54 protein-coding genes and 6 tRNA genes (2 of these 60 running past the window's edge) are annotated in these 57,671 nt (G+C 38.7%); 35 read left to right on the top strand and 25 right to left on the bottom strand.

Going from position 1 to position 57,671, the window contains the following annotated elements; genetic code table 11:
* From rutF to rutD, 6 genes are all read right to left on the bottom strand, one after another.
* A protein-coding gene (gene rutF, locus ACPF64_RS00860) for an NADH-dependent FMN reductase RutF (protein ID WP_426455206.1) crosses the window boundary here: on the bottom strand, window positions 1-162 show its start. 399 nt of this gene lie to the left of the window's left edge; the window shows 162 of its 561 coding nt (coding positions 1-162); its start codon is at window positions 160-162; its stop codon lies beyond the left edge, outside the window.
* Between the two features lie 96 nt (window positions 163-258).
* Window positions 259-642 (bottom strand): pyrimidine utilization protein C, encoded by a 384-nt coding sequence (gene rutC / locus ACPF64_RS00855; protein ID WP_419297750.1) that lies wholly within the window; start codon window positions 640-642, stop codon window positions 259-261.
* 45 nt (window positions 643-687) lie between these two features.
* Window positions 688-1,440 (bottom strand): pyrimidine utilization protein B, encoded by a 753-nt coding sequence (gene rutB / locus ACPF64_RS00850; protein WP_426455203.1) that lies wholly within the window; start codon window positions 1,438-1,440, stop codon window positions 688-690.
* Window positions 1,437-2,555 (bottom strand): pyrimidine utilization protein A, encoded by a 1,119-nt coding sequence (gene rutA / locus ACPF64_RS00845; protein WP_426455201.1) that lies wholly within the window; start codon window positions 2,553-2,555, stop codon window positions 1,437-1,439. Before rutA ends, rutB begins: the two co-directional genes overlap by 4 nt.
* Window positions 2,556-2,932: 377 nt before the next feature.
* Window positions 2,933-3,520: a malonic semialdehyde reductase gene (locus ACPF64_RS00840; protein ID WP_426455199.1), complete on the bottom strand. Its 588-nt coding sequence runs from the start codon at window positions 3,518-3,520 to the stop codon at window positions 2,933-2,935.
* Entirely contained in the window at window positions 3,517-4,323 is an 807-nt protein-coding gene (gene rutD / locus ACPF64_RS00835; protein ID WP_426455197.1) for a pyrimidine utilization protein D, read from the bottom strand. Before rutD ends, ACPF64_RS00840 begins: the two co-directional genes overlap by 4 nt.
* A 174-nt stretch (window positions 4,324-4,497) precedes the next feature.
* Here rutD and ACPF64_RS00830 point away from each other — a divergent pair, with 174 nt between their 5' ends.
* The 3 genes from ACPF64_RS00830 to ACPF64_RS00820 all read left to right on the top strand — a co-directional run bounded on the left by ACPF64_RS00830 (window position 4,498) and on the right by ACPF64_RS00820 (window position 5,843).
* Window positions 4,498-4,854: a DUF488 domain-containing protein gene (locus ACPF64_RS00830; RefSeq protein WP_080027724.1), complete on the top strand. Its 357-nt coding sequence runs from the start codon at window positions 4,498-4,500 to the stop codon at window positions 4,852-4,854.
* A gap of 91 nt (window positions 4,855-4,945) precedes the next feature.
* Complete coding sequence (locus ACPF64_RS00825) at window positions 4,946-5,290, top strand: zinc ribbon domain-containing protein YjdM (RefSeq protein ID WP_005036305.1); 345 nt, start codon at window positions 4,946-4,948, stop codon at window positions 5,288-5,290.
* A 211-nt stretch (window positions 5,291-5,501) separates the two neighbouring features.
* Complete coding sequence (locus tag ACPF64_RS00820; protein WP_004638995.1) at window positions 5,502-5,843, top strand: YegP family protein; 342 nt, start codon at window positions 5,502-5,504, stop codon at window positions 5,841-5,843.
* A 55-nt stretch (window positions 5,844-5,898) separates the two neighbouring features.
* Here the strand turns inward: ACPF64_RS00820 and ACPF64_RS00815 are convergent, their stop codons facing one another.
* From ACPF64_RS00815 to ACPF64_RS00800, 4 genes are all read right to left on the bottom strand, one after another.
* Entirely contained in the window at window positions 5,899-7,614 is a 1,716-nt protein-coding gene (locus tag ACPF64_RS00815; protein WP_426455194.1) for a proline--tRNA ligase, read from the bottom strand.
* Window positions 7,615-7,672: 58 nt separating this feature from the next.
* The gene (locus ACPF64_RS00810) at window positions 7,673-10,771 is read right to left on the bottom strand and encodes an efflux RND transporter permease subunit (RefSeq protein ID WP_426455192.1); all 3,099 of its coding nucleotides are present in this window, start codon (window positions 10,769-10,771) and stop codon (window positions 7,673-7,675) included.
* A gap of 15 nt (window positions 10,772-10,786) precedes the next feature.
* Window positions 10,787-11,896 carry an efflux RND transporter periplasmic adaptor subunit gene (locus ACPF64_RS00805; RefSeq protein WP_426456174.1) on the bottom strand — a complete coding sequence of 370 codons (1,110 nt, stop codon included), beginning with the start codon at window positions 11,894-11,896 and terminating at the stop codon, window positions 10,787-10,789.
* Between the two features lie 68 nt (window positions 11,897-11,964).
* Window positions 11,965-12,603, bottom strand: coding sequence for a hypothetical protein (locus ACPF64_RS00800; protein WP_045435428.1), 639 nt, complete (start codon window positions 12,601-12,603; stop codon window positions 11,965-11,967).
* A gap of 285 nt (window positions 12,604-12,888) precedes the next feature.
* Between ACPF64_RS00800 and pilG the strand changes: the two genes are divergently transcribed.
* The 7 genes from pilG (at window position 12,889) to ACPF64_RS00765 (ending at window position 22,711) form a co-directional block, all read left to right on the top strand.
* On the top strand, window positions 12,889-13,272 hold the full coding sequence (gene pilG, locus ACPF64_RS00795) for a twitching motility response regulator PilG (RefSeq protein ID WP_000389061.1): 384 nt from the start codon (window positions 12,889-12,891) through the stop codon (window positions 13,270-13,272).
* Between the two features lie 23 nt (window positions 13,273-13,295).
* A complete protein-coding gene (locus tag ACPF64_RS00790) occupies window positions 13,296-13,658 on the top strand; it encodes a response regulator (RefSeq protein WP_005036319.1) in 363 nt (120 codons plus the stop codon).
* A gap of 59 nt (window positions 13,659-13,717) precedes the next feature.
* Window positions 13,718-14,254, top strand: coding sequence for a chemotaxis protein CheW (locus ACPF64_RS00785; protein WP_005309806.1), 537 nt, complete (start codon window positions 13,718-13,720; stop codon window positions 14,252-14,254).
* A gap of 42 nt (window positions 14,255-14,296) precedes the next feature.
* Window positions 14,297-16,378: a methyl-accepting chemotaxis protein gene (locus tag ACPF64_RS00780; RefSeq protein WP_426455189.1), complete on the top strand. Its 2,082-nt coding sequence runs from the start codon at window positions 14,297-14,299 to the stop codon at window positions 16,376-16,378.
* Between the two features lie 148 nt (window positions 16,379-16,526).
* Complete coding sequence (locus tag ACPF64_RS00775) at window positions 16,527-21,032, top strand: Hpt domain-containing protein (RefSeq protein WP_426455187.1); 4,506 nt, start codon at window positions 16,527-16,529, stop codon at window positions 21,030-21,032.
* Window positions 21,032-21,499, top strand: coding sequence for a hypothetical protein (locus ACPF64_RS00770; RefSeq protein ID WP_426455185.1), 468 nt, complete (start codon window positions 21,032-21,034; stop codon window positions 21,497-21,499). Before ACPF64_RS00775 ends, ACPF64_RS00770 begins: the two co-directional genes overlap by 1 nt.
* 330 nt (window positions 21,500-21,829) lie before the next feature.
* Window positions 21,830-22,711 carry an alpha/beta fold hydrolase gene (locus ACPF64_RS00765; protein ID WP_426455183.1) on the top strand — a complete coding sequence of 294 codons (882 nt, stop codon included), beginning with the start codon at window positions 21,830-21,832 and terminating at the stop codon, window positions 22,709-22,711.
* Between the two features lie 132 nt (window positions 22,712-22,843).
* Here the strand turns inward: ACPF64_RS00765 and dapE are convergent, their stop codons facing one another.
* From dapE to ACPF64_RS00750, 3 genes are all read right to left on the bottom strand, one after another.
* The gene (gene dapE / locus ACPF64_RS00760) at window positions 22,844-23,977 is read right to left on the bottom strand and encodes a succinyl-diaminopimelate desuccinylase (protein WP_426455181.1); all 1,134 of its coding nucleotides are present in this window, start codon (window positions 23,975-23,977) and stop codon (window positions 22,844-22,846) included.
* A 125-nt stretch (window positions 23,978-24,102) separates the two neighbouring features.
* Window positions 24,103-24,246 (bottom strand): entericidin A/B family lipoprotein, encoded by a 144-nt coding sequence (locus tag ACPF64_RS00755; protein ID WP_003655297.1) that lies wholly within the window; start codon window positions 24,244-24,246, stop codon window positions 24,103-24,105.
* 122 nt (window positions 24,247-24,368) lie between these two features.
* Window positions 24,369-25,250, bottom strand: a complete 882-nt coding sequence (locus ACPF64_RS00750) for a DUF1853 family protein (RefSeq protein ID WP_426455179.1) — start codon at window positions 25,248-25,250, stop codon at window positions 24,369-24,371.
* 104 nt (window positions 25,251-25,354) lie between these two features.
* On the opposite strand from ACPF64_RS00750, the gene ACPF64_RS00745 reads away from it, so the two are divergent.
* The 8 genes from ACPF64_RS00745 to ACPF64_RS00710 all read left to right on the top strand — a co-directional run bounded on the left by ACPF64_RS00745 (window position 25,355) and on the right by ACPF64_RS00710 (window position 27,304).
* Entirely contained in the window at window positions 25,355-25,714 is a 360-nt protein-coding gene (locus ACPF64_RS00745) for a YbaN family protein (RefSeq protein WP_133747777.1), read from the top strand.
* A 158-nt stretch (window positions 25,715-25,872) separates the two neighbouring features.
* Window positions 25,873-26,376 carry a cell wall-recycling L,D-carboxypeptidase ElsL gene (elsL, locus tag ACPF64_RS00740; protein WP_133747778.1) on the top strand — a complete coding sequence of 168 codons (504 nt, stop codon included), beginning with the start codon at window positions 25,873-25,875 and terminating at the stop codon, window positions 26,374-26,376.
* Between the two features lie 207 nt (window positions 26,377-26,583).
* A tRNA-Val gene (locus ACPF64_RS00735) sits at window positions 26,584-26,659 on the top strand.
* Between the two features lie 24 nt (window positions 26,660-26,683).
* Window positions 26,684-26,760, top strand: a tRNA-Asp gene (locus ACPF64_RS00730).
* Between the two features lie 48 nt (window positions 26,761-26,808).
* Window positions 26,809-26,885: transfer RNA gene (locus ACPF64_RS00725), tRNA-Asp, on the top strand.
* Window positions 26,886-26,973: 88 nt separating this feature from the next.
* Window positions 26,974-27,049 (top strand) — tRNA-Val (locus ACPF64_RS00720).
* 36 nt (window positions 27,050-27,085) lie between these two features.
* A tRNA-Asp gene (locus ACPF64_RS00715) sits at window positions 27,086-27,162 on the top strand.
* Between the two features lie 66 nt (window positions 27,163-27,228).
* A tRNA-Val gene (locus ACPF64_RS00710) sits at window positions 27,229-27,304 on the top strand.
* A 469-nt stretch (window positions 27,305-27,773) separates the two neighbouring features.
* On the opposite strand, the gene ACPF64_RS00705 is transcribed toward ACPF64_RS00710, so the two are convergent.
* The 4 genes from ACPF64_RS00705 to yccS all read right to left on the bottom strand — a co-directional run bounded on the left by ACPF64_RS00705 (window position 27,774) and on the right by yccS (window position 34,263).
* Window positions 27,774-28,559, bottom strand: coding sequence for a YdcF family protein (locus tag ACPF64_RS00705; protein WP_080027716.1), 786 nt, complete (start codon window positions 28,557-28,559; stop codon window positions 27,774-27,776).
* 114 nt (window positions 28,560-28,673) lie between these two features.
* Window positions 28,674-31,256 (bottom strand): PepSY domain-containing protein, encoded by a 2,583-nt coding sequence (locus tag ACPF64_RS00700; RefSeq protein ID WP_426455175.1) that lies wholly within the window; start codon window positions 31,254-31,256, stop codon window positions 28,674-28,676.
* Between the two features lie 156 nt (window positions 31,257-31,412).
* Window positions 31,413-31,988: an SdpI family protein gene (locus ACPF64_RS00695; protein WP_005036343.1), complete on the bottom strand. Its 576-nt coding sequence runs from the start codon at window positions 31,986-31,988 to the stop codon at window positions 31,413-31,415.
* Window positions 31,989-32,088: 100 nt separating this feature from the next.
* Window positions 32,089-34,263, bottom strand: coding sequence for a YccS family putative transporter (gene yccS / locus ACPF64_RS00690; RefSeq protein WP_426455173.1), 2,175 nt, complete (start codon window positions 34,261-34,263; stop codon window positions 32,089-32,091).
* A 126-nt stretch (window positions 34,264-34,389) separates the two neighbouring features.
* Between yccS and ACPF64_RS00685 the strand changes: the two genes are divergently transcribed.
* Window positions 34,390-35,604, top strand: coding sequence for a multidrug effflux MFS transporter (locus ACPF64_RS00685; protein WP_426455171.1), 1,215 nt, complete (start codon window positions 34,390-34,392; stop codon window positions 35,602-35,604).
* A 25-nt stretch (window positions 35,605-35,629) separates the two neighbouring features.
* On the opposite strand, the gene ACPF64_RS00680 is transcribed toward ACPF64_RS00685, so the two are convergent.
* On the bottom strand, window positions 35,630-36,337 hold the full coding sequence (locus ACPF64_RS00680) for a nitroreductase (protein WP_209831947.1): 708 nt from the start codon (window positions 36,335-36,337) through the stop codon (window positions 35,630-35,632).
* Between the two features lie 509 nt (window positions 36,338-36,846).
* Here ACPF64_RS00680 and ACPF64_RS00675 point away from each other — a divergent pair.
* From ACPF64_RS00675 to sbmA, 6 genes are all read left to right on the top strand, one after another.
* Entirely contained in the window at window positions 36,847-37,050 is a 204-nt protein-coding gene (locus ACPF64_RS00675) for a hypothetical protein (protein WP_005036353.1), read from the top strand.
* A gap of 184 nt (window positions 37,051-37,234) precedes the next feature.
* A complete protein-coding gene (locus tag ACPF64_RS00670; protein ID WP_132071758.1) occupies window positions 37,235-37,375 on the top strand; it encodes a hypothetical protein in 141 nt (46 codons plus the stop codon).
* 99 nt (window positions 37,376-37,474) lie between these two features.
* Window positions 37,475-38,950 (top strand): alanine/glycine:cation symporter family protein, encoded by a 1,476-nt coding sequence (locus tag ACPF64_RS00665; protein ID WP_080027713.1) that lies wholly within the window; start codon window positions 37,475-37,477, stop codon window positions 38,948-38,950.
* Between the two features lie 170 nt (window positions 38,951-39,120).
* Window positions 39,121-40,095 (top strand): patatin-like phospholipase family protein, encoded by a 975-nt coding sequence (locus tag ACPF64_RS00660; RefSeq protein ID WP_003655311.1) that lies wholly within the window; start codon window positions 39,121-39,123, stop codon window positions 40,093-40,095.
* Between the two features lie 203 nt (window positions 40,096-40,298).
* Window positions 40,299-41,534: a threonine ammonia-lyase gene (locus tag ACPF64_RS00655; RefSeq protein WP_045435365.1), complete on the top strand. Its 1,236-nt coding sequence runs from the start codon at window positions 40,299-40,301 to the stop codon at window positions 41,532-41,534.
* Window positions 41,535-41,770: 236 nt separating this feature from the next.
* On the top strand, window positions 41,771-42,967 hold the full coding sequence (gene sbmA, locus ACPF64_RS00650) for a peptide antibiotic transporter SbmA (protein WP_426455167.1): 1,197 nt from the start codon (window positions 41,771-41,773) through the stop codon (window positions 42,965-42,967).
* 40 nt (window positions 42,968-43,007) lie between these two features.
* Here the strand turns inward: sbmA and ACPF64_RS00645 are convergent, their stop codons facing one another.
* Window positions 43,008-43,757 (bottom strand): DUF4850 domain-containing protein, encoded by a 750-nt coding sequence (locus ACPF64_RS00645; protein ID WP_426455165.1) that lies wholly within the window; start codon window positions 43,755-43,757, stop codon window positions 43,008-43,010.
* A gap of 124 nt (window positions 43,758-43,881) precedes the next feature.
* Here ACPF64_RS00645 and ACPF64_RS00640 point away from each other — a divergent pair, with 124 nt between their 5' ends.
* The 4 genes from ACPF64_RS00640 to ACPF64_RS00625 all read left to right on the top strand — a co-directional run bounded on the left by ACPF64_RS00640 (window position 43,882) and on the right by ACPF64_RS00625 (window position 47,103).
* Window positions 43,882-44,946, top strand: a complete 1,065-nt coding sequence (locus ACPF64_RS00640) for a DUF1176 domain-containing protein (RefSeq protein WP_426455163.1) — start codon at window positions 43,882-43,884, stop codon at window positions 44,944-44,946.
* 39 nt (window positions 44,947-44,985) lie between these two features.
* Window positions 44,986-45,756 (top strand): hypothetical protein, encoded by a 771-nt coding sequence (locus ACPF64_RS00635; RefSeq protein ID WP_426455161.1) that lies wholly within the window; start codon window positions 44,986-44,988, stop codon window positions 45,754-45,756.
* 110 nt (window positions 45,757-45,866) lie between these two features.
* Window positions 45,867-46,391 (top strand): hypothetical protein, encoded by a 525-nt coding sequence (locus ACPF64_RS00630; protein ID WP_056483336.1) that lies wholly within the window; start codon window positions 45,867-45,869, stop codon window positions 46,389-46,391.
* A 124-nt stretch (window positions 46,392-46,515) separates the two neighbouring features.
* Window positions 46,516-47,103, top strand: coding sequence for a hypothetical protein (locus tag ACPF64_RS00625; protein ID WP_171252348.1), 588 nt, complete (start codon window positions 46,516-46,518; stop codon window positions 47,101-47,103).
* An 84-nt stretch (window positions 47,104-47,187) separates the two neighbouring features.
* Here the strand turns inward: ACPF64_RS00625 and ACPF64_RS00620 are convergent, their stop codons facing one another.
* The 5 genes from ACPF64_RS00620 to gatC form a co-directional block, all read right to left on the bottom strand.
* Entirely contained in the window at window positions 47,188-47,766 is a 579-nt protein-coding gene (locus tag ACPF64_RS00620; RefSeq protein ID WP_426455158.1) for a DJ-1/PfpI family protein, read from the bottom strand.
* A 173-nt stretch (window positions 47,767-47,939) separates the two neighbouring features.
* Window positions 47,940-48,404: a hypothetical protein gene (locus tag ACPF64_RS00615; protein ID WP_416660417.1), complete on the bottom strand. Its 465-nt coding sequence runs from the start codon at window positions 48,402-48,404 to the stop codon at window positions 47,940-47,942.
* Between the two features lie 108 nt (window positions 48,405-48,512).
* Window positions 48,513-49,982, bottom strand: coding sequence for an Asp-tRNA(Asn)/Glu-tRNA(Gln) amidotransferase subunit GatB (gene gatB / locus ACPF64_RS00610; RefSeq protein ID WP_426455156.1), 1,470 nt, complete (start codon window positions 49,980-49,982; stop codon window positions 48,513-48,515).
* Entirely contained in the window at window positions 49,982-51,460 is a 1,479-nt protein-coding gene (gatA, locus tag ACPF64_RS00605) for an Asp-tRNA(Asn)/Glu-tRNA(Gln) amidotransferase subunit GatA (RefSeq protein ID WP_426455154.1), read from the bottom strand. The genes gatB and gatA overlap by 1 nt, the downstream gene beginning before the upstream one ends.
* Window positions 51,461-51,513: 53 nt before the next feature.
* Window positions 51,514-51,828 carry an Asp-tRNA(Asn)/Glu-tRNA(Gln) amidotransferase subunit GatC gene (gene gatC / locus ACPF64_RS00600; protein WP_000107699.1) on the bottom strand — a complete coding sequence of 105 codons (315 nt, stop codon included), beginning with the start codon at window positions 51,826-51,828 and terminating at the stop codon, window positions 51,514-51,516.
* Window positions 51,829-51,961: 133 nt separating this feature from the next.
* On the opposite strand from gatC, the gene ACPF64_RS00595 reads away from it, so the two are divergent.
* The 6 genes from ACPF64_RS00595 to ACPF64_RS00570 all read left to right on the top strand — a co-directional run bounded on the left by ACPF64_RS00595 (window position 51,962) and on the right by ACPF64_RS00570 (window position 56,783).
* Window positions 51,962-53,002 (top strand): rod shape-determining protein, encoded by a 1,041-nt coding sequence (locus tag ACPF64_RS00595; protein ID WP_004789315.1) that lies wholly within the window; start codon window positions 51,962-51,964, stop codon window positions 53,000-53,002.
* A gap of 16 nt (window positions 53,003-53,018) precedes the next feature.
* The gene (gene mreC, locus ACPF64_RS00590) at window positions 53,019-53,876 is read left to right on the top strand and encodes a rod shape-determining protein MreC (RefSeq protein WP_004639055.1); all 858 of its coding nucleotides are present in this window, start codon (window positions 53,019-53,021) and stop codon (window positions 53,874-53,876) included.
* Window positions 53,863-54,354 (top strand): rod shape-determining protein MreD, encoded by a 492-nt coding sequence (mreD, locus tag ACPF64_RS00585; protein ID WP_003655328.1) that lies wholly within the window; start codon window positions 53,863-53,865, stop codon window positions 54,352-54,354. Before mreC ends, mreD begins: the two co-directional genes overlap by 14 nt.
* The gene (locus ACPF64_RS00580) at window positions 54,342-54,902 is read left to right on the top strand and encodes a Maf-like protein (RefSeq protein WP_005049963.1); all 561 of its coding nucleotides are present in this window, start codon (window positions 54,342-54,344) and stop codon (window positions 54,900-54,902) included. The genes mreD and ACPF64_RS00580 overlap by 13 nt, the downstream gene beginning before the upstream one ends.
* A 113-nt stretch (window positions 54,903-55,015) precedes the next feature.
* Window positions 55,016-56,470, top strand: coding sequence for a ribonuclease G (gene rng, locus ACPF64_RS00575; RefSeq protein ID WP_005036381.1), 1,455 nt, complete (start codon window positions 55,016-55,018; stop codon window positions 56,468-56,470).
* 139 nt (window positions 56,471-56,609) lie between these two features.
* Window positions 56,610-56,783, top strand: a complete 174-nt coding sequence (locus tag ACPF64_RS00570) for a PA1571 family protein (RefSeq protein WP_002116397.1) — start codon at window positions 56,610-56,612, stop codon at window positions 56,781-56,783.
* A gap of 28 nt (window positions 56,784-56,811) precedes the next feature.
* Here the strand turns inward: ACPF64_RS00570 and ACPF64_RS00565 are convergent, their stop codons facing one another.
* Window positions 56,812-57,671 carry the 3' portion of a WS/DGAT/MGAT family O-acyltransferase gene (locus ACPF64_RS00565; RefSeq protein ID WP_426455149.1) on the bottom strand. 526 nt of this gene lie beyond the right edge of the window, so 860 of the gene's 1,386 nt are visible here — the last part of the coding sequence; its start codon lies off the right edge, out of view; it ends in the stop codon at window positions 56,812-56,814.

Raw genomic sequence — 57,671 nt, 5'->3', positions numbered from 1 at the left:
TTGTCCCGCAGGCCCATCCGTCGTGATGACATTCACTGCTGCTCCAAGATTTGCCATGCCTTGTCTAAAAGTGTGCTGATCTACTTCTAGGTGTGTGGAACATGGATGAGTCTGTTGAACAACAGATGGAGTTAAAACCCGTTTCTCTTCTCTTTTTTGCATGATTGCTCTCCAACCTCAATGCATGATCATCACAATGAATTGAGGCTAAAACATCACATCAGTTATGATGCTGAGGGTTTTTATCTGTGACATCGCTTATCCCACATGGGCAATCGATGCAATCTCAATTAAAGCATCGGGTTTCACCAAGCCGCACTGGATACAAAAGCGAGCAGGTTTGTCACCCGGAAAGTATTCGGCATATACCGTATTCACTGCGGTATAGTCCGCCCAATCTTTAATGAAAATGGAATTGAAAGTTACGTCATCCATGATGCCACCCGCAGTTTCAATCACTTTTTTGATCGTTTCTAAAATATGGCGAGTTTGTCCAGCAGCATCACCAATACAGACCACATTATTATTTTCATCAAAAGCCAATGTGCCTGAGACATACACAATATTGTCCGCTTTGGTTGCAGGAACATAGGGTGCAAGTGGTGCCGATGTTCCTTCTGGGATAACAACTTGTTTAGACATAAGACGCTCCAAATCAAAGAAATTAGATAAAATTAAATGTATGAATTAGGCAGATTGCTGTAGCAATGCTGATGCCGAACTAAAGGTTTCAATAAAACTATTGGTGTCAGATACCCAGCCAAAAAAAGTTTTAATGTTATATAGGGCCGCGTCGTGAGCCTCTTGAGGTCCGGCTTGATAGCAAGCATCTTTAAGTGCAACACCGAAATATTCCAAAAAGAAACCATCACGTAAGGTGGATTCAACGCAGACATTAGTTGCAATGCCAACGAAGACTAAATTACGAATACCTCGAGCACGTAAAATGCTGTCGAGTGCAGTGTTAAAGAAACCGCTGTAGCGTGGCTTTTCAATAATGATGTCTTGTGGAAGAGGTTGTAACTCATCAATTAAAGCAAAGTCCCAACTGCCTTTAGATAAAAGTTGACCTTGTAACTCGGGCCGTTTACGCATGGTTTTTAAGGCATTAGATTTATGAAAATTTGGTGAACCTAAACCACCAGCCTCGACATAGTTTTTATCCCAACCATTTTGAAAATAGATGACTTGAATCCCTGCACTATGTGCAGCATCGATCGCCTTTTTAATATTTTCGACTACAGGTTTAGTCTTTGAGACATCAAAACCTGCTAAATCTAAATACCCACCTAAAGAGGTGTAGGCATTTTGCATATCAATGACAACAAGCGCAGTTTGTTCTGCTGCTAGTTGAATATGTTCAGGTTCGGATTTTAATACTTTGCCTGTACCAATCTGTGCCGTGAATTCTGCACATACAATATTAGACATTTCATTCATGCGCTTTTCTCCAAAACAGTTGGTTCGGCTTGCTCTGTCAGTTCGGTAACGATGCTTTCACGACATTTCATGAGCGGTTGAATGCGTTGACCAAAATCTTCTACGCCTTGTACAAAGTCATCAAAGGTCAACAAAATTCCCTCTGTCCCTTCAATATCGGAAATTTCATCGAGCATTTTTGCGACATTTTTAAAAGAGCCAACAATGGTGCCCATATTGATATTGACGGGAGAAACGCTAGAGGCCATGTGGCGAATATTGGTGTCAGTGCCAGACACTTTATCTTTTGCACCTTGGTCTTGTAGCCAACGAATAGCTTCCATGTCTGCACCATCGTTATAGTGTTGCCACTTCTGCATTGCAGCTTCATCTGTTTCGGCAGCAATTACCATAAACAACACATAGGTCTGTACATTGCGTCCAGTTTTGTCGGTTTGAACTTTTAAGCGATCATTAATTTCGGCATAGGCTGTCGGTGTGTTTAAACCTTTTCCGAAAACAAAGTTGTAATCGGCATATTTTGCGGAAAAAGCTAAACCTGCATCAGACTGTCCTGCACAGATAATTTTCATATCAGCTTGAGGCTGTGGTTTGACCTGACAATCATTCATCTGGAAGAACTCACCTTTTAGGTTCGACTTTCCAGTTGCCCAAAGTTCACGTAAAACTTCGACATATTCAGATAAGTAGTCATAGCGCTTAGCAAAATATTCATCGCCAGGCCACATACCCATTTGGGAATATTCAGGCATTTGCCATCCAGTCACGACGTTTAGTCCAAACCGACCGTTAGAAATCGAATCTATGGTCGATGCCATACGTGCCACAATTGCAGGAGGCATGACTAATGTTGCAGCGGTTGCATAAATTTGGATTTTACTGGTGACAGCAGCGAGACCTGCCATGAGGGTAAATGTTTCAAGGTTATAGTCCCAAAACTCAGTTTTTCCGCCAAAACCACGCAACTTAATCATGGAAAGGGCAAAGTCAAAACCGTAGTGTTCAGCACGCTGTACAATTTGTTTGTTTAATTCAAAGGTAGGTTTATATTGCGGTGCATTTTCTGAAAGCAGCCAGCCATTATTTCCAATTGGACAAAAAATGCCGATCTTCATCTTGATTCCCCATCGTGAGTTTAGGAAGTCGAACTGAAAGCTATAAAAGATATAATTTTCAGAATTAATATGTGTTTTTAATAATGCATACTGCGTGCCAACTTTTATATTTTGATATTTATCAGTATTTTATATTTATTGTTTGGTATAATTTTTATCAAATGATAAAAAATAATGCGATCATGCACCAAGGAGAAACTAACTTGCTTCATTGTGTATCATTTGATCGATTTTACTTTTGGAGTATTTAATACATTTAAGGGTTATAAAGCAGCTAAGGGGTATAAAGCAGCAGAATAAAAAAGGCGACATTGAAGTCGCCGTGTAGAACTAAGGTATTTCTCTTTTGAGGTTGAAGATGGTGTTGTGGACTTTATTCATTCCACCCGACAAGCCTCTTCAAAATTTAAACGGGGGAGACGAGTATAAACTTTTTGAGGGTCGCCATAGCCAATGTTAATGATGAGATTAATATGATGATTTGTCCCTGTGAAAAATAGTTCATTAACTTGTTTCGCATCAAAACCAGACATTGGCCCAGTATCTAAACCTAAACTACGACATGCCATAATTAAATATGCAGCTTGCAATGAACTATTACGAAAGGCAGTTTCATGTGCTACGGCTTCACTTGATGTAAACCATGATTTTGCATCGGCATATGGGAATAGTTCTGGAAGTTTGTCATAAAATTTTGCATCGGTTGCAACCAAAACAGTGACGGGAGCTGTCATCGTCTTTTCTACATTGCCAGATGACAATGCTGGCTTGAGTTTTTGTTTAGCTTTCGGTGTGGTTAAAAATACAAAACGAGCAGGACTACAATTGGCAGAAGTCGGTGCCATTTTGACCAGATCATAAATTTGTTGAATTTGCTCAGGGCTGACGGCTTTGTCTAACCAGTTGCTGTGGGTTCTTGCTTCTAAAAAGAGTTGATCTAAAATATTTAATGTTTTTGCATTCATGATAAAACCTTAATGCTATGGAAAAATTGGATGAACGTTTGATTTAGTCGTTGAGATTCGGTCACTGTGGAAGCATGTGCACCAGAAGGCAAAATATTGATTTGAGCATGATCAAGTTGAGTAAACAGATCGTGTGATTTATGTACAGGAACTAAAAAATCATCTTGATTAGCAACGATATGAATAGCGGTGTCTTGCAATGCCTGTACGTGCTCTGCTTGTAATTGGAAATCCATCAACGCTTTGAGTCGGGCAAATACATTTGTCTTAGGTGGAAAGTTTTGGAGTTGAATATCTTCGGTATTTTTAATGTGACTATGATTCTGAGAAATCCATGCTGGAGGATACAAAAACAATGCCTGTGCACGCACATAGGCTTCAGTGCCTGCTGATGCTAACAATGCGATACGGGCATCAAAACATTTTTGCGTATGGGCATCTAGCTCATCCCATGCATTAATCAGTGTCAGGCTGAGCATGGTAATTGAGCTGGATTGTAGTTGCTTTGCGAGTTCCATTCCGATGATGCCACCCAAAGCATGCCCGATCATATGGAACTCATGAATTTGAAGATGTTCTAATAAGTGTAGTACTTGATTTGCCATGTCACACATATGGTAGTGTGCAGATAATAAAGCACTGTCTTGGTGACAGCCTTCTTGGTCATAAGTTACGACGTTGAAATGCGTACTCAACGATTCAAGCTGTGGACTCCAAAAACTAGCATGACCACCTAACCCAGATGACAAAATCAAATAAGGGGCGTCTTTTTGAGATGAACATGGATAAATATAATATTTCATTTTTTACCATTTGATAAAATAATAAAAAATTCAAAAGCAATTTATATGCCTGAATTAATCAAAAATGGCAAATTGAGACAATATTTTGTGCAAAAAATTTAGATTGTAGAAGCAGGCAAATCAATGTGATGATTAAGCCAATACTATTTAGATTAAGCTGAGTAGGTGTCAGAAATGGATATACACATTAAAAGAATTTATGAAAATGCTGACCCGAGTGATGGAAAGCGTATTTTAGTTGACCGTCTGTGGAGTAGGGGAATTAGCAAAGAAAATGCTCATTTAGATTTATGGCTAAAAGAAGTGGCTCCTTCAACTGAACTTCGAAAATGGTTCCATGCAGCAACGCCAGATCATTGGAAAGAGTTTAAGAAGCGTTATCTGGAGGAGCTTGAAACCAACCCAGCAGTGAAAGAGCTACAAGAGATCGCATCGAAGCATAAAGTCACGCTCTTATATTCAGCAAAAGATGTTGAAAATAACCATGCAATTATTTTGAAGGAATATTTATTAAGCAAAAACTCAAAATGAATATATAAATTTTTTTTTGGTAAAAGTGTTTTATTTAAAACTTTAAAAAATGAGTCATATCTCGCATAATATACTTTTTGAGATTTTTTTCATGTCTTTGCCAAATTGCCCAAAATGCCAATCAGAATATACTTACCAAGATGGCGACTTATTGATTTGTCCTGAATGCTCAAATGAGTGGAAAGAAGGAGATGCTTTAGCAACTGAAGAACAAGAAATTATTAAAGATGCTAATGGAAATATTTTAGCCGATGGCGACAGTGTGACTGTAGTTAAAGACTTAAAAATTAAAGGCTCATCTTCAGTGGTAAAAGTAGGCACGAAAGTAAAAACGATTCGCTTAGTTCCAGATGCAAGTGACGGTCACAATATCGATTGTAAAATTGATGGTATTGGTCAGATGAAATTAAAATCTGAATTTGTAAAAAAAGCTTAAACTGTTAATTATTATTACATTTCAGCAGAGATATATGTCTATATCTCTGCTTTTTAAATTCCTAACATCATTATAATTTTATTACGAAAAAGTATAAAAAATGGGCTGTTCAAAGAATGATTGCCCATTTATATTGTCATAAATAACAAATAACTTTCGTCCAGAATAATAACGAAAGTCATACCCACACCAACAAAAAAATGAGGTTTTTATGGCAGGATGGTACGAAATTTCACAAGCGAGTGATGGTCAATATCGCTTTATCTTAAAGGCAGGAAATGGTGAACCTATTTTAAATAGTGAGCTATATAAGGCAAAAGCCTCTGCTGTAAATGGTATTGAATCAATTCAAAAAAACAGTGGTGATGACGCGCGATATGAGCGTTTAACTGCAAAAAATGGAAAGCCTTATTTCAATTTAAAAGCTGCAAATCATCAGATTATTGGAACAAGTCAGTTCTATGCGAGTGAAGCCTCACGAGATAAAGGAATTGAGTCTGTTAAAACCAATGGTTCATCAACGACCATCAAGGACTTAACAGTTCAGGCATAAAAATTAATTTAAAAAAAAGCAGCTTCTAAAAGCTGCTTTTTTATTTATGTATTTATTAACGCGCTAACTTAGCTAAAAGTTCTTCTTTGGTTAAATTGCTCGCTTCAGCATCTCGGCGGCCTTTATATTCAAAAGTACCCGCATCAAGACCTTTTTCACCAATCACAATACGGTGTGGAATACCCATCAATTCAAGGTCAGAGAATTTAACACCCGGACGTTCGTTACGGTCATCAAGTAATACATCAAAACCTTGTGCCTGAAGCTCTGCATAAAGAGCTTCTGCTGCTTCAAGAGTACGTGGAGATTTGTGCGCATTCATTGGAACAATTGCAATTTCAAAAGGTGCAATGGCTTGTGGCCAGATAATGCCTTTGTCATCGTAATTTTGTTCAATTGCAGCTGCAACTACACGTGTTACACCAATACCGTAGCATCCCATGGTTACTGTAAATGGTTTGCCATCTTCACCTAAAACTTTACAGCCTAAAGCTTCAGAGTATTTAGTACCAAGTTGGAAAATATGGCCTACTTCAATACCACGTTTAATTTGTAGTGTGCCTTTACCATCTGGAGATGGATCGCCTTCAACTACATTACGCAAATCGAAAACTTCGGTAATTTGCGCATCACGTTCCCAGTTTACACCTACAGCATGTTTGTCAGCTTCATTTGCACCAGCAACGAAGTCTGAAAGAACAGATGCAGCGCGGTCAACAATCACGGCTAAGCCTTTTTCGACTAAACCTTGTGGACCTGTAAAGCCAGCAGTTAAACCAAATGCTTGAAGTTGTTCTTCAGTTGCAAAAGTAAGAGGCTCAGCCACTAAAGGATGCTTCTCGGCTTTAATTTCATTAAGTTCGTGGTCACCACGTACAAATAGAGCAACGACAGGAACCTGACCTTTTTCGTCAGCAACGCCTTGAACCAATAATGCTTTAACAGATTGCTTAGGATCAGCATTTAAGAACTGACATACATCATCAATCGTTTTCTGATCTGGTGTTTCAACCAATTTTAGTTCTTGAGTAGAGGCTGCACGTTCACCCACTAAAACAGCCTCAGCCATTTCAACGTTTGCTGCATAATCAGATTCAGTTGAAAATGCGATGTCATCTTCACCACTTGAAGCCAAAACGTGAAACTCATGTGAAGCTGAACCACCAATTGAACCTGTATCTGCTTGTACTGGGCGGAAGTCTAAGCCTAAGCGAGTGAAAATACGGCTGTATGTGTCGTACATCACGTCATAAGTTTCTTGTAACGATTCTTGAGTTGCATGGAAAGAATAAGCATCTTTCATGATGAACTCACGTGAACGCATTACACCAAAACGTGGACGAATTTCATCACGGAATTTGGTTTGAATTTGATAGAAATTTACAGGAAGCTGCTTATAACTTTTGAGTTCGTTACGCGCCATATCCGTAATAACTTCTTCATGCGTTGGTCCAAGTACAAATGGGTTCGCATGGCGATCTTTAAAGCGTAATAGTTCAGGACCGTATTGTTCGTAGCGACCTGATTCTTCCCAAAGACTTGCGGGTTGAGTCACGGGCATGAATACTTCCATTGCACCTGAACGGTTCATTTCTTCACGAACAATTGCATCTACTTTTTTGAGCACACGTGTTCCCATCGGCAGCCATGTATATAAACCAGATGCCAATTTACGAATCATCCCCGCACGTAACATGAGCTGGTGTGAAATCACTTCAGCATCATTTGGGGTTTCTCTCAACGTTGCAAATAAAAAGCGGCTTGCGCGCATGGAAAAAGTCCTAAAAGTTAAGCGTTATAAAAACGCAGATTATACGATAATCGCTGCATTATGACATGAATCGTCGAGTTTGACGCAGCATAAAGTTTTTCAAGTCATCTAGATAAGTGAAAATGACGGGTACAACCACAAGAGTCAATAGGGTAGAGGTAATCACTCCCCCAATCACAGCGTGAGCCATTGGTGCGCTTTGTTCACCGCCTTCGCCAAGGCCTAAAGCTAAAGGAATCATCCCCATCACCATGGCGCTTGTGGTCATTAAAATTGGGCGTAAACGGGTTTTGCCAGCTTGTAAAATAGCATCATAACGGCTGACACCCTGATCCATCGCTTTCTTAATAAAATCGATAAGCAAAATAGCGTTTTTAGTGACAAGCCCCATAAGCATGATAATGCCAATAATCGAAAACAGGTTCAGTGTGCTTTGGAGCAAGAAGAGGGCAAGGAATACGCCAATGAGTGATAATGGTAAAGAGGCCATAATCGCAGCTGGATGAATAAAGCTATTAAATTGAGAACCTAAAACAATATAGATAAATACAATCGATAGGGTAATTGCTGTTAATGCATATCCTGCAGATTCTGCCATATCGGCATTGGCACCTTGAGTGTCAAATGTATAGCCCGCAGGTAGCTTAAACGCCTTTTGCATTTTATCGATGTCTTGGCCAATATCGCCACTAGGACGCCCAGATGTATTTGCCTCAATGAGCACTTCACGCTCAAGATCACGTCGATTAATTTGTGAAGCACCAAGTTTTTCTTCAGTCGTTGCAACTGCGCTAAGTGGAACTAAAATGTTTTGCCCATTGGCATTGGTTTTATTTGAGTTGAGATATAGGTTCTGTACATCTTGCGGAAGCATACGTTTATTTTCGTTTAAACGGACATTAACGTCATAGTTTTCACCATCCCGATCTTCCCATGTTGTCACATTATCACCAGCAATTAATGGACGAATCGCATTGGCAACTTGTGAAACAGATAGGCCTAAATCACTTGCCAGTACACGATTAATATGAACACCCAAAGTTGGTTTTGGTTCTTTCAAAGAGCTTTCTAAATCAACTACACCTTTAATTTTTTCCATTTCAGCGATAAAACGATCTGAAATTTTTTGTAGTTCATTTAAGTCTGTCCCTTTAATAGAAATCATGATTGGCTTTTGCCCGCCCGAGACAGAATCTTGTGCTGCGGCAACAGACGTAACTCGAATGCCCGCTACAGTTTGCAATCGATCACGGAACTCATTATTGAGCGCATTAAGATCCTTGTTCCGCTGTTGTTTCGGCTTTAAGGTAACCCCCAAACCGGCGCGATTTTTACCAGAATCAACCCCACTATTGACAACACCATAAGTTGAAACGACATCTGGAAATTGCCTGATAATTTGGTCAACCTGATGGAGTTTTGCTTGGGTATATTCCAAAGAAGCATCTACAGGAGTTTCGAACTGAATCCGAATTTCACCTTTATCTGGGGTAGGCACAAATTCAGTTCCAATGAGTTTAGAAAGTCCTAATGCAGCAAATAATGAAGCGATTGCAATAATGACCGTAATGAAACGGAAGCGTAGAGCTAGTTTTAATAGCTTTTCATACACATGACTAAGCCGATCTAGCAAATTAGAAATATGGTCAAAAAACCGTTGTAGCCAATTATCTTTTTTCTTGACCGGATCTTTCCAGTGAGCAGAAAGCATTGGATCGAGCGTAAAGCTAATAAACATTGAAATTAGAACAGCGGTACTCACTGTTACACCAAACTGATAAAAGAAACGTCCAATCAATCCGCCCATAAAGGCAACCGGTAAAAAGACGGCCACAATAGTCAGCGTAGTTGCGAGTACAGCCAAACCAATTTCTTTTGTCCCTTCAAGGGCAGCTGTGACATGATCTTTGCCAAGTTCTGTATGTCTTACAATATTTTCCCGAACGACAATCGCATCATCAATTAATAGACCAATACTGAGTGATAGGGCTAACAGCGTCATCATGTTAATGCTAAACCCAAAAGCCCAGATAAAAGTTAGGGTTCCAAGAAGGGTAATGGGTAAGGTTAAACCTGTGATGACGGTAGAGCGGAAAGAGCCTAAAAATAATAAAACAATTAAAACTGCTAACGCGGCACCTTCAATAATGGTACGGGCAACATCTTTAATTGAAGCGCGAATGCCTTTAGAGCTATCAGCTACGACTTTATAATTTAAACCCGCAGGCATCTGAGCTTTTAACTTCTCTAAAGTTTGATAAGTTTTGTCGACGACTTGAATTACATTGGCATCGGAACTTTTTAAAATATCAATAGAGACAGCCGTTTTACCATTATAAAAAGCGCTTGATTGTAGTTCTGCTTGAGTGTCTTCAACAGTTGCGACTTGTTTTAAGAAAATCGGTGAACCATTTTTATTGGCAATCACCAAATCGCCAAATGCAAGGGGGTGAATAACCTTGGATTGAATCTGTACAACCAGTTCAGAGTTCTTTTGTTGCAAGGTTCCTGCCGGAACTTCAATATTTTCATTTTTTAACGTATTAATGACCTGATCGATGCCAATACCGTAACTTTGCAATTGTTCAGGAAGAATTTTTATTCGTATTTGTCGTTTGGCATCCCCCAATAAATTCACATTACCAACACCTGAAACGGTTTTGAGTTGAGGCACAATCCGTTTATCGACATATGAACTCAATTGAGCCAAATTCATGCTAGTAGATTCAAAGACAACAGACATAATTGGGCTAGAGGAAGGGTCGTAGCGCTGTACAATTGGTGTATCAATTTCATCACGGAACTGTGCTGCGACGGGAGCAATTTTGTCTCGAACATCTTGTGCTGCAATGGCTGAAGATGTATCAAGGTTAAACTCTGCAACGACCATTGAAAAACCTTCACTTGAACGTGAGGTAATTTGCTTAATGCCTGAAATCGTATTGATTTGATCTTCGAGTTTTTTAGTAATATCTGATTCGACCGCTTCAGGTGAAGCACCCGCATATTCTGTAGTCACTACGACGAATGGGAAATCTATATTTGGAAACTCTTCAACGGTCATCCGTTTCCAAGAAGCTAACCCGAGTACCATTAAGCTGATCATCATCATAATAGTAAAAACGGGGTATTTCACACTGATTCGAGTAAACCACATACGCTATTTGCTACCTTATTTATTTTTGTCGTTTGTAACCGTCACTTTTTTATTAATGTCGGAATCTTCAAATTGAATACGGCTCACCAGATCTGTGCTTTGCAAACCACTAACCAAAGCAATATTGTCGTTATAGCGCTGTTCAATCACTCGAATTTTAACTTTTTGGATGGTGTGATTACGTACCACCCATACAAAAGGATCATGTTGCATATTTTGAATGCTGTCTAAAGGAATCGTTTGGCCTTGATTGGTATCACTACGAAGAATATTTCCATTAATGAAAGCCCCTATGCTTAACGAATCAATTTTTTCTTTAGGAACTGCAAAAAATTCGATTTGTCGACTGTCTTGATCTGCAACAGGTGAAATACGAGTAAGCGTTGCGTTTAATTGTTTAGAATTTCCCTGAATCTGATATTGAATACTGTTACCTACTTTAAGAGCAGACTGTTGCTCAATTGGTAACTTGGCCTGTATTTCAAGTTGGTCTGGATTTACGATTTCAAATAGCGTTTGTCCAACCGATACAGTCTGACCAGGTTCTACTTGTCGTTTAGTAATCACACCTGAAATTGGACTGGTAATAATTCCGTCTTGATCAGCCTTTCGAGCAATATCAACATTCGCTTGTTGAGCTTTTACATTTTCAAGTTGGCCTTTGTAGTCAACCTGACTCTGTTCAAACTCGACACGAGCAATAAACCCTTGATTAAACAGTCTTTGCTTTCGGTGCATTAAGTTGCGTGCAAGTTCCGCTTGTGATTGAGCTGATGCAAGGTTGGCGCGCGCTTGGGCTAATCGTGCAACATTGTCCTGATTATTCAATCTCACTAAAACTTGGCCTTTTTGTACCTTTTGGCCAACATTTGTAGTTACAGTGGTCGCCGTGGCGCTCACTTGAGCCTGAATTGAACTTTGCTGAACTGCACGAATCGTTCCTGTAAAAGCAGTTTGAGAGTCAAGCGCTCCCTCTTTAACTGCAATCAGGTCTTGAGGAATGAGTTCAATTTTTGCTGGAGCTGGTGCCGTTGTTTTAGTTGTTTCTTGCTGATTACATGCAGCTAAAATCAAACATAAACTAATAATACTCAGTTTAAAAATAGTGGAAGGGGTGAGATGCATTTTGTGCATATAGCATCATCCTATAATTCAAATTTTATTTTGCCCCTATTCTTGATAAACCTTTACAGTTATTCAAGCTTTTTTAAACGTTCGATAATATTTTCATACTCGCTGTTGGTACGGTTGTAGGTCTTGGAAAGTGTTTCAAGTGTTTGTTTAACCCTGTAAATATTATTTAGATTGTTTTCAATCAACGTCTTATGGTGCTCAGGAATAACTTCTCTCTTTCTGAAATATTCCATTTCTTGACGTTTAAATAAAATTTTGTCTTCTTGTAACTGGTCGAGTTGTTCCTGTTGATAGTTAATTTGCTTCTTTATAGCAAGTAATGCTTGATCTCTTTTAATCGTGGCTGTCTTACTATTGCTATAGGCTTTTTTTAATTTGATATCTAGTTCTCTATGTCGTGCTGATAATGCTCTTTGACTTGATTGATTTAAATCAGCCTGCGCATTATAAGAATGGTTTCTTTTAATCACTTGCATATTTTGATCTAGAACTTCATAACCATAACGAATATGAGCAGGTGTGACTGATGTACTGATATTGGCCGTACCCTGTTGATCATAATAACGATACCAGACCACTTTAGAAGTATCGGCTATAGCAAGGGTGGAAGCCCAGAAAAAGAGTGAACCGAAGGAAATAATGCCTATAGATACAGACAAGCAGTTCCTATAAAAGGCATATTTCATCCAATCATTCATTGAAAATCCCCAGAAAAGAAAGCTAAATCGCTTATTTTTAAATAATTAATCTTTATTATATTAGTTATTATTTAGCTGAATAAAAATATAGTCATTATAAAAAAAATGATAATTTCAATTAAAGTGTGATGAGGTTAAAAGTTATTGTTTATAAATGAGAAAGTAGACAAAAATGCCTCATTGAAAATAGACCGTGAGATATGTTAAAAATGCTTATAAATGCGTAAAAACAAATTTAAGTTAAATTGCATTTATATTTTATATTTATTGGGGATGGAAGATTAAATGGAAGATGCATTCCAAAATCTGAAAGTAATGGTAATTGATGACTCAAAAACCATTCGCCGTACAGCCGAAACTTTATTACAGCGAGAAGGCTGTGAAGTGATTACTGCGGTGGATGGATTTGAAGCTTTGTCCAAAATTGCAGAAGCAAATCCAGATATTGTTTTTGTCGATATCATGATGCCTCGTTTAGATGGTTATCAAACTTGCGCTTTGATTAAAAACTCTCAAAATTATCAGAACATTCCCGTTATCATGCTCTCTAGTAAAGATGGTTTATTTGATCAGGCAAAAGGGCGTGTGGTAGGTTCAGATGAATACTTGACGAAACCTTTTAGCAAAGATGAATTGTTAAACGCGATTCGTAATCACGTAAGTTCATAATTAAGTAATTTAAGGGCAAAGAAATGACACGTATTCTCATTGTTGATGATTCACCAACAGAAACTTTTCGTTTTAAAGAAATTCTAACCAAGCATGGTTATGACGTACTTGAAGCATCTAATGGTGCAGATGGTGTAACTTTGGCAAAAGCAGAACAGCCTGACTTAGTGTTAATGGATGTTGTCATGCCAGGTGTAAATGGTTTTCAGGCAACACGCCAGATTACCCGTGATGAAGACACTAAGCATATTCCTGTGGTAATCGTGAGTACTAAAGATCAGGCAACTGACCGAGTATGGGGCAAGCGTCAAGGTGCAATCGACTATCTGATTAAACCTATCGAAGAAAAGCAATTGATTGATGTAATTAAACAATTTCTAAAGTAACTCATCCATCCATAAAAACATAAATAACGGGGTTATATGCCCGTTTTATAGGATCGAGTATGGCAGCGAATGGATTTATCGAGTTACTTCGTTTGTCTAAACGGGGTAATAAGAATTACGCTTCAGTTCAAAATGAAGCACAGCGATGGTCAGGAATTGCTTTTGAAATGAGAGGGCAATACTTCGTCGCACCACTTGGGGAAGTGTCAGAAGTTATCTATCCACCGAAATATACGCCAGTTCCAAATGCTCAAAGTTGGGTGAAAGGTTTGGCGAACATTCGGGGACGGTTACTTTCGGTTTCTGATTTGGCTCATTTTATTTCAGGGCAACGAAGTACATTTTCGTCTGCCCAAAAAGTGTTATGTATTAGCCATCACGACCAGTATGTGGGGTTGGTTGTGGATCAGGTCTTGGGGATTCAGCACTTTAATAAAAAAAGTTTTTTTTCTCAAAGCTTAGACTTAGAGGAAAATCTAAAAGATTATTGCCAAGGTTATTTTCACCAACATAACCAGCATTGGCATGTCTTTTTATTTAGTCGTTTATTGCAAAACCCACACTACATGAATGCATCGACAAAATTTATAAACTAATTTTTACGCTGTGAAAAACAGAGTATTTTCTGGGGAGAAGCTATGGGCTTTAAGCTTAAAAAGAAAGGCGGCAATCGTGTTGCGTCCGAAAAATCGGGTCTCAATTTTATTGCAAAAATCCAGTCGGGAATTGAGCAATACGCCAGTTTATTTGGGGAAAGTGAAAAGTCCAAGCCTATCCTTTATGTAGCGTTGTTATGTTTATTATTTGCTTTAACTTCGCTCGCTTATTTATTTTATAGCGTACCTCGACATAACGAATTAACACGTAGTTTGGGTGAGTTGCGCTTATTGTCACAAACTATTTCTAGACAGGCTACTGAAGCAACGGCTTCAGGATCACCTAAAGCCATGAAAGACTTGGCCGAATCAAATAAACTTTTTGCAGAAAATATCAAAGATGTTGAAAATATTCATGGTACATCTTCAAAAGAATACAAAAAGGTTGCGGTTCTGTGGAAAGCTTTGTCGTATGACATTAACTTGATCTCGTCACATCAGGACGTAATTAATCAGTTATACAACATGAATATCTCGATTAGTGACTCTATTCCAGAGATTCAGGCTGAATATAACTTGATGGTCGATAAGATGGTTCGCGAAAAAGCACCGAGTAGTCAGGTGATTATTGCTAAGAACCAAGTATTTATTGCAGAACGTATTTTACGTTCTATTAACACCGTTTTAGTTGGTTCAGAAAATTCTCAGACCTCAGCACATGACTTTGGTGTCGATATTGAGACCTTCGGTGTGTATTTAAATGCACAGCTAAACGGAAATGCTGAATTGGGTGTTGCTAGAGTTGAGTCTCCAGAAGTACGTGAATCTTTGGAAGGTATTAAATCTGAATATGATCAAGTTTTAAAATCTGCAGCGGCATCAGTTCTTAAACATACAGATCAGATTGTAAACGTACGTCAATCATCAGGTGAGATCTTCTCGGAATCTGATGAAATGTTATCTGTATTGGGTGATCTTTCTAAGCAAACACAGTATGGTTGGAAAGCCTTTGTTTTAGTTGCGCTTCTTACATTATCACTTATTGGTTTAATTAGCTCAGTCTTAAAGCTTTTATCACTTCGTAGTAAGGCGGATAAACAACGTGTAGCTACCTTACAAGAAGAATATGACCGTAACCAAAACGCGATTTTACGTTTACTAGATGAAATTGCCGACTTGGCAGATGGTGACTTGCGTTCATATGCAACGGTATCTGAGGACTTTACAGGAGCGATTGCCGACTCGATTAACTTCGCGATTGACCAATTACGTGATCTTGTATCCCGAATTCATGAAACTTCTCAGGAAGTTGCCCGCTATACGCATGATACACAAAATATTACTAACCAGTTGGCAGAAGCATCAGAGCATCAGGCACAAGAAATTGCTGGCGCATCAACCGCAATGAATGAAATGGCGCAATCAATTGACCAAGTATCTTCAAATGCATCTGAATCTACCGAAGTAGCAGAACGTTCGGTACAAATTGCTTCTAATGGAGCACAAGTAGTAAACCGTTCAATTGAAGGTATGGACACGATTCGTGAACAGATTCAGGAAACCTCTAAACGTATTAAACGTTTGGGTGAGTCTTCACAAGAAATTGGTAACATCGTATCGTTAATTAATGACATTGCGGACCAAACAAACATTCTTGCATTAAATGCAGCAATTCAAGCATCTATGGCAGGTGAAGCAGGGCGTGGTTTTGCCGTGGTTGCAGACGAAGTACAGCGTCTTGCAGAACGTTCTGCATCGGCAACTAAACAGATCGAAACTCTGGTTAAAACAATTCAGACCGATACGAATGAAGCTGTTATTTCAATGGAACAAACAACCACTGAGGTTGTGCGCGGAGCGAACTTGGCAAAAGATGCAGGTATTGCCTTGGACGAGATTCAAAAAGTATCTGGTGACTTGGCAAACTTGATGGCCAACATTTCTGATGCAGCAAAACTTCAGTCTGCATCTGCGAGTCACATTGCGACAACCATGACAGTCGTACAAGAAATTACTTCGCAAACGACAACTGCAACATTCGATACAGCGCGTTCTGTTTCTGAATTAGCAAATATGGCAGAGTCATTACGTGAATCGGTAACCGACTTTAAATTACCTGATTAAATTGGGGACGAGGATAGCTGTTTCTATACTAGCTATTCTTCTAAAAAGTATTAACAACACCAGATAAATATTGGGGACACAGCTATTTATCTGGTGTTGACTCTGTCGTTTTTCTCCATTTAGGGGACAAGCAAAAGAAGCCTTTGCTATGAAAGAAATATTAAAAACTTTAACTGAAGCAATGATGCTACCGGAAGATAGCTATTCTCAACAAGATGCTGAATTTCTTGATATCTTCGTTGAAGAAATTGAAGAAATTTTTGTTGAATTGCAATCTTTGATTCATGAATGGATGCAATCTAAAAATGTTGCTACGCTGACTGAAATCCGTCGCCATTTTCATACCTTGAAAGGTTCGGGGCGAATGATTGCAGCGAAATCCTCTGCTGAGCTTGCTTGGACTGTAGAAGATACGCTTAATCGGGTAATCAATGAGAGTCTCACATTAACTCCTAACATCCAACAATATGTTCAGTTGGTATTTAAGTTCTATTTCTTTAAATTAGTAGATGACTTTAAATCTAAAAAGGAACATGTAGTAGATTTTAGACCTCTTATTTTATTGGGACAACAATTACAACAGCAGCAAAGTCTAGAGCCTGCTTTAGAAGAACTTTTATTATTGTCGGATACTCTCACTGAGGAAACTAAGACTGGTTTAGAGGTGGATGATTTAGGACCGGAATCAGATAATTTAATTCTAGAAACTGCCATAGAAAGTGAACATAACCTTGCTGAAACCTTAGTTTTATTTATGGAAGAAGCGGAGGAGCACTTAGCGACCATCGATCAGTTCTTAGAACAAGAAATACATCAGCATGAGAGTTACAATGCATTAATCCGTGCATTACATACGTTGCGCGGCAGCTCAGCAATGGCTCAGGTAGAAGCAATTTTTGATGCTAGTACTAAAGTTGAGCATTTATTTAAAATCCTATTACAAGAAGAGCTATCTTCTCATTCAGAAGAAATTTTACTACTCCGTGATTACCGTCAATTTATTCGAAATTGTTTAGATCTATTGGCTGCGCAATGCTCTAATGAGCAATTAGACTCTAACCTGAAACAGTTCAATCAGGTTTGGGATGCTTATATGGAACAACATGGGGAGCATGCGAGCCCGCTCACGCCTCCACATGGTTTAGTATCTCAGCTGTTACAGCTCGATGTTTCAGAATTACTTGATGCAGAGTTAGATTTTGAGAAAGGAATTCGTTCTGAGTTTCCTCATTATATTGAACGTTTAAGTGAACAAGCTGATTTGTTATTGCAACATACTCAGTCGCAGGCCATGGTTGGTTTATATGAATATACGAACCAGCTGAAAGATAGCTATGACGTATTGCTTGATCGACCTGATTTATTGCAATCAGATTATGTTTTTGAAATTTATCAGAAAGCACATCAACAATTAATTCAGTTATTTGATGCATTAGCTGCGGGTCAAAGAGTTAGTATTATTGAACAACACCAAAATGTTTTGGAAGAGCTAAAACTATATACCCAATATATTCCAAGCCTTAATTCTGAACCATTAGAAAGTCATCAGGAAGTTGTTGAGTCGCTATTTAGTGCTGATGTAGAACAAACAGCAAATGAATCTTCAGCATCTATCGAAAGTATACTAACTGATCATGTAGTCATGAGTCAGAGTGTGCATTTAGATCGCCAGTTCATGTCTACTGAGCACGTAAACCGTTATTTTGATCCAGAACTGTTAGATATTTTTCTTGAAGAAGCCGATGAGTTGCTTGAAGGAATGGATACAGATCTTAATATTTGGGTTAATGATCAAGAGAACTTTGCTGCTCTTAATAATCTGATGCGCTATTTGCATACCTTAAAAGGTGGGGCAAATATGATTCAGGCAAATTATATTGGTTTAATTGCACATGAGTTAGAAAGTATTTATGAGCGTCTAATTCAAAGACAGTTAATTATTTCATCTGCTCTCATCGATTTTATCCGTTTGGTTCAAGATGATTTAGCTGATCGCCTACAAATAGTACGTGAACAGCACCTAGATTATGCTGCTTCTCATACTATTAAAGCGCTTAAGAATGCAGGTAAGGTATATAATTCACTCGGATCTGCTGCTAAAGAGATGCAAGCAGAGTCTGAAACAGATGTTATACCGGAATCAAATTTTGAAGTATTACAACAAGAAGCTATACACAATACTGCGTTAAATCTCGATGAGTTAACGTCTAATTTTGAGCAGATTGTTGAGTCTAATAATAGACTTGTTGAGTACACAGAATTACAAGTTTTTGATGCAGAAGGCTATACAGACAGTATCCAAGATCAGGATATTGACTCTGTTGTCGAGCAGACATTTATGGAGGAAGCGGCCGAGCTGTTAGAGATGGCCGATCACCTATTAAGGCAGTGGTTTGAGCAGCGTACCAATCGTAGTATCTTGCTTCAGCTACAAAGGGCTGTGCACAGCTTGAAGGGTGGTTCCCGTATGGTGGGACTTGAAACCGTACAAGCGATTGCTTATCAACTTGAAAACGCTTTTGAAAAATTTGCGCTTTATCATTTTAGCTCAAATATTTATGACAACTTGCTAGAGAGTGCGATTGTTTGGTTAAAAGAGGCAATTTTCAAGCAAAATTATCAACATTTCGATGGTTTACAACAAAGTTTAGAAAATATTCAGTTTATTGAAACTGCAATACAAATTCCAAGTAAGTTGACCAGAACTGATCTATTTAGCACTGAACCTGTAATGAGCTTTGTGCAAGGTGATGGGGCAGAACCACCGCCAATGATGGGGGCATGGGAACAAACGCGACATCTTGAACAAAATAATGAGATGATCCGGGTTTCGGCAGATTTAATTGAGAAAATGATTGATTTGTCTGGTGAAAATTCGATTAACCGTTCACGAATTGAAATGGATCTCAGTCAATTTGGTCATACGTTAGTCGAAATGGAATTAGCCATTCAACGACTAGCAGACCAGTTACGTCGAATGGAAGGCGAATTAGAAAGTCAGATTATTGCAAAACACGGTATTGAGCACTCTCGTTATACAGAATTTGATCCTCTAGAGATGGACCAATATTCTTCATTGAATCAATTATCGAAATCACTTGCCGAATCTGCATCAGATTTAGTGGATTTTAAAAATACATTATCCGAAAAAATCAGAGACACCGAAAGTTTGCTGGTACAGCAATCACGTATTCAGGCCGAAATTCAAGAAGGCCTAATGCGAACACGATTAGTACCATTTTCTCGATTGCTACCTCGTTTACAAAGAATTGTGAGGCAGACTTCTACTGCATTGGATCGACCAGCAGAGCTTTTTGTTAATAATACCGAAGGTGAATTAGACAGGACAATGCTAGAACGTTTGGTTACACCACTTGAGCACATGCTTCGAAATGCGATTGACCATGGTTTAGAAGATCGTGTGCAACGTGAACAAGCGCGAAAACCAGAAACTGGACGTATTGAACTGAATATTCATCGTCAAGGTACGGATGTTGTTGTTACATTTAAAGATGATGGCCGAGGTATTGATATCGAGAAGGTCCGTCAAAAGGCCCTATTGTCTGGTTTGATTAATCCTGAACAAGTATTAGAACATCAAGATATTTTACAGTTGATTTTCCATCCAGGGTTAAGTACAGCCGATCAAGTCACTCAGATTTCAGGTCGTGGTGTAGGACTAGATGTTGTACAAAGTGATATTAAAGCTTTGGGCGGACATGTGAGTGTGGACTCTGTGTATGGGCAAGGAACAATCTTTACAATACGCGTTCCAACCACAGTAGCTGTTAGTGATGCCTTAATGGTTAAAGTGGCTGATCAACAATTTGCAATTCCATTGGCTCAAATTGATCGAATTGTTCGAGTTTCACCAACATCATTAGAACAGTATTTTGGAAGCGCACAAGAATTCTTTGAATTTGAAAATAAACGCTATCCATTACGTTATTTATCTGAGTTTGTTGGTAATCAACCAATTCCACGTTTAAGCGGGATGATGTATTCATTACCAGTATTAATGATTAAGACCAATAATGGACAAACAATTGCATTATTGGTTGATCAGCTTATTGGTTCACGTGCGCAGATTGTGGTCAAGCCAATCGGGCAGCAGTTCTCTAGTATTGGTGCGATTGCAGGCGCAACTATTTTAGGTGATGGTCAAGTTTGTCTAATTTTAGATGGACAAAATATTGCTCGCCAAATTCAATCTACCCGCCGACATAAGCAGCTTAATGAAGCTATCTATAGACAACGTGAGTCTGATGAACGCCGTCTCATTATGATTGTGGATGACTCTGTCACAGTCCGTAAGGTAACGACTCGTTTACTCGAACGTCAGGGCTATGACGTAGTCACTGCTAAAGATGGTATTGATGCAATTGAGCAGTTGGAAAATATTAAACCAGATCTGATGCTACTTGATATCGAAATGCCGCGAATGGATGGCTTTGAAGTACTTAACCTCGTACGACATCATGATCTACATCAAGATATGCCAGTCATTATGATTACATCTAGAACTGGCGAAAAACACCGTGAACGAGCATTTACTTTAGGGGTTAACCAATACATGGGTAAACCTTTCCAAGAAGAAGACTTACTTCACAATATTGATGCTTTTTTCACGACACGTGAAGAGGAACTTGCCTAATGAATAGTCATATCAGTACATCTTTAATTAATGAAATGGATCAGCAAGAACTTCAACATTTAATTACTGTTTCAACTGGTTTTATTGATGCATATATTATTGAATGTGATCAGCAAGTGCCGATGCTATTACCACAAAACATAGTGTTATCAGCTATGGACGTTAAAAATGGTATCAAGCATATTGAATGGCATGATGTAAAACTTCCAGTCTATACAGTACATAATGAAATTGATTCGCGAGCGGTGGCATTAGTTATTGAAAGTGAAGATATCAGCCAACGTTTTGCACTCATATGTAAATCGATGCCAGTTTCAGTTCGTCTGCGTATTTCTGAAGTCGTAGATGAAAACGAAGATATACAGGACTCTTTAAAGCACCCAACTGTATTTAAATATGTGCGTATGGAGAATCAGCGCTACCACGTCCCTAATTTGCAATATATCCAAAATTCGCTTCACTTATAAAAAAAAAGGAACTCAATTTGAGTTCCTTTTTTTGTAAGAAATAGGTGAAATTCTTTTATAAGAGATGGGGTAGCTCACAGTTTTACAAAAAAATAATCCTGAAGTAATTGCTTTATATATATTGTGAATTTATATTTTATATGTGTTCCAATGTTAAAATATTAGTTCTGAAATTTAGAAAATTAATAATATTTAGTTTTAATAGGCTCTACTATTAAATTTAGTATTTTAAGAAAGGAAGTAAATTATAACTAAAGAGTAGTTTTGAATTTTACCACATCAAATATGGGAAATAATCTATAACAAACTCTTTGCAATAGTAGAAAATAAATGTCAATTAATAAAGAGCTGCATATTTTAGAGACAGAGGATCGTGGTGAGTTTGCATTGTGGGAAATTTCAAATAGAAAAGATTCTCTGACAAAAAAAGAAGCAATTTTTTTATCTCATGGTGCATTTTCAGACAAAACTGTTTGTATGGGTATCGCAGGTTATTTGGCAAGTCATGGTTATGTATGTTTTATTTTAGAATGGCGAGGGCATGGCGCTAGCCCAAAAACAGATGTACCCTTTAATTTTGAAACAGTGGCTTTATACGAATATAAAGCTGCGTTTAACTATATTTATAATCATTTAAATATATCATCTTTACACTGTGTAACGCATAGTGGAGGAGGGCTATGTTTAACAATGTTCTTGATTAATCATTCTGAATATTTAAATCTTATTCAAAGTATTACTTTTGTCGCTTGCCAAGCATTTGGAGCAGTAAATAGCCCTTTTGATTTTCTTAAGTTACTTTCTGCAAAACTGGTTGTTAAAAGTCTAGGACAGATCCCTGCTAGTAAATTTAAGTTGGGAGGAGTAAATGAAACCTATTATACGATGAGACCATGGTTTAACTGGAATTTAAATCAGAATTTTATAAGTGATTTTAAAGATATTGATTATAGAAAATTTATGGCCTCTATTAGAGTTCCGATATATTCCATCTGTGGTACTGGGGATAAGTTCATTGCGCCAGTAAAAGGATGCTATGAATATTTGGAAGCATTTGAAAATGAAAATAATATATTCCGTGAGTTTGGACTTTCTAATAATAATCTAGAAAATTATTCTCACAGTAGAATCGCACTTAGCCAAAATGCTGCTAAGGAAGTCTGGCCCACTATATTGCAGTGGATAGATAAGCATTCAGAAGATGCTCTTTAAGTATCTTGTAAAACGCCAACTATCTGGATTAGTGAATACGAATCGTATTCTAAGATTCTAAAAGATAACAATTTAAGATAAGAAAAAGCATCCTAAAGAGGATGCTTTTTTTATTCATTGAACTTTAATATTTTAAGCTAATAAATTTTCTAAAATTTGCTCATAAATATCAGTGAGTGGATCGAGGTCATGTACGTCAACATGTTCATTAATTTGATGAATTGTTGCGTTAAGAACGCCTAACTCCAATACTTGTGCGCCTGTTGGAGCAATAAAACGTCCGTCAGAAGTACCACCACTTGTTGAAAGCTCAGTTTCAGTGCTAGTTACATTTAAAATCGCAGTTTGAGCCGCATTAACGAGTTCACCAACTGGAGTCAGGAAAGGTAAACCAGAGAGATTCCAAACGATTTCATACTGTAAACCGTGTTTATCTAAAATCTCATGAACACGTTGTTTAAGCTGTTCAGCAGTCACTTCTGTTGAATAACGGAAGTTAAAAGTAACTTCTAAAGTACCTGGAATTACGTTGGTTGCACCAGTTCCAGCATGAATATTTGAAATCTGAAATGATGTTGCTGGGAAATATTCATTTCCATTATCCCAAACAGTTTGGCATAGCTCTGTTAAAGCAGGTGATGCTTCGTGAATTGGGTTTAGTGCTAAATGTGGATAAGCCACATGGCCTTGTTTACCTTGGACCTTTAATACAGCATTGAGGGAACCACGACGCCCATTTTTAACAATATCACCTAATTTATGAGTACTTGAGGGTTCGCCGACCAAACACCATTTAATTTTTTCATTACGTTCTTCAAGAGTCTCAATAACCTTGACCGTACCGTTAACCGCAGGACCTTCTTCATCAGAAGTAATCAGAAATGCGATAGATCCTTTATGGTCTGGGTGTTTTGCTACAAAACGCTCAGATGCGACAACCATAGCTGCCAAAGCTGTCTTCATATCTGCCGAACCGCGACCATATAATTTTCCATCGCGTATTTCAGGTGCAAATGGGTCTGAATTCCATGCTTCTAATTTACCTGTCGGGACTACGTCAGTATGACCTGCAAAACAAAATACAGGTTCTTCAGTTCCACGACGTGCCCAGAGATTATCTACCTCACCAAAACGCATTGGTTCAATATGAAAACCAACTTGGCTTAAACGGTCTGCCATGATGGTCTGGCAAGTGTGATCAATTGGAGTAACAGAAGGTTGTTGTAAAAGTTCTAGGCTAAGCGAGAGAGTATCTGAATGGTTCATACCGGAAATTGCGTGCTGATCAGGTGAAATATAGTCCGATATAATAGGCGAATCTCTACCTGATGGGTACGTAAAAATAAAAAAACCTTATCGGAATGATAAGGTTTTTTAGTGACAACTCTAACTTACATTTTATCTTGTGTTTTTTCAGCAGTATTCGTTACAGCATCACCTGCTTTAGAAACATCTTTACCAAAACCCTTAAACGTATTACAGCCTGTTAAAACAACAGCAATCATTACAGAAGCAGCTAAAACTTTTTTCATCATTTTCTCCGTTTAAATTTAATAATGAAGTAAATTTAGATTAAAAAACAAACGGAAAAAGAAACATGACTGTTTAATAGTAAAAACGTTATAAAATGTGTCTAGAATCTTAAATTTATTGTTAATTATTTAAATTTCTGAATGTTGGACTTCAATTTTAAGTGTGAAGGGTGTCTAAACATAAAAAACTGAACCTCCTGACCACTTTTACAATATAAGCCGTCTGTCCACCAATGTGCTGGGGCGGAACTAGGCTGTTTATTTGGGCACAGCCATTCATGCCTTTCTAATCGATAAAAAGAAGAATGAGGAACTGTGGTGCCCCAATATCCCAAACGACGTTTTAAATTGACCCATTCAGGTAGGGGCTGCTGCAAATTTAAATCTAAAGGGAGATAAAGTTGTCCCTTTAAGACTGCAAAGCGTTGATGAATTTCAAAGTTTAATGCTTCAAGAAATTGAAATTGTTTGTTGGTAAAGTGGTAAAGCTTTTTGCTTAAAGTATCCTGACGGTTCAGGCCAATCCATTGTTCTAAATGTAAATCTGCCTCACCGAGATAATATTTTAAGGCGACCTCCCAATGTTCAATTTTTTGAGTGTCTTTATTTAAAATTAAAAAATCCAGCTCGCCTAATGTTTTTGCCCCCTCAATTTTTTGAATACTATGTCCCAATAATTGATAGGGATGGTACTGATCCTCTTGTAGCCAAAACCAGAGTAGATGCTCAAAGCGCAAACCTAAACGTGTACTTTTAAGCTGAGATAAAAACTGAATTAAAGGCTCTGGGGACTGATCGAGCTCTTTTAAACGTGGAAAATAATTTTGAAAATGACTTTCCCATACTTCGGTTGGATGTAGCTTAAAATGATGTTGTATAAATAGACTTTTTGGTAGTTGGGAAAGTAAATTTGGACTAGCAATACAAAATGCCAGCTGTCGAACTATAGGATGTTGAAATTGTAGCCATGGTTCGAAATAGGAGGTTTTAACTGAGGCAATATTCATACATTTAATACTCGAAGTAATTCATCCTAATTTCATAACGGATCAACAAAAAAACATTAGAAAAACACTTTATACTAACGCCAACAGCAGGTTAAGGTTTATATATGCGAACATTGTTCTGGCGCTCTTTAGTCGTGATTTTTATCACGCTAGGCATTATTGGAGCAATTTTACCAGGTATGCCGACAACAGTGTTTTTGATTCTGGCTGCTTGGGCTGCTTCAAAAGGTTGGCCACAAATGGATGATTGGTTGTTAAATCACCCTAAATATGGACCAACATTACGTAATTGGCGAGCCAATGGCACAGTACCTCGTAAAGCGAAGTGGATTGCAAGCATAATGATGGCAATTAGCGGAATTATAATGCTATTTACTTCAGCGCCACTTTTGGTCAAGGTTTTTACTGATATTACTATGTTCATCGTTGCAGTTTGGTTATGGCTACGCCCTGAGCCAAAATAAAAGATTGATAATCTTTTATTTTGGCGCAAGACAAGCTGTGAAACTGCGCGTAGATAAAAGAAGATTGATAATCTTTTATTTTCAATGCAAGAGAAGCCCTTACAATAATTTTTTAGCTAAACTCAAAATATTTGAGTTGATATAAGAGAATAAGTTCAATGTCTCAATTTAAGTTCGAAGATGCTGATGTTCTCATCGATTTAGCAAACCAAACATTAACTTTACCTAAACATAATAAGTTTTATGTCATTTCTACAGGAAAGAATGGAATTGGTGAGCAGGAAAACACGGGTAGAACACCACGTGGATGGCATAGAGTGGCGAAGAAAATTGGTGCAGAGTCTCCCAAAAATGCAGTTTTTATCGCACGTAAGCCAACAGGGGAGGTTTATAGCACTGAGTTAGCTGCTCAATATCCTGAACGAGACTGGATACTTTCTCGTATTCTCTGGTTAGATGGCCTAGAGACTGGGTTTAATAAAGGGGAAGGCCACGACACTATGCAACGTTATATCTACATTCATGGAACTCCAGACACGCAACCAATGGGGGTGCCAATGTCACATGGGTGTGTTCGAATGCGTAATGAAGAAATCATTGAGCTATTTGATTTAGTTGCTGAAGATGCATTAGTTTATTTATCTGAACAATCTTTAACCTGAGTGCGAGTTTTCTCTATTCTTAGTTAGCGGTGTAAATGCAGAAAATATTGAAATAAGTGTTTAAATAAAATACAAAAAATTGTTTTTTACTTAATAATGACTTATTTTTAATCATTCATTCGCATTTTTTTAAAAAGAAGTCGAAAAGCGTTTGACACCTGTTAAAGATTCTCTATAATGCACCTCACAAACGATGAAGACGTTAAAGGGCGCTTAGCTCAGTTGGTAGAGCGTCTGCCTTACAAGCAGAATGTCGGCGGTTCGATCCCGTCAGCGCCCACCAAGCCTTTACGTTAAGCTCTCAAGTGCAGCGGTAGTTCAGTTGGTTAGAATACCGGCCTGTCACGCCGGGGGTCGCGGGTTCGAGCCCCGTCCGCTGCGCCACTTAAGACTTAACATCGTTTTACCCCACAATTTCGATATTGTGAAAGTGCAGCGGTAGTTCAGTTGGTTAGAATACCGGCCTGTCACGCCGGGGGTCGCGGGTTCGAGCCCCGTCCGCTGCGCCACTTTTCAGTTCGAGTTGTGTTTGGAAGATGATTTGAGATGTAAAAATCTTATATCAAAAAATTAATGAATAATTAATTTTTCTTCTTGGGGCGCTTAGCTCAGTTGGTAGAGCGTCTGCCTTACAAGCAGAATGTCGGCGGTTCGATCCCGTCAGCGCCCACCATATATGTGACCATACTTTATTTTAAAGTATTGTAGTGCAGCGGTAGTTCAGTTGGTTAGAATACCGGCCTGTCACGCCGGGGGTCGCGGGTTCGAGCCCCGTCCGCTGCGCCATTCTCTTGATTCCCTTGTCTAGAGAATGTAGAGTATAAAGATACATTTGTTATCTTTTCTCATTAGGGGCGCTTAGCTCAGTTGGTAGAGCGTCTGCCTTACAAGCAGAATGTCGGCGGTTCGATCCCGTCAGCGCCCACCATTATTTCATTCCGAAAGTTAAATTTTTCTAATATTTAAATTGCTTATTTATCTATAATTCTCAATCTATATTTGAATTCTTTATTTAAGTCACTCTAAATTTAGTTGTTCTATTCTAAAGCTCAAAGTTTATATCTCCAATTGACTGAAAATCATTAGTTAAGTTATTTTTTATTTGGATAAATGACTTTTATGTTATTTAATTTGGGGCTATAGGTTTAAAACCTAACTGTGTTTAAAAGTGATTGCCTGAGTTGTAGACTAAAATTATTTCACCTAAAATTTTCTTAAAAAATTTATTTTATATTTCTATTGAATAAATTTTTCTCATATTAAATTTGCCATGTAATGACTCAAATAGAGTTTTATATATTTCATAAGCTTACTAGATCTATTTCTAACCAATAACAATACTTTCTTGCGTAAAAAAAACTGCTATTTTTTAATAGCAGTTTTGAAATAAGTCATTCTTAATATTCGTTAAAAAACCATCCACTTGCAAAAGCAAAATATTCTCGTAACCAAGAATTGTAGCGAGTAGCTAATGGTGTTTCAGCCGCCACTGTATAAACTTGTGTATAACCTTGTTTTTTAGCAATAGCTGCTGCTCGTGGAGTGTGGAAATCGCTTGTCACAATAGCAATCGGTTGGTCGAGGGTAATGTGGTGCTGTGCTAATAGTGGTTTACTATTCATTAGATTGAGTTCAGTACTTGTACTTTTATCTTCAAGTATCATTCGTTCTTTTGCTAAATGATAATGTTGTTCTAGATAACGCGACATCACTAATGCTTCGCTTTCCTTTTCTGAAAAATCAAGACCTCCCGTTACAACAACTTTTGCTTGGAGCTGTTTTAGAGCAATAGGGGCGGCCGTATCTAAACGTTTTGCAAGAGTTTTGGATGGTTGACCATTTTCAACGCCACTACCTAATACAATGATTGCATTTACTGGAGGCAGATTTTGACTTGTCTCTTTATTCTCTTTAATAAAATCAAAGAAATAGCCTAAGCTAATTAGCCATATCCAGAGGCATAACCATCCAAAACGCCAAAGTGTGTGTAAGCGATAGTGATAGAAGAAGAAACGCTCTAAATGATAATAGAATAAAGAATAGAGGCAGAAGAAGGCGCCCAAAATTAAAGGGATAATTGTGCCGACATTAATTTTATTGAGACAAATTAAAACTAATCCATCTAGAAATAAAATCGAACCAATGATTGCTAGGAAAATACGGATCCACTTACTGACTTGCATTGTGTTTACAGTTGCAATTTAAATTGCAGACAGTGTATGCAAAATCATTTTGAATGCAATAAAAAACCGAGTAAAGCAACTGTGCCATTACTCGGTTTTCTGATTTATTAGCCTTTAATAAACATCACGGCGATAACGGCCTTGTTGTCTTAATTCATCTACCTGTTCATCACCTAGAATTTCAATCAGTGCTTGGTCGACTCCGCTTGCCATGCCATCAATACTACCGCAAACATAGAGAACAGCGCCGCGCTCTATCCAGCTTACTAATTCTGCTGCATTCTGACGGATTACATCTTGAACATACACGCGTTGTTCTTGATCTCGGGAAAATGCTAAATCTAGACGTTTTAGCATTCCTGTTGTTTGCCATGCTTCAATTGTTGATGCATAGAAGAGATCACATGCGCTTTGACGTTCACCAAAGATTAACCAGTTTTCAGTGTAATCATGACGAGTACGTGTATGTAACAGGCTCATTAAACCTGCAATACCGGTTCCGTTACCAATACAAATAATAGGGCGGTTGTCATCAATAAGATGGAATGATTCATTGGTACGAATACGCAAAGCAACGTCATCATTGACTTGAGTATGTTGAGTCAGCCATCCAGAACCTAAACCTAAGTTACCAGACTCATCATGCTGTTGACGAACAACTAAACGAAGTACTTGCTGAGAAGGAATACTCGCAATTGAATATTCGCGTGTTGGTAGAGTTGGGAGCTGTTCCAATAAATGATCTAGATTAGCAAATGGTTCAATTTCACCAGTTAAGTTTTTATTCCAAAGCGCTTTCTCAATTGGAATCTGTAATGAGTCAACTTTGGCATTTTTAAGAATATGATGCTTCTGCAAGAATGCATGAATACGTTCAGGGCTATTACCTGGCTGAATTTCAGCAATATCACCAGCTTGCCATATTGCTTCGTGCTTTGCGTTAAGCTCAATATTATAAGCAGGTTGCCCTAAGCTATTTGGATTGAGTAAGTCACGTTGTTGTAACTTCCATGTATCAAAAACTTTTTCTAAATTTACAGCGTGTAAATCTAATTTAGTTGCTTTCGCAAGTGATTGATTCCAATTTTGAATATCCGATAGGTTTACATTATCAACTTCAATTGTATTAAAGAGAGCATGAGCACCATTAGTTTTAAGCCAAGCATCTACTGCATGACCAAAACTACAATATGTATCAGGATATTCTTTAGAACCTAGCGCCAAAATAGCATAGTTCATGTGCTTAAGATCTAGATTTGCTTTTAAAAGCTTTTTAGCAAAGCTTGTAGCGAGGTCAGGAGCATCACCAGTGCCGTATGTACTGATTACAAATAAAACCTGCTCATGCTGCTCTAAATCAGATTGTGTTAGCTGCTGTACAGGTTTAATCAGAACTGGTTGATGAGCTTCTTGTAAACTTGTTGCTGTACTCCAAGCAAGTTGTTCTGCTACACCAGTTTGAGTTGCGTAGGTAATAAGCCAAGGCTTTGCATTTGGATCAATGTATTGCCCAGCTAAAGACTGACGAGCTGCCTGTGTTAACTTTTTCTGTTTGCGGCGTTTAACATAAAGCATCAACCCTGTAACAAAGAATAAAGGCATTGCCAATGACGCAAGCATCGCAACGAATTGATAAATTGGTCCAAAGAAGCTACCACGGTGTACAGGTAACATACTGCTCATGATTTTTTGATTAAGCTTTTTATCTTCGTAGAGCTCCATCTTTTCGATAGTGCCAGTTTGATAATTATAAATGGCTTGGTTGCGTGCACGTTCGTGTTGGGGGGTAGCATCGACAAAGCTTAACTCAATTTTTCCATCATCTTTTTTAGGTAGGCTTAATGTTAGTGTCGAATAATCACGGCCGACCTGACTATTGAATCCACTCCATGTTTGATTAAGTGCTGTAATGAGCTGAGTATTATCTAATTGAGGCTCTGATTTTTTATCAGTATTATGCTCAGATCGTTTATTTTGTTGCATTCCTCGATTTTGAGGGGTAGGGCCATGACCTTGTGGTTTGGGTTGTTCAACGCCCATCACTTTGAACATGCCACTACGCCACCAGTCATAAGACCAATATAGACCTGTACATGCGAATAGTAGATAAAAAACAATTACCCATGTCCCAACAACAGCATGTAGATCCCAAATAAAATTTCGGCCTTTCAATTTTGGTTTAACCGCGAGCCATTGACGGGCAGAATGCTTTTTAGGCCAGCGTAAATATAATCCACTCAGTACAAAGTAAATTAACATGAGCGCACAAGCACCAGTAATTTGCTTGCCAACTTCACCTGCGGTTAAATTACGATGAATTTGTTGTATTAATAACAACAGTTTTCGGCCTTTAACATCGGGCAGAACCTGAGCGTTATAAGGATTAACCATCATATTATAGCCACGGCGTTCACCTTCTTTTTCAATATTGACAGTAGAAGAGGCGGTCGGATCCTTGGCAATCGTAATGCTATTAATTTTAATTTCAGGCTGAGTCGTATTGAAATGTTGATATAGCTGAGCAGGGGTTAATTTTGGAGTGCTTTCAGCTTGAACAACATAACTATCAGAATTTACCCATTTTAAAATTTGTTGGTCATAAGAATAAATTGCACCTGTTACACCCATAATGGATAAGATTAGGCCAGCAGTAATACCCAGAAACCAATGAATTTGAAATAAAATTTTTTTAAACATGGTCGAAAATGTGAATATGATGGAGATCTTGTAACGAAGTATAGCCGAAGATTGAGTAGATAATATGGATTTTGGAGATAATATTAATTTTCATTATCATTTGTTTTTACTGCAATAAAAAAACCTCCATAAGGAGGCTTTTTATGAAATCAGAACTTACAGAGTTTTCGGTTCGCCTACAGCTTCTTTTAAATGCGTGCGAATCGTATTGAACGAGAAGTTTTTAGAATCCATGCGCTTAGGTAAAATATAAGCACCTTGTTGTTCTTGGCCTTTTGGATCTTTTACTTTGAAATTTACCAAGATGAAATCAGGTCCATTGTACCATTCGTAGATATTTTTCCATCCAATTGTACCAACGCCTTCTTGTTGGCCCATTTTTTGGCGCATCACAATACCATGAGGCTGCACGCCTAAACGAATACCTTTGATTTCCTGTACCGGAAATTCATTCATTTTGCGTTTAACGTACCATTCTAATCCGTATTTACGACCTAGGTAGTAAAGTACTACAGCGACAATAGCAACCCAGCAAAAAACAGTAGAGTAGTTCTTAATAAAAATAAGACCTAATATAGCTAGGGCTAAAACTACACCCATAATTGCCCAAATTTTTGTGCTGATTTTATTGGTGCTGCGCCAGATAAGAAGCTGTGCATTACGTTGTTCAGCTTCTGACACGTCATATGGAACAGGCTGAAGCGTATAAGCGTATAAAGTTTTCGCGGTCATAGTGCAAATAACAAATTGTAAACTGTTTTAAGTTTAGCACTAATTGGCATAAGTCAGGAAAGGATATTATGCCAATTTAATACTAAATTCCGACTCAAATTTATAATGATGCAAGCTCACTGGCATCATTATCAAGATCATGACTTAGACGTTGTTTTAACATACTAAATCGGTTCAGCACACCAAGCATGAGTGAGAGCTGCTGTAAAATAATGAGTGATTTTTGGTCATTTTCATCATTTTGGCTTAGACGCTGACGTATCGTTTGGAGCATATTTTGTGCTGTAAGATCAGGCATCTCATCTCTTAATAGAGCTCCTTGAATATCATCTAGCGCTTGGTCTAATAATTTAAGGACAGCTTGATCCTGAAGGCTTTCTCGATGTGCCCCAAGTGCCGCGATATAGCTTAAAAATGTATGGTTTAAACATAAAAATTCAAAAATATCGGATTTACGAGTTGGGTCAAAGTCTGGCTCAGTCGCTAAAGTGGAAATAAGTGAAGCAACTTCAGCATCTGTATTGTGTGCAGCTCGACGTACAATACGATAATTCAGCGCATGATTACGGCCTTCATGATACTGTTTCACAACTTCAGCTAAATAATTACATTGAGCTTGTAATGAACGTCTGATGTTGCGAGGTAAACGACGGAACTTCCAGTCGGGCCAAATAAATGTCACGCCAAACCAAGCTAAAGCACATCCAATTAAAGTATCTACAAATCTAGGAATAGCCGCAGCCATTGCCGAACCATCTAGATTAAAGTTAATTAATGCCAATATTGTGATAAAGGCAGTTGCCTGCGCATATTGTTTACTGCGTAATTCAAAAAACAGAACGCCACTTAATATCAACATGAATAGTTGCCCTTCGGTTGAAGGAATTAAGAAGATAATCGCAAGACCTACAATAATCCCAACTAATGTTCCGACAATTCGTAAGCGTAAGCGACGTTTGGTTGCGTTGAAGTTAGGCTGGCTTACAAATAGTGCTGTAAGCATAATCCAGTAGCCATATTCAATATTGGTCATTTGAATCAATACATATCCGATAAAAAGAACAATTGAGACGCGAATTGCATGGCGGAACAGCACAGATTCAGGAGTTAAATTCTGTTTTATTCGAACAACAATATCATTCCATCCTTGTAAATCATCATCTTTAAGCTGGTTCTCGGCTTGTTTTACTTTATCAGATTGAATGTGTTGTTCCGTTTCTAAGTTGAGTAACTGAGAGTCGATAGATTTTAAGTTTTGATATAAAGCGAAAAGTGCATTTACCCATAAAAGGTCATAATGCTGATCACGACGTAACTTTTCTAATGAGAGGCGTAGGTTTTCAAAGCTTTGTTTAAACCTTTTATTATGGTTATAAGGTTTACGTTGCAAAATACATTCATTTAACTCTTGGCAAGCTTTGCCTTGAACCGCCAAAATTCGCTGGAATCTAAATAAAATATCACTGTGCTGAAAAATTTTGGCTAACTTTTGATAATCGATATGAGCGGAGTCAGCACGCTCATGAATGTCTTGAGCGACAAAATAATAATGTAAGCTTCGGCGTGTATCTTTTTGTCCGCGGTCGCCTTTTAAACGAGTTAATAAAGCTGTTTTTAAGTCGTTAAAAATCGTAATTAACTTGCCGTTTTCTAATGACAGTTCGATCATACTTTGCTGATAGCTTGCAGCAGTCATATCTACATCAAACAAATTTGATTTTGCAAAGAGAAAATCACCTAGGGATGCATAAGATGCAGCCAGTTTGTCTTGTAGTTGTCGAACTGGAAATAGTACAAAACTAATAGTTGCAATTAAGCCATACCATGCAGCACCTGCAACTAAAAGGGCTGGTTGAATATACCAGTGGTCGAAGAGATGAACACCTAGCATGGTATATACTGAAACAACCAAACATCCATAAGAGATGGTTGCGTAACGACGTCCTAATGAACCCAGTAAAATCCAGCCAATACACGAAGCAATCAATCCCAAAGCAAAAGCCATTGGGTAGGGGAAAAGTAATTGTACGGAAGCGGCGGTAATGAAGAACCCAATATAAGTATAAATCAGGTTCATGATTCGTACTGAAAAGCGATCATCAATATCGCTTAAACCGGCTGCAACCACACCTAAAGTAAGTGGAATTGTTGCTAATTGATAGCCCAGAAAATAAGGCACGAAAGCAGTTCCTGAAAAGGCTATCAGCATTCGTACGTTATACATAAATGTTGTGTTATAAGTCGCTCTTTTTAGGCGTTTAAACCAAGATTTCAAAGGAAGTCCTTGCTGATCAACCTGAGGATAAAGGATTTGTGTATTTCTACACCAATGTTGCACAAATCATACGATAGACAGTGTAAGCTTGTCTGTATGCAAATGATTGAAAAATGAAATATCGTTATGTCTGAACAAACAGCCCAGCGTCAATACTCTATTGGCTGGATTATGTTGCTCGCTTTACTTACGGCTTTAGGGCCATTATCCATCGATATGTACTTACCTGCTTTGCCACAAATGGCGCATGATTTTGGGGTAAGTACACAAATGGTGGCCAATACACTACCAGCTTACTTTTTTGGTTTAGCTGTTGGGCAGTTGGTTTATGGTCCTCTAAGCGACCGGATTGGTAGAAAAAAACCACTTTATTTTGGCCTCGCACTTTATGCAGTCGCAAGCTTATTTTGTGTATTGGCTACAAATGAATGGGGCTTGATTGCTGCTCGTATTTTGCAAGCTTTAGGTGGCTGTGTTGGTGTGGTTATGGCCCGTGCAGCAATACGCGATAGATTAGATGTTCAAGGCTCGGCACAAGCTTTTTCAAGCATGATGATTGTCATGGGGTTAGCACCTATTTTGGCACCTATGATTGGGGCATGGATTTTAATTTGGTTTCCGTGGCAAGCGATTTTTATTGCGCTTTCAATCGTGGGAGTCATATGTTGGCTGTGCGTACATTTCTTCTTTAAAGAGACCTTGGCAATCGATAAAAGACTCAAGCTGTCACCGTATCAAGTTGTTACTCTATATGGGGCTATTTTCAAAGATGCGAGTTTCCGCTTACCTATGTTTGCAGGCTGTTTAACAGGGGCGGCGCTATTTTGTTATATCAGCTCAGCACCAGCAGTTTTTATGGATCAATACGGACTGAATCAGCAAGAGTTTGCTTATGCCTTTGGATTAAATGCTTTTGGCATTATGTTGATGTCATCTTTAAATAAGCATTTAACATCACGTGTTGAAATCACTAAGCGGTTAAAGGCCGGTTCACTTGTACAAGTGACTGGAGCCATTATCGTATTTATTGCGGGTTTAATTCCTGCTGCGCCTTTATGGCTTGTTATGTTAGGGCTATTTTTAGCTATTTCAGGCATTGGTTTAACAGGACCAAATGCAATGGCACTAGCAATGTCCAAACAAGGTGCCCGTGCAGGAACAGCCAGTGCAATTATGGGAAGTATGCAATTCGCTTGTGGCCTCTTGGGTGGCGTGCTGCTTAACTTCCTCATTTGGTCTGCATCGCTCAACATGGGCGTGATGATGGTGTTATTTACGCTGAGTGGGTTCGTTGTCGTTTTAAAAGCGGCGCAACAAGTAGAAATCAAGCCATTCTCATAGTTTTAAAAGAATGGCGACTTAGATCTTATTCGTCTAGAAAAACTGCGAAATTTTCGACAGGTTCTCTAGGTGTAATGAAGGTATTTACAATGTGATTAGGATCAGCATGACCTAACGCAATTGCACAAACTAGCTCTTCATCATCTGATGCACCCAAGATATCTAAAACAATAGGGTGAAAATGGTTCCAAGCTGCTTGTGGGCATGTATCTAAACCTCGTGCCTTGGCAGCAACCATCACGTTTTGGATCATCATTGCGATATCCATTTTAGACCCGATTCCCATGGTTTTATTTACTGTAAAGAAAAGGCCAGCTGGTGCATCAAACAGTTTAAAGTTACGTAACTGTTGTTCAGCCATTTTTTCTTTTTCTCCCTTTTTAATTTCGAGTAGACCATAGAGTCCCCAACCATTTTCGCGGCGGCGGTCAATAAAAGGGGATATCCATTTTTCAGGGTAATAGGCAAAAGTTTCTTTATATTGTTCTGCAAGTTCCGGGTTTTTTGAAACTTCGATTTGTGCTGCACAGACACGTTCAACCATTTCATTACGCTTGTTGCCTGTTATTACATAGACTTTCCACGGTTGAGTATTTGTTCCAGAAGGTGCTCGACTTGCGACTTGTAATATATCTTTAATAACTCCTGACTCAATTGGAGTATTTAAAAAAGCGCGGACAGAATGTCGAGAAGTGATAGCTTCATCAACGAGACGAACTTGTTCCAGATTCATGAGATACTCCTATATCTTTGTCTTAAATATTTTCATACTTTTTGAAGCTTAATTTCATGTTTTGAAAGTACTTCATTTATAAGCAAAAAATATTAGAAAAGAGATATTCTTACAGGTATGATAATTTAATTAGTTTAGACATATTGTCTGATTAATCATAATTCGAATATGCCACTTTAGATTTAAATAGACAAAATAGTATGATTTTGTCGGTTATAAAAATAAAAGCATAACAGTGAGTGGGTGAAAAACATTCAATTGAAAAAAAGGTATAATATGTTTAAAAACAGTACAAAACGGGTAGTTTTATATAAAATATGACCATTTTTTATATAAAATTTTAATGAAAAATATACACAAAACTTTAAATTTCTGCATAATACCGACTTTTTTACGCAGGTATGATTTCTCCATACTCACGTTAGGAAATAGTGGCTGCAAACAAAATCCCTTTACAAAAAGGATTTAGGTGCAGAAATGGAGAAATACACGAGGTATAGGAGCTTTACATGAGTCTACCACTCATCAACAAGCAGTTCATGAAACAAGGATTGGCGATTACCATTGCAACCATGAAAATGAACGTAACTCACGCAGCTACTGAGCCACAAAAAATACAACAGCTTAGTACAGATCTAAACGCACTCTTCTTTGATCATGGAGAAAAGGGCGCAGATAGTCGCGTTATGGCGATCGCTTGTTACAGTCTTTGAAATTTATATCCAGTTTAGACATTTGCTCAAAAGTATATGTAAATATGCTTATTGGCTTAAATCCAGATTTTGTATAACTCGCTTAATTGATGGGAATCATTAGACGAGTTTATTTAGCGGTGGTCATTTGTTAGTTTCCAAGTTTGTAGCTGAGTCGATGCATACTGTTTTTCCAAAAGCGGAAATTTTCAGTAGTGCAATGATATTATTTTGTCTGAAGGTCGCTTTCTCTCATGCAACCTTCAAAGGCTTAGTGTTGGGCATGATGTTGCTTAAACTTGTGACGATAATTGCTATTCAATTGACATTAAAAGTTTTTTCTTGAATTTACTGAAAAGTCCCGGTTTCTAGGGGCTTTTTTGTTTATTGCAGTATTTTGGCATGTGCTTTTAGCACATTAGCAAGGAACGTAAGCGGACCGAGTATGAATGAACAACTCAATGCCACACTGATGTCGTGGGTAAAATTTTTTAATGATCCTTTATGGGACTTTTTGGTTATTTTCTTGCTGGCTGTAGGTGTTTTTTATACGGTCTTAACAGGAGCAGTGCAAATTCGCATGTTCTTGCAAAGTATCAGAGTGATGAAAAGCAGTCGTACAGAAGGCGAAGATGAGCATGGTCTTACACCTTTTCAGGCGTTTGTAACAGGCCTTGCGAGCCGTGTTGGGGTAGGTAATATTGCTGGTGTAGCAATTGCCATCGCAATTGGTGGTCCTGGTGCAGTGTTCTGGATGTGGGTAACAGCTGTTCTTGGTATGAGCTCTGCTTTTATTGAGTCTACGCTTGCTCAGCTATTTAAAGTTAGAGATAGTAAGACTAAACAGTTCCGCGGTGGACCAGCCTACTATATTACTCAAGGTTTACGCAGTAAAACCTTTGGTGTGGTCTTCGCACTTGCATTGATCTTTACCTACGGTTTTGTATTCAACTCAGTTCAAATCAATGCGATTGCTAATGCATCTTCACATGCTTGGGGTTGGGACAAAGCTAATCTTATTGCTCATTTCGGTGGTGTTGATCTAGAAATTTCATGGGTTGGCCTTGCTCTTGTAGTTTTAGTGGCATTAGCAATTTTTGGTGGTATTAAGCGTATCGCTAAATTTGCAGAGATGTTTGTACCTTTAAAAGCAGGTCTTTACCTAGCCGTTGCTCTATATATTGCAATTAGTAACTATGCAATTTTGCCTGATATTTTAAAGTTGATTGTGACTGAAGCTTTCAATTTTAATTCTGCAGCAGGTGGTTTCTTTGGTGCGGCAGTGTCAATGGCAATGATGCAAGGGATTAAGCGTGGTTTATTCTCTAACGAAGCAGGTATGGGTTCTGCACCAAACGCAGCGGCTGCGTCTGATGTAAAACATCCTGTAAACCAAGGTTTGGTACAAATGCTCGGTGTATTTGTAGATACTTTCATTGTATGTACAAGTACTGCAATCATTATTTTGGTTTCTGGCGTTTACCAAGATGCGGGTTTTGTCGGTGTTGAATTAACACAACGTGCCTTAGAAACTCAAGTTGGACATTGGGGCTCAGACTTCCTTGCAGTTCTATTATTCTTATTCTGTTATTCAGCTGTACTAGGTAACTATGCCTATGCAGAAGGTAATGTACAGTTTATTAATAACAATCCGAAAGTAATGTTCATCTTCCGTATTTTTGTATTGGTGATGGTGTACTTCGGTGCGATTGGTAGTGTTCCACTCGTTTGGTCTATGGCTGACTTGTTTATGGGTATCATGGCAACCATTAACTTGATTGCAATCTTATTGTTAACGCCGATGGCACGTACATTATTGAAAGATTACCGTGAACAATTGAAAAAAGGCATTAAAGAGCCTGAGTTTAAAATTGATAAGTATCCAGAATTGAAGAAAAAAGTTGATTCAGATATCTGGTAAGTTAAAAAAAGGCCTCTTATAAATAAGGGGCCTTTTTCATAGGGGGATCGATAAAATACTTGAGTCTAAATTTTAAACATGACAAATTAAATAAATTCGATACAGCTTTTCCCAAGACTAGCAACTAAAATTGCAATCCGAACTTAAACCTCATAGTGCGAATATAGGCCATGAAACAGCTTAAATTGTGGGTTCTCGGACTCTCTATGGTGTTGGCAGGATGCCAGACCACTACACACTTGTCTGCTGCTCTAAAACCGCAAACAGCGGAGGCTTATGCTCGCTCTGTCGATCAGCCATTTGCACGAATTAAAAAACAGCAAAAACGTCCAGTTGTTGCGCTCGTATTGGGGAGCGGTGGAGCACGAGGTTATGCTCATATAGGTGTCATTGAGGTTTTGGAACAACATGGTATTCGACCAGATTTTATTGTAGGTACCAGTGCTGGTAGTATTGTTGGAGCACTTTATGCAAGTGGTAAAAGTCCTTCTGAATTACGTGATACTGCATTAAAAATGAAAGCTGGCGATGTGCGTGATATTAGTATCGGACTAAAAGGTTTTTTTGATGGCAAAAAAGTAGAAAACTACGTTAACGAGCAAGTAAACAACATGCCACTCGAAAAAATGAAAATCCCAATGTATGTGGTTGCAACCGAATTAAAGCATGGCACTAAAACTGTGTTTAACTATGGCAATACTGGGCAAGCCGTAAGAGCCTCGGCTTCAATTCCCAGTATGTTTGTACCGACTAAAATCGGTAAATCTGAATATGTCGATGGTGGTTTAGTGAGCCCTGTACCTGTTGAAGTCGCTCGCGATTTAGGTGCTGATGTCATTATTGCTGTTGATATTTTAGCTCAGCCTATTTACACAGAAACATCGAATGTCTGGGGGCTGTTTAACCAGAATATTAATATTATGCAAGGTCGTCTAGCAGCGGAAGAATTACAATATGCGGATGTTGTTATTCAGCCAGATTTAAGAGAAAAAGCGCATATTTTTGATGTGAAAGGTCGTGAAGCCACTATGAAATCTGGCATAGATGCAGCTAATGCCAAACTTTCCGATATTCAATTTGCTATTGATGAAAAAATAGCTGAACAAAATCTATCTACGGATGGCTTGAGCGCACAAACCCAATAATTTAACGTTAATCTTTTGAAAATTAAATAAAAAGCCTGAGCAGGGCTTTTTTTATGCGAGTTTAAATCCTTAATTTTTGGAATAAAAATTTTTGTATATTAGGTACATGTTGGATATGCTGAAAACTCTGATGACTAATATGAAATATTGAGGTCATTTTTTAAAAATAATTGATTTGTAATGTATTGAGGCTGACTAGATAAATGATACAGCAACAGGTTAAAAATGGGTTTCCAACATTAGATGATGTTCATGCTGCCGCAGAGCGTTTGGAAGGTTTAGTCGTAAAAACTCCTTTTGTTTTCTCAGAAACCATTTCTAAAACCTTAGGGGCTGAGATGTGGCTGAAATTTGAAAACTTACAATTTACAGCTTCTTTTAAAGAGCGTGGGGCACTGAATAAACTGTTGTGTTTATCTGACCAAGAAAAACAACATGGTGTTATTGCAGCTTCGGCAGGCAATCATGCGCAAGGCGTAGCGTATCATGCTCAGCGCACAGGGGTAACAGCGACCATCGTGATGCCGAAATCTACGCCTAATGTAAAAGTACAGCGAGTGCGTGAATATGGGGCACGAGTGATTTTACATGGACAAGACTTCTCAGAAGCTGCTGCTGAAATGCACCGTGTTGCACAAGAAGAATCTTTAACGATTATCCACCCATTCGATGATGCAGAAATTATTGCAGGTCAAGGAACAATTGCGCTTGAAATGCTTGCAGCTGTACCTGATCTAGACATTTTAGTTGTGCCTATTGGTGGTGGTGGCCTAATTTCAGGTATTGCGATTGCTGCAAAAGCCATAAATCCAAAGATTAAAATTATTGGGGTGCAATCAGTCGTTTACCCAAGTATGGCAAAACTACTGTGCAATTATCAGCATGCAGTTTCAATGGGTTCTACAGTTGCTGAAGGTATCGCGGTAAAAACTCCGGGTGAGCTTACGACTCAAGTTGCTAAAGAATATGTCGACGATATTGTCGTTGTCACTGAAGACATGATTGAAGAGGCAATTGCGCTGTTACTCAATATTGAAAAAACAGTGTGTGAAGGGGCGGGTGCGACAGGTATTGCTGCGATTATGTCTCGTCCAGATCTATTTTTAGGCCATAAATTAGGTGTAGTGCTGTCTGGTGGCAATATTGATACACGCGTTATGGTTTCAGTATTGCAACGTCATTTAACGCGTACAGGGCGTATGGTTCGTATTCGTGTTGAATTACCAGATAATCCGGGTGCTTTAGCTCGTTTAACCGCAATTATTGCTGAGCAAGGCGGTAATATTTATGAACTTCGCCATGAGCGTTTTGCGGCAACAAGCCGTGCGAAAGAAAGTGCCGTGAGTGTTGACGTTGAGCTTAAAAGCGCTTCAGACCTAGATCTGCTCATTCAGGCAATGCAGTTGGAAGGCTATATTGTTCGTAAAGAAGAGATTTAATCTCTGAAATTGCTGTGTTATAAAAGCCGTATATGGCTCTATCGAGGGTCATATACAAGGTAATTTAAATGGATTAAATTGCCAAAAGGGATGAATTTACAAAAAAACGATCAAATCCTTCAATGAAACGAGAAAAACTGACAATTCTCTAAACTTTATCCTTCACAATTTTAAGGTTTAGGTTTTAGTATTCTCCTCATTGTAAATTTGAAGAAATATAAGGATATCCGCGCTCAATGTTCAAATCATTTTTTCCATCACCACGATATTTCTTTATATCTGCGGTCATTTGGCTCGCGTTAAATATGGTGCTCTGGTACACAGGCGGAGATCACTGGGGTGAGTATCTAGGCTTTCCTCATGGTTATGCTGAAGCTGAATTACCAGTTGGTGTAAACCGTTTTTGGTCACCTGCTTTTTTATGGTTTTATCTTTGGTTTTTAGTCTCTACCGCTCTCTTTGCTGGCTTTTGGAAAATTATTTCCAATAACCCATGGCAGCGTTGGTCTATATGGGGCTCGGCATTTATTTTGTTTAATATCTGGTTTGCTGTTCAGGTCAGTGTTGCGATTAATGCATGGTATGTGCCATTTTGGGATTTAATTCAAAAAATGCTTTCGAATGGTGGGGGAAATCTTTCGGCACTTTATAGCGAGACCTTAGTGTTTCTTTATATTGCAATGGTGGCTGTAACTCTGGCCGTGATTAATGCTTTTTTTACCAGCCATTATGTATTTCGTTGGCGTACAGCAATGAATGAATATTACACTGAGCACTGGGAAAAGCTACGTCACGTTGAAGGTGCTTCACAGCGTGTGCAAGAAGATACCATGCGCTTTGCAACTATTTTGGAAGATTTGGGTGTTGAGCTGGTAAAGGCAATTATTACACTTATTGCTTTTTTACCTATTTTATTCCAACTGTCTAAATACGTTCCTACATTACCAATTATTGGAGAGTTAGATCATTCTTTAGTATGGGCGGCAATAGTCTGGTCAATTTTTGGGACCGTCTTATTAATGGTAGTAGGTGTAAAGTTACCAGGGCTTCAATTTAATAATCAGAAAGTAGAGGCGGCATATCGTAAGGAATTGGTTTATGGTGAAGACCACGTAGATCGGGCAAAACCCGCTACCTTACGTGAGTTATTCAGTAACGTACGTAAAAACTATTTCCGACTTTATTTCCACTATGCATATTTTAATATGACAGCGATTTGGTATGGGCAACTTGATATTTTGTATAACTTGGTTGTCCTTTTCCCATCAATTGCTGCTGGTAAGCTCACATTAGGTTTAATTCAACAAATTGCAAATGTATTTGGACGTGTACGTGAATCTTTCCAATATTTAATTAGTTCATGGAAAACAATTATTGAACTACTTTCAATTTATAAGCGTTTAAAAGCCTTTGAATCGATACTACACAAATAAAAGAAAGCCCGCGAAAGCGGGTTTTTTTATGAGTTTTGGTTTAATGAGTTGCGTTATAAAAGTTGAGAATAGGGCCAACTAAAGATTGTTGCGATTTATCTAAGGTCACTTGAATCTCTTTATAGTTAAACGTGTCTTCGTCGTAATATTTCGCAATACCATGTGTTTTATTATTGAGTTGGGGAATTTGATAACTAAAAAAAGCTATTTTTTTAGAGGGATGAACAATATTGATCAGTTTTTTAGGGTCTTTATATCCACCAAACTCATTTTCAATACTTTCTTTTAACAGTTCAGGAAAGTAGAGTGTTGCATTTGGCAATCCACATCCAACACAAAATGAAGAGTCATAAAGTTCTATTGCTTGTTTTTGATCTGGACTCATTATTAGAGCAAAACCACTACCGTTGGCACCTGCATTTGCTTGCACATCTTGCCAATTTCTAGGTACAAGCACTAACCCTGTTTCAGGTAGTGCAAGAAGCTTAAGCTGCTTGGCATGTTGAGCATCAAGCTTAAAATTAAAGCGGCAATTTTTTAGTGTGCATTTTTCAAAATCTTTAAGCAAACCATCATCTGTTGGGCTCAGCGCAGTAACACCATAAAATGGCACGGTAATACCATTTAAAAATTTTGCTTCTCCGAGAGCGTAGAACTGATTATCTGCTTTGCGGGTTGCAGCAGAGCTATAAAACTTTGGGAAATAGGGAGTAAAGCTTTTTACTTCGGCATGTGTAATTGAAGCTGTACTCACTAACGTGACACATAGTAAAAAATATAGTTTTTTCATTTTTAAAAAGTAATCATTTAAATTTTCTATCAACCTAGCATATTCTTTTAAACTAGACGGTAACCCAAAATTTTATACTGTTTTTAACTTAATAATAAAAACAGATCTATAGAGACATGAAAAAATGAAAAAAATGCTTTCAATCTGCTGTTTAGCACTAATGAGTTCTTATAGTTTTGCTCAAGACATAAAAGGCATTTCATTTTCACATCAAGAGTGGGAAATCTCGTGTAGCAATACGGGTACATGTAAAGCCGCAGGCTATCAAAGTGAAGAAAATGGTGATAATCCAGCGTCGCTGCTATTAGTACGTAAAGCTGGCCCAAAGCAATCTGTACAGGCTGAATTTGCTTTATCAGACTATGAGCAAAGCTTGCCTGCAAGTCAGCTTAAAAATATCCACTTTTATGTGAATGGCAAAGATTTAGGCACTGTCACTGTGGATGGTGTCGAGCTGCCATTAATGGGGAAACTGAATAACTCACAGATCAACGCTTTACTCCAGCAGTCAAAGCAGAAAACTGAAATTATATTTAAAAATGCGCAGCATGAATGGACCATTTCCGATGCAGGAATGACTGCTGTGTTGCTAAAAATGGATGATTTTCAGAAGCGTATCGGAACTGTTGGTGCTTTGGTCAAAAAAGGGCCTGCTAATGAATCAAAAGTGTTGGCAGCCCAACCCAAATTAATTGTAAAGCATGTCAAAACAGCGGCTAAGCCATATTTGACGTTGCAACCAAAAAGTAAGTCGTATCAATCTGTTTATCATAGTTTAATGTCAGCTCAAACGAACCCAAAAGAAGAAGGATTTTGTGAAGGAATCTATGGTAGTAGTGATGGAGCTGAACCACAAGAAATCGAGCTATATAAATTGACCAATAATAAAGTTCTGGCGACTACGTTGTGTTGGAGAGGTGCTTATAACGAAGGGTATGGTGCTTGGGTACTTGATGAGTCTTTGACTGGTAAAGCAACGTTTGTGACAGAAACAGCTTCTGATTTTGATAGTGGCATTATTAGTAGTGCTCAAAAGGGAAGAGGTGTTGGAGATTGCTGGGCGAGCGAGGAATGGGTGTGGGATGGTCAGAAGTTTGTACATACGAAAGATATGTGGACAGGCATGTGCAAAGGCTTGGCAGCAGGGGGCGTGTGGGAGCTTGATAAAATTGAGTCTATTGTCAAATAGCTTAGTGGTCGACTAAAAATATTTTTAGGAAAAGAATAAATGATTAAAAGGAAAATAGAGATAGCTTTCTTGGTTGTGGCTGCAATGTTTGCTTGTTTTGCCAATCTTGCTTTTGCTGCACCTTTAGATATTTTAGAGTTTAAAAAAACACAATTAAGCCAAAATGAGCAGGACCAAGTTTGTATACAAGTTAAAAATATTTGTGAGCATCCTGATCAATGGCGGGTTTTAAAAACAGCAGATCAGAAGTTATGGCTTCTGTCAGGTAGCGATATTATTCAATTTAATCACTCTGCGGCGGGGCTCAAAGTATTGAGACAGTGGCATGTAGATATTTCTAATCAAAAGGAAGGCACATCTGATGGGCAATTTATTTTTCCCAAGCTTTTTCCTATGACGCAAAACCGTTATGCCATTGCTGTAATCGACTCATTTTCTGAAATGTATTCAGGAGGCGGTGCAAATATTGAGCGTGCTAGTTTTTATGAGTTAACTGATTCTGGAAAGCCCCACCAGTTTATTGCGAACTATGCATTTAGTTTTAGTCGGATGATCAGAGCCTGTTTTTCTGAGCAAGACTATGAAAGTTCCAAAGGGAATTGTCATGATGAGGATTCTTTAAGTCTGGATATTCGTCCAATCAAACCGTTATTGTGGCAATTCCGCTATCGTTATAGCTTAGGTGTATCACCAGCCTCAGATTCAGGTGAGAAATCATATAAGGGCAGTAGAAACTTAAATATTGACTTAAATAAAGCACCAGAACAACCGAGCATTCCTGAAACATGGAATTATGCTGGAATGGGTTAAGGATTAAATCAGTTGATAAATTTGAAGAAGTAGACGATTTACAGAGTCATAACAGGTAACTCCACTCGCTCTGTGATACAAAGAACAGATTGTTTATTGGAGCTACACCTATGTCACGTCATGTTTATGCGATTGCCCGCCGTAAGTTTTCACATTTGAGCCGTTCAGTTTGTATGGCTGTTGCTGTACTAGGTACAACACAAATTGCGATGGCTGGCCCAACGGTCGATCAGTTGAGTGACTGTTTAGTTAAGGCCACAACCACTTCAGACAAGACCACTGTACTTCAATGGACATTTACGGCTTTAGCTGCCCATCCAGACTTAAAAGCATTTAGTAATGTAACACCCGAGCAAAAAGATCAGTTAGATCAAAAACTGGCACAGGTTTTACAGCGGGTGATTGTAGAGCAGTGTTCTGCCCAAACCAAAGCTGTGATTCAAGCGGAAGGTGTTAAGGCTGTTGGAGAGGCTTTTCAGCAGTTAGGTCAAAGTGCTGGCGAAGATATTGTTAAAGACCCCGCAGTTAAACAGCAGTTGCAGGGTACATTACGCTATATCGATTTAAATAAATTAGTGACAACGTTTTTAACACCAGAGATTTGGAATAAGTTGGGGATGTTAAGAGGGAAGTAATTTGAAGTTGTCCTCTATGAATCCTTTAAATAGAGAAAATTAAAAAATAGCAGTGCGTATACCTTGTATAAGTAATGCTGTTTGTTAAAATTTGCATCAAATTTTAGTTCATTCTTATAAACCTATGAAAAAAATACTGATTATTCTTTTAGCTACGCTGCTTGCAGGGTGCACTGCTGGTGTTGTGAACCAATCAAAAAAACTAATAGGCCATAAATTATATCAAGATTCAACAGCGAATTTAGCAAGTAATATTCGTATACAACAAGGTCAAAATTTCAGTGTGAGATTATATCCAAATGGATGTATGACCTCGATGCAACCCAAGTTTTTGATGTCACCAGAAGTTGAAAGTATTGGTGCATTAGGTGGTGACATTCGCTACAAACCTAAAACGTTAAATATGCCTTATCCACCTAAAAACGAACAATTTGCTGAATTTAAAATACCAGCAGAACGTTTTATTGCTTTAAGTGCATATAAAAGTTATCACACAGGTGCAGAATTACGTGGTTGTAGTGTAGATGCCATTTATAAGTTTGCTTCAAACAAGAACTATGAACTGCTTGATCATAAAGGTGGTGCTCAATGTTCCTTGGAGGTTCAAGAAATTTTGTCTAATGGTGAAAGAATTGAGCTTAAACCATTAAAGTATTTACGTAATATAAATGAGTGGGCTGGGTGCGATGCGCAGCTTGAAGGGCTCAACTAGGAATATGTTCACTGAATATAGAATAAAATTTGTCTGTACAAGATCAAGCTATCTTGTACAGATTTCATTTGATGCTTTACTTCTCTAAATACTAATCGTCGCACCTAAAACTTTCACAAATTGCGCTAACCAAGCTGGATGTGCAGGCCACGCAGGCGCAGTCACTAAATGTCCATCCGTAACAGCTTCGGTCACGGTAATATCTGCGTATTGCCCACCAGCTAATTTTACTTCGGCAGCACATGCTGGATAAGCCGAACACAAGCGGTCTTTTAGTACGTCTGCCGCAGCAAGTAACTGAGCGCCATGGCATACCGCTGCAATTGGTTTTTTCACTCTATCGAACTCACGCACAATTTCGATAACACGTTCATTCATGCGTAAATATTCTGGTGCACGACCACCCGGAATGACTAAGCCTACATAGTCTTCAGTATTAACCGCCTCAAAATCATAGTTAATGGCAAAATTGTGACCGCGTTTTTCGCTATAGGTTTGGTCACCTTCAAAGTCATGAATAGCAGTAGCAATATGGTCGCCGTTTTTTTTATTTGGGCAAACAGCATGCACGGTATAACCTAAACCAGTTAAAAACTGAAAAGGAACCATAGTTTCATAGTCTTCAGCGTAGTCACCGACCAACATTAAAATCTTTTTAGACATGATTTATCTCTCTTTTTTTAAAATATAAGTTATCTAAATTCTTAATTTAAATTAGCACAGTCACTGTGTCATTTTTTAGAAAAAAGTGCATTCTTTAGTCGAAGGATGTTTCATAAGTGATGTAAAAAAGCCCCGATAAATCGAGACTTTTTAATTTTATCAGGTCTGTTTTTTTATAACTCGCAAGCTTTACCTTCATATTCATAACGGTTGACGATGTACTCTTTACCATTCCATCGATAAATAGCAAAACAGAAGCCTGGCCCCCCATTTTCAATATCAAGCCAACCATCTTTGCCTTTAGTTTTCAAAAAGGTAGGTATGCCAGAGTCACTAAATAGTTGTTTCCATTTACCATTTTTTTGTTGTGAAATAATATGGTAGCCAACGCCAGTATTCCCATAGCACATACTGCTACTATCTTGAATAACGGCATCTTTACGGCCATCACCATTTAAATCGTTATAAATGATAATTTCACCCTGATTGCAATTTCCTGCCCAGCCATTTTTTGTTTTTTTGAAATTTGCAGCTTTAAAAATAGATGCTACTTCATTCTTTGGAACTGGAACAGTTTGAGCAAAAAGTGTCGAGTTTATTAATAATAAAGAAGTCGTAATAAGTAATTTATTTATCATGGGGAACCTATCAGCATGGTTTTAGCTTAAAAATTATTTTGGATTGATTGCATTTTTAAATAGATAAAAACCCGCTCTAAAGCGGGTTTTTCTAAAAATTGAATTAGCTTAACCAATCAATTTTTTCATTAATTCATTCACTTGAGCAGGGTTGGCTTTACCCTTAGATGCTTTCATGACTTGACCTACAAGACCGTTAAAGGCTTTTTCTTTACCAGACTTGTACTCTTCAACCATTTTTTCATTGGCTGCAAGTACTTCTTTGATGATTGCTTCAATCGCACCAGTGTCAGTTTCTTGCTTTAAGCCTTTTTCCGCAATAATGTCATCGGCAGATTTACCTTCCGATTCCCACATAAAGCCAAAGATTTGTTTTGCAATCTTACCGCTAATAGTGTTATCCACAATACGTGCAATCATGCCGCCAAGCTGTTCAGCAGAAACAGGAGAGTCAGCCAAATCTAGGTTTGCTTTGTTTAACGCACCTGAGAATTCGCCCATCACCCAGTTTGCAGATACTTTACCTTGTGCAGCACCGCCCGCAGCAGCCACAACAGCCTCATAGAAGTCTGCCATTTCGCGTGAGAGCGTAAGTACATGTGCATCGTACTCAGTTACACCAAAGTCTGCGATAAAGCGTGCACGGCGTGCAGCAGGTAGCTCTGGAAGCGCAGCACGAGCAGCTTCAATTTGCTCATCTGCAATAATCACGGGTAACAAGTCTGGATCTGGGAAGTAGCGGTAATCGTTCGCTTCTTCTTTCGAACGCATTGAACGCGTTTCCATTTTGTTTGGATCGAACAAACGTGTTTCTTGGTCGATGCTTCCGCCGTATTCCAAAATTTCCATTTGGCGTTCAATTTCAACATTGATCGCTTGCTCGATGAAACGGAATGAGTTGAGGTTTTTTAACTCACAGCGTGTACCAAATGGCTGTCCCGGACGACGTAAAGACACGTTACAGTCTGCGCGGAATGAACCTTCAGCCATGTTACCGTCGGAAATACCTAACCAACGCACAAGTGTGTGAATTGATTTGATATATGCCACTGCTTCTTCAACTGAACGCATGTCAGGTTCAGAAACGATTTCAAGTAAAGGTGTGCCAGCACGGTTTAAGTCAATGCCAGACATACCTTCAAATTGGTCATGAATCGATTTACCCGCATCTTCTTCAAGGTGAGCACGAGTTACACCAATGCGTTTGGTTGTGCCATCTTCAAGCTGGATGTCGATGTGGCCTAAGCCAACAATCGGGTTATCCATTTGGCTAATTTGATAGCCTTTTGGAGAATCTGGGTAGAAATAGTTTTTACGTGCAAACACAGATGCTTGATCGATGTATGCATCGATACCTAAACCAAAGCGAATTGCAAGATCAACCACTTTTTCATTCAAAACAGGGAGTACACCTGGCATTGCCAAGTCTACAAGGCTTGCTTGCGTGTTTGGGTCTTGACCAAATTCAGTAGATGAACCAGAGAAAATTTTAGAATTGGTTGCAAGCTGAGTGTGAATCTCGATACCAATAACGACTTCCCAACCGTCAATCAATTTCAACTTTTGAGCTTCAGCCATTATGCATTCTCCTCAGCAATTGCCGCACGTTTGGTATGCCAGTCAGTGTTTTGTTGGTATTGATGAACAATTGACAATAATTGTGATTCTGACCAGTAGTTACCAATTAACTGTAAGCCGACAGGCAAGCTGTCTTTGTCAAAACCAACAGGAGCATTAATCGCTGGTAAGCCTGCTAAGTTCACTGCAAGTGTATAGATATCGCCTAAATACATTTCAGTTGGACTTAAGTTTGCACCAATTTTATAAGCAGTCGTTGGTGCAGAAGGTGCAGCAATCACATCCACATTTTCAAATGCTTTTAAGAAGTCTTGTTGAATTAAACGACGTACTTTTTGAGCTTTTACATAGTAAGCATCGTAATAACCAGCAGAAAGCGCATAGGTACCAATTAAGATACGACGTTGTACTTCTGGACCAAAACCTTCTGAACGTGAACGCTTGTAAAGATCCATCAGGTCAGCTGGGTTTTCACAACGGTAGCCATAGCGAACACCATCGTAACGAGACAAGTTAGAAGACGCTTCTGCTGGTGCGATGAGGTAATACGTTGGTACATAAGCTTCAGTCATATTGAGATCAATCTCAACAAGCGTTGCGCCCATTTCTTCAAGCTTTTTCAAAGACTCTTCAACGCGTGCTTTTACGTCTGCATCTAAGCCTGCAACGTTAAAGTACTGTTTAGGAATACCAATACGTAAGCCTTTTACAGATGTGCCATTTAAGTTCGCAACGTAGTCATCAACTTCTTTTTTAACCGAAGTCGAGTCTTTTGCATCATGGCCTGCAATTACATTCATCAGGTAAGCACAGTCTTCAGCAGAACGTGCCATAGGGCCTGCTTGGTCTAAAGATGATGCATAGGCAATGATCCCGAAACGAGATACACGACCATAGGTTGGTTTTAAGCCTGTTAAGCCACAGAAAGAGGCAGGTTGGCGAATTGAGCCACCAGTGTCCGTACCTGTTGCAAAAGGCGCTAAATCAGCCGCTACAGCCGCAGCAGAGCCACCAGATGAACCACCAGGAACATGATCAAGTGCCCATGGGTTGCTGGTTGCACCAACATACGAGCTTTCAGAAGTTGAGCCCATTGCAAACTCGTCCATGTTCACTTTACCTAAAGTGACAAGACCAGCTGCTTTAGTTTTTTCCACAACAGTTGCATCGTAAGGAGAGATGAAGTTGTCTAGAATTTTTGAACCAGCAGTTGTTTTAATACCTTTGGTACAAAAGATATCTTTATGAGCAAGAGGAATACCCGTTAGAACGGTTGCATTACCTGCCTTTAATACAGCATCAGCCGCATCAGCGTCGCGAAGCGCTTGTTCAGGTGTAACCGTCACATAGCTTTTAACTTGTGAATCGAGTTTCGCAATACGTTGCAAATAATGTTCAGTCAGTTCGCGAGATGAAAACTTCGCTTGGCTTAAGCCCTCAGCAAGTTCACGAATTGATAAGCGATGTAAATCAGTCATGAGTAAAATTTCTTTACATTCAAAATAGGGAAGATGGGTTAATTGAGTAAAAGTTATTCAATCACGCGAGGAACAAGATACAAACCATCTTGAGTTGCGGGTGCAACTGCTTGGTACTCATCTCGATGATTGCTTTCAGTTACCACATCAGCACGTAAAGGTTGAGGATTATCAAAAGGACTCTTTAAAGGTTCTACGCCTTCAGTATCAATGCCTTTTAAGGTTTCCATCATGCCTAAAATTTTATTTAGACTTTGAGCATATTCAGCAGATTGCGTATCATTGAGCGACAATCGAGCAAGATTGGCGATTGCTGAAACTGTTTGTGCATTTAAATCTGCTGAATGCTGTGCATCCGATGTAGACATAACATCACCTAATCAGTATTAAAAATTTTCAAAATATCGTGCGTTATAATAAGCGATTGACTTGTTCAAATCATCACATTTAGTTTAAAGTTGCCACCTTGCATCCACATGAAAGTTTAACTGAGAACGAACCGTGATTCTAAAACGACTAATTGGCTTGTTTTCGCCGGATCTAGCCATTGATTTAGGTACAGCAAATACACTTATTTATGCACCAGGCCGCGGCATTATATTAAATGAACCAACAGTTGTGGCAATTCGTCACAGTGGTTCACAAAAAATTGTTGCTGCAGTAGGGCTGGACGCGAAACAAATGTTAGGCCGTACACCTGCGAATATTTCTGCAATTCGTCCAATGAAAGACGGTGTAATTGCGGATTTTGAAGTGACTGAAACCATGTTAAATCAGTTTATTGGTAAAGTTCACGAAAAACGTTTGTTCCCACCTGCACCTCGTGTGGTTGTATGTGTACCATGTAAATCAACTTTGGTCGAGCGTCGTGCGATTCGTGAAGCAGTATTTAATGCTGGTGCACGTGATGTTCGTTTGATTGAAGAGCCTATGGCTGCTGCAATTGGCGCAGGTATGCCAGTTGAACAGGCGTGTGGTTCTATGGTTGTGGATGTTGGTGGTGGTACAACAGAAATTGCAATTATTTCATTGCAAGGTTGTGTCTATGCTGACTCTTTACGCATCGGTGGTGATGTTTTTGATGAGCAAATCATCAATTATGTTCGTAAAGCTCATGGTTGCGTGATTGGTGAAACCACAGCAGAAATTATTAAAAAAGAAGTAGGTATGGCTGTTTCTGATGGCACAACATTAGAAATCGAAGTACGTGGCCGTAACCTTGCAGAAGGTGTACCTCGTGCGATTACTGTAACTTCTGACGAAATTACTCAAGCAATCTCTGATCCGTTACAAAACATTGTAAGCGCAGTAAAATCAGCACTTGAGCAAACTCCTCCAGAGCTTTCTTCTGATATCGCCGAGCGTGGTATTGTGTTGACAGGTGGTGGTGCGTTACTTCGTAACCTCGATAAATTGTTAGCTCAAGAAACTGGTTTACCAGTTGTGGTTGCTGAAGATCCTCTTACTTGTGTTACCCGTGGTGGTGGTAAAGTATTGGAGTTCTTTGACAATCCGAACCATGACATGCTTTTTGTTGGTTAAGTTTAAGGATTAGGCGGTGCAACCGAATATTTTTTCAAGACAGCCGCCATCTTTCCGCTCGTTTATTATTGCGGTCATTACATGCTTGGTTGTGCTATTTTTTGATTGGCGCATGCCGTATGTGATTCAGCCAGCAAGGGATGTCTTGTACGCTGCATATAACCCAATTTATGCATTGGCCAGTTATCCAGTACTGTCGAGAGAATGGCTGAATCAGCAAACAAAATCTGAAGCACAACTGCGTCGTGAAAATACTGCGATGCAGGCTGAGCTTTTACAAGCTCAAGTCCGCTTACAGAAGCTTTCTGAACTATCTGCTGAAAATACCCGTTTGCGAGGTCTCCTTGATACGCCATTAATTATTGATGGACGTATGGAGATTGCAGAAGTGATCGGGACAGATGCAGACCCATTACGTCATATCATCATTGTTAACCGTGGCTCTATGGACCATTTAAAAGTCGGTCAAACGGTTCTGGATGATAAGGGAATTATGGGGCAGATCATTAATGTATATCCTCATAGCTCACGTGTAATGTTGTTATCAGATAAAGAACATTCACTTTCGGTACGTCTTGAACGCACTGGAATGCGGGCGATTGTTTCTGGTACAGGTGATTTGGGTCGTTTGAAAATGGAATATGTGCCGACTAGTGCGAATATTCAAGTGGGCGATAAAGTGTTTAGCTCAGGTTTGGGTGAACATTTCCCAGCAGGGTATGCAGTAGGTACGGTTGCCAAAATCAAACGTCATAACTCAGGTGAGTTTGCGGAAATTGATGTAACACCAGCAGCACAATTAGCAACAGGACACCATGTAGTTGTACTTTTTTCGGATTCATTAGCAAAGGAGCAGCCATATGCCAATCGCTAAACTGAAACGAGAAAAGCGCAAAGATCCATTATGGGGGATTATTATCTCCGTTATCGTGGGTTCTGTGCTCATGGTTTACCCGCTGTCCTACGATATTTCAGGTTGGCGCCCATTATTCATGTTGATGATTATGCTGTTTTGGGTGGTATGTCAGCCAACGTGGTGTGGGGTCTGGTTTGCATTTGGAATGGGGATTTTTACAGACTTATTACTTGATGCACCTTTAGGTCTCAATGCCTTAAGCTTTGTAATTATGACTTTTCTTACACGTTTTTTAATTCGTGAACGCCGTATCTTAACCTTTGGTAATTTATGGACGATTGCAACTCTGGTCATTATTGCTCATTTAGCGTTTATGTGGGTAACCCAGACCATGGGTGGAATTCATTTTTCGATTGCTAGACACTGGCAACCATTAATGACAAGTATCATCACTTGGCCAATCGTCTATTATTGTTTGGCAAAATGGCGAATATAGTTTTAGCATCTAGCTCTCCTCGTCGGAAGGAGTTGTTGCAACAACTGGGTTTGGATTTTGAAATCTATAGCCCTGATATTGACGAATCTGTTCATGAGAATGAACTCGTTCATCAGTATGTTGAACGTTTAGCTAGAGAAAAAGCACAAGCTGTATTAAAACTTTTTCCAGAAGCAATTGTTATTGCTGCCGATACAAGTCTAGGGCTGGATGGCCAAATAATTGGTAAGCCTGAATCGAAAAGCCATGCTTTTGAAATATGGAAACAATTATCTGGGCGTTGGCATGACGTGTTTTCTGGAATATGTGTTGCTACTCAACAACAAATGTTGAGTCAGGTTGTACAGACACAAGTTGAGTTCCAACATCTGACTACGCAAGATATGGAAGATTATTGGACCACAGGAGAGCCTGTTGGGAAGGCCGGTGGATATGCAATTCAAGGGATTGCTTCTCAATATATTCCCCAAATTCAAGGAAGTTATAGTAATGTGGTAGGACTTCCTTTATACGAATTTGCACAGTTATTAAAAAGAGTAAAGACATAAGGGGTTGTTATCATTCTTAATTGAATAGCATTGTCGATGAACACTAGACAAAGTTAAAGTTAACAGCTTCTCTGACTCTTTAATAAAAATTTTATAATGCTTTGAGTTTATGTATGTCAGAAGAATTACTTATTAATGTCACGCCTATGGAGTGTCGGGTGGCATTAATCGAAAATGGAACTGTTAATGAGCTGTATGTCGAGCGTACAGTCAAGCGCGGTTTAGTCGGCAATATTTACAAGGGTAAAGTCGTGCGAGTGCTTCCGGGCATGCAAGCTGCTTTTGTTGATATCGGTTTATCCCGAACAGCCTTTTTACATATCAATGATATGGTTTGGCCTCGTTCACAGCCCACCCCAAACGTTTTTGAACTCTTACATCCCGGTCAAACCCTGACCGTTCAAGTCATGAAAGATATGTTAGGAACGAAAGGGGCACGTCTGAGTACAGATCTCTCAATTCCTTCTCGTTATCTGGTTCTCATGCCATATGGTAACCATATTGGAGTATCGCAGCGTATTGAGTCCGAAGAAGAACGAGAGCGACTACGCAATATTATCGAAAGTATTCAATCTGAACATAATCTGCCGGGTAGCGTGATTGTACGTACAGCTGCCGAAGGTGTGGATGAGGCAGAAATTGCACGGGATATGTGCTATCTGAGTAAATTATGGGAATACATCCAACGTAAGCAGATTGATGTTGCAGTTCCTTCCTTAATTTTTGAAGAGCTTCCATTACCTCAGCGTATTATTCGAGATTTAGCAAGCGAAGAAACTGCAAAGATTTATGTCGATTCGAGAGAAATTCATGCCAAGCTTCTTGAGTTTGTTGAAGAGTTTGTTCCGAATATGCAAAGTCGACTCATTCATTATCCGGGTGAGCGACCGCTATTTGATCTCTATAACGTCGAAGAAGACATTCAGAAAGCCCTTCAAACACGCGTTGCTTTGAAATCGGGTGGTTATCTGATGATCGACCAGACTGAAGCCATGACGACAATTGACGTTAATACTGGCTCATATGTTGGCGGTCGTAGTCTTGAAGACACCGTTTTTAAAACCAATATGGAAGCGACACAAGTCATTGCACGTCAACTTAGATTGCGTAATTTGGGTGGTATTCTCATTATTGATTTTATTGACATGCAAGAGGCAACTCACCGTGAAGAGGTGATGCGTCAGTTTGAAAAAATGCTTGAACGCGATCACGCCAAGACCAAAATCACTCAGGTATCAGAACTTGGTCTGGTCGAAATGACTCGTAAACGAACACGTGAATCGTTAGAACATTTGCTGTGTGAGTCGTGTCCAACGTGTCAAGGACGTGGTTTTGTCAAAACAGCAGAGACAGTGTGTTACGAAATATTTCGTGAGATATTACGATATACCCGCGCATTTGAGTCAACGAGTGGCTTTACTGTTGTTGCTCACCCTTCTGTGATTGACCGATTATTAACAGCAGAAGCACCCGCAGTGGCTGATTTAGAGCATTTTATTAACCGTGTCATTAAATTTCAGGTCGAAAATTTATATACGCAAGAGCAATACGATATCATTTTAAGTTAAAGTTGTAACAAGATATCGCTTAATCCTTGTTACAACTGAAATTTTACTTTCATTCATGAATTTTAAATACTACTTACATACAGTAGCCCTAGACGTTCTCCCTATTTAACGTCTTAGCAAACAATAAGAGGTATAACCCATGAATGTAAGTGAAAATTTAATTAGCAACGGTCTTAAACATGTTTTAGAAAGCACGCCAGTAAATAGTTGCTATATGTTGAATGACCAAGGTAAAGAAGTACCGATCACAACTGCAATGATTCGTTCAGTATGTCATCAGTTGCTTAACCAGTGCCGCACAATCAAAAAATAAGGGGCCAATTCAAAGCCCCTTAACTTTTCTAACTTGCTGAATGATGTTTCAGTTGCTTTTCTGCAATAATTTCTTCAAAACGTTGAATCTCATCTTCTAAATGAGTCAAAAGGTTTTGCATTTTTGGCAAAGCATTTCGACAAGCTGTTAATCCCACTTCAAGCTTATCTAAATAACTGGTCATGGTAATATTTAAAGCTTGTCCATCCATGACAATCGAAGCAGGGTAGAGAGCGTCTAATTTCGCGCCATTCCAATAAAGTGGCTCACGTGGCCCTGGTACATTGGAAATCACTAAATTGAACGCCTGACGCTTAGGAAGCATTCCTGACATGATGTTTAATCCTGCTGGACCATAAACAACCGCGCTATAGTTTAAAATTTCATTAGCAGTCATACGGCTAAAGCGTTGCTTTGAGTTTTGCATGCTGCGACGAATAATTTCTAGACGTTCTAACGGTTGGTCTTTATGAGTCCCTAAATTTGCCAGAATCATAGTAATCCGGTTACTCATATCAGAATCATCTGTGCGTAATGAAGCTGGAACCATGGCAATAAGTGGCTTTTTAGGTAAGCTATTTTGACTAATCAAATATTCACGTAAAGCACCAGAACATACTGCTAGCACAACATCGTTAATCGTTACGCCTAATGCTTTTGAAATTTTTCTAAGGCGGCTCAATTCAAAGGATTGGGCAGCAAAACGACGTGAAGCACTTACTCTTTGGTTCAAAATCGAAACTGGCGCCTGAAAGGTAGAAACATAATCAGGATTTTTGCCCATTTCTTTAAATATAGTCTGAGATAACTCTTGCATGACTTTAGGAGCTATATCGAGTTGAGACCTAATGCCTCCTAAAATACTCTTAATTTTACTTGTACTTGGAG

The organism is Acinetobacter sp. KB005 (assembly GCF_049949095.1).
Classification (GTDB): Bacteria; Pseudomonadota; Gammaproteobacteria; order Pseudomonadales; family Moraxellaceae; genus Acinetobacter; species Acinetobacter calcoaceticus.
The sequence above is the reverse complement of the archived record's forward strand: the minus strand, read 5'-3'. Positions and strand labels throughout refer to the sequence as shown.

Excerpts from the sequence above, each read along its gene's own strand:
- rutC (WP_419297750.1), bottom strand. The coding sequence starts at position 642 with ATGTCTAAACAAGTTGTTATCCCAGAAGGAACATCGGCACCACTTGCA.
- rutB (WP_426455203.1), bottom strand. The coding sequence starts at position 1,440 with ATGAATGAAATGTCTAATATTGTATGTGCAGAATTCACGGCACAGATT.
- rutA (WP_426455201.1), bottom strand. The coding sequence starts at position 2,555 with ATGAAGATCGGCATTTTTTGTCCAATTGGAAATAATGGCTGGCTGCTT.
- ACPF64_RS00840 (WP_426455199.1), bottom strand. The coding sequence starts at position 3,520 with ATGAATGCAAAAACATTAAATATTTTAGATCAACTCTTTTTAGAAGCA.
- rutD (WP_426455197.1), bottom strand. The coding sequence starts at position 4,323 with ATGAAATATTATATTTATCCATGTTCATCTCAAAAAGACGCCCCTTAT.
- ACPF64_RS00830 (WP_080027724.1), top strand. The coding sequence starts at position 4,498 with ATGGATATACACATTAAAAGAATTTATGAAAATGCTGACCCGAGTGAT.
- ACPF64_RS00825 (WP_005036305.1), top strand. The coding sequence starts at position 4,946 with ATGTCTTTGCCAAATTGCCCAAAATGCCAATCAGAATATACTTACCAA.
- ACPF64_RS00820 (WP_004638995.1), top strand. The coding sequence starts at position 5,502 with ATGGCAGGATGGTACGAAATTTCACAAGCGAGTGATGGTCAATATCGC.
- ACPF64_RS00815 (WP_426455194.1), bottom strand. The coding sequence starts at position 7,614 with ATGCGCGCAAGCCGCTTTTTATTTGCAACGTTGAGAGAAACCCCAAAT.
- ACPF64_RS00810 (WP_426455192.1), bottom strand. The coding sequence starts at position 10,771 with ATGTGGTTTACTCGAATCAGTGTGAAATACCCCGTTTTTACTATTATG.
- ACPF64_RS00805 (WP_426456174.1), bottom strand. The coding sequence starts at position 11,896 with ATGCATCTCACCCCTTCCACTATTTTTAAACTGAGTATTATTAGTTTA.
- ACPF64_RS00800 (WP_045435428.1), bottom strand. The coding sequence starts at position 12,603 with ATGAATGATTGGATGAAATATGCCTTTTATAGGAACTGCTTGTCTGTA.
- pilG (WP_000389061.1), top strand. The coding sequence starts at position 12,889 with ATGGAAGATGCATTCCAAAATCTGAAAGTAATGGTAATTGATGACTCA.
- ACPF64_RS00790 (WP_005036319.1), top strand. The coding sequence starts at position 13,296 with ATGACACGTATTCTCATTGTTGATGATTCACCAACAGAAACTTTTCGT.
- ACPF64_RS00785 (WP_005309806.1), top strand. The coding sequence starts at position 13,718 with ATGGCAGCGAATGGATTTATCGAGTTACTTCGTTTGTCTAAACGGGGT.
- ACPF64_RS00780 (WP_426455189.1), top strand. The coding sequence starts at position 14,297 with ATGGGCTTTAAGCTTAAAAAGAAAGGCGGCAATCGTGTTGCGTCCGAA.
- ACPF64_RS00775 (WP_426455187.1), top strand. The coding sequence starts at position 16,527 with ATGAAAGAAATATTAAAAACTTTAACTGAAGCAATGATGCTACCGGAA.
- ACPF64_RS00770 (WP_426455185.1), top strand. The coding sequence starts at position 21,032 with ATGAATAGTCATATCAGTACATCTTTAATTAATGAAATGGATCAGCAA.
- ACPF64_RS00765 (WP_426455183.1), top strand. The coding sequence starts at position 21,830 with ATGTCAATTAATAAAGAGCTGCATATTTTAGAGACAGAGGATCGTGGT.
- dapE (WP_426455181.1), bottom strand. The coding sequence starts at position 23,977 with ATGAACCATTCAGATACTCTCTCGCTTAGCCTAGAACTTTTACAACAA.
- ACPF64_RS00755 (WP_003655297.1), bottom strand. The coding sequence starts at position 24,246 with ATGATGAAAAAAGTTTTAGCTGCTTCTGTAATGATTGCTGTTGTTTTA.
- ACPF64_RS00750 (WP_426455179.1), bottom strand. The coding sequence starts at position 25,250 with ATGAATATTGCCTCAGTTAAAACCTCCTATTTCGAACCATGGCTACAA.
- ACPF64_RS00745 (WP_133747777.1), top strand. The coding sequence starts at position 25,355 with ATGCGAACATTGTTCTGGCGCTCTTTAGTCGTGATTTTTATCACGCTA.
- elsL (WP_133747778.1), top strand. The coding sequence starts at position 25,873 with ATGTCTCAATTTAAGTTCGAAGATGCTGATGTTCTCATCGATTTAGCA.
- ACPF64_RS00705 (WP_080027716.1), bottom strand. The coding sequence starts at position 28,559 with ATGCAAGTCAGTAAGTGGATCCGTATTTTCCTAGCAATCATTGGTTCG.
- ACPF64_RS00700 (WP_426455175.1), bottom strand. The coding sequence starts at position 31,256 with ATGTTTAAAAAAATTTTATTTCAAATTCATTGGTTTCTGGGTATTACT.
- ACPF64_RS00695 (WP_005036343.1), bottom strand. The coding sequence starts at position 31,988 with ATGACCGCGAAAACTTTATACGCTTATACGCTTCAGCCTGTTCCATAT.
- ACPF64_RS00685 (WP_426455171.1), top strand. The coding sequence starts at position 34,390 with ATGTCTGAACAAACAGCCCAGCGTCAATACTCTATTGGCTGGATTATG.
- ACPF64_RS00680 (WP_209831947.1), bottom strand. The coding sequence starts at position 36,337 with ATGAATCTGGAACAAGTTCGTCTCGTTGATGAAGCTATCACTTCTCGA.
- ACPF64_RS00675 (WP_005036353.1), top strand. The coding sequence starts at position 36,847 with ATGAGTCTACCACTCATCAACAAGCAGTTCATGAAACAAGGATTGGCG.
- ACPF64_RS00665 (WP_080027713.1), top strand. The coding sequence starts at position 37,475 with ATGAATGAACAACTCAATGCCACACTGATGTCGTGGGTAAAATTTTTT.
- ACPF64_RS00660 (WP_003655311.1), top strand. The coding sequence starts at position 39,121 with ATGAAACAGCTTAAATTGTGGGTTCTCGGACTCTCTATGGTGTTGGCA.
- ACPF64_RS00655 (WP_045435365.1), top strand. The coding sequence starts at position 40,299 with ATGATACAGCAACAGGTTAAAAATGGGTTTCCAACATTAGATGATGTT.
- sbmA (WP_426455167.1), top strand. The coding sequence starts at position 41,771 with ATGTTCAAATCATTTTTTCCATCACCACGATATTTCTTTATATCTGCG.
- ACPF64_RS00645 (WP_426455165.1), bottom strand. The coding sequence starts at position 43,757 with ATGAAAAAACTATATTTTTTACTATGTGTCACGTTAGTGAGTACAGCT.
- ACPF64_RS00640 (WP_426455163.1), top strand. The coding sequence starts at position 43,882 with ATGAAAAAAATGCTTTCAATCTGCTGTTTAGCACTAATGAGTTCTTAT.
- ACPF64_RS00635 (WP_426455161.1), top strand. The coding sequence starts at position 44,986 with ATGATTAAAAGGAAAATAGAGATAGCTTTCTTGGTTGTGGCTGCAATG.
- ACPF64_RS00630 (WP_056483336.1), top strand. The coding sequence starts at position 45,867 with ATGTCACGTCATGTTTATGCGATTGCCCGCCGTAAGTTTTCACATTTG.
- ACPF64_RS00625 (WP_171252348.1), top strand. The coding sequence starts at position 46,516 with ATGAAAAAAATACTGATTATTCTTTTAGCTACGCTGCTTGCAGGGTGC.
- ACPF64_RS00620 (WP_426455158.1), bottom strand. The coding sequence starts at position 47,766 with ATGTCTAAAAAGATTTTAATGTTGGTCGGTGACTACGCTGAAGACTAT.
- ACPF64_RS00615 (WP_416660417.1), bottom strand. The coding sequence starts at position 48,404 with ATGATAAATAAATTACTTATTACGACTTCTTTATTATTAATAAACTCG.
- gatB (WP_426455156.1), bottom strand. The coding sequence starts at position 49,982 with ATGGCTGAAGCTCAAAAGTTGAAATTGATTGACGGTTGGGAAGTCGTT.
- gatA (WP_426455154.1), bottom strand. The coding sequence starts at position 51,460 with ATGACTGATTTACATCGCTTATCAATTCGTGAACTTGCTGAGGGCTTA.
- gatC (WP_000107699.1), bottom strand. The coding sequence starts at position 51,828 with ATGTCTACATCGGATGCACAGCATTCAGCAGATTTAAATGCACAAACA.
- mreD (WP_003655328.1), top strand. The coding sequence starts at position 53,863 with ATGCCAATCGCTAAACTGAAACGAGAAAAGCGCAAAGATCCATTATGG.
- ACPF64_RS00580 (WP_005049963.1), top strand. The coding sequence starts at position 54,342 with ATGGCGAATATAGTTTTAGCATCTAGCTCTCCTCGTCGGAAGGAGTTG.
- rng (WP_005036381.1), top strand. The coding sequence starts at position 55,016 with ATGTCAGAAGAATTACTTATTAATGTCACGCCTATGGAGTGTCGGGTG.
- ACPF64_RS00570 (WP_002116397.1), top strand. The coding sequence starts at position 56,610 with ATGAATGTAAGTGAAAATTTAATTAGCAACGGTCTTAAACATGTTTTA.